The organism is Microbacterium longlingense (assembly GCF_058349825.2).
On record NZ_JBYRJA020000013.1, the window covers coordinates 1 to 56857 of the forward strand.

General features: G+C 68.7%; 54 protein-coding genes and 2 tRNA genes (1 of these 56 cut by a window edge). 19 read left to right on the forward strand and 37 right to left on the reverse strand.

The genetic code is table 11. From position 1 onward, the window contains the following. Positions 1–154: 154 nt before the first annotated feature. Positions 155–239: transfer RNA gene (locus tag AC3RXY_RS14675), tRNA-Leu, on the reverse strand. Between the two features lie 123 nt (positions 240–362). On the opposite strand from AC3RXY_RS14675, the gene AC3RXY_RS14680 reads away from it, so the two are divergent. Then, positions 363–1658, forward strand: a complete 1296-nt coding sequence (locus tag AC3RXY_RS14680) for a M20/M25/M40 family metallo-hydrolase (RefSeq protein WP_491511660.1) — start codon at positions 363–365, stop codon at positions 1656–1658. Between the two features lie 108 nt (positions 1659–1766). Then, positions 1767–2591, forward strand: a complete 825-nt coding sequence (locus AC3RXY_RS14685) for an undecaprenyl-diphosphate phosphatase (RefSeq protein WP_491511661.1) — start codon at positions 1767–1769, stop codon at positions 2589–2591. Between the two features lie 66 nt (positions 2592–2657). Here the strand turns inward: AC3RXY_RS14685 and AC3RXY_RS14690 are convergent, their stop codons facing one another. Next, a complete protein-coding gene (locus AC3RXY_RS14690; protein ID WP_491511662.1) occupies positions 2658–3515 on the reverse strand; it encodes a proteasome assembly chaperone family protein in 858 nt (285 codons plus the stop codon). A gap of 135 nt (positions 3516–3650) precedes the next feature. Here AC3RXY_RS14690 and AC3RXY_RS14695 point away from each other — a divergent pair, with 135 nt between their 5' ends. The 9 genes from AC3RXY_RS14695 to lnt all read left to right on the forward strand — a co-directional run bounded on the left by AC3RXY_RS14695 (position 3651) and on the right by lnt (position 13910). Further along, entirely contained in the window at positions 3651–4388 is a 738-nt protein-coding gene (locus tag AC3RXY_RS14695) for an HAD family hydrolase (protein ID WP_491511663.1), read from the forward strand. Continuing rightward, the gene (locus AC3RXY_RS14700) at positions 4385–5407 is read left to right on the forward strand and encodes a tRNA (adenine-N1)-methyltransferase (protein WP_491511664.1); all 1023 of its coding nucleotides are present in this window, start codon (positions 4385–4387) and stop codon (positions 5405–5407) included. Before AC3RXY_RS14695 ends, AC3RXY_RS14700 begins: the two co-directional genes overlap by 4 nt. A 348-nt stretch (positions 5408–5755) precedes the next feature. Beyond that, positions 5756–6721, forward strand: a complete 966-nt coding sequence (locus AC3RXY_RS14705) for an FKBP-type peptidyl-prolyl cis-trans isomerase (RefSeq protein ID WP_491511665.1) — start codon at positions 5756–5758, stop codon at positions 6719–6721. Positions 6722–6734: 13 nt separating this feature from the next. Further along, entirely contained in the window at positions 6735–7742 is a 1008-nt protein-coding gene (locus tag AC3RXY_RS14710) for a helix-turn-helix transcriptional regulator (RefSeq protein WP_491511666.1), read from the forward strand. Further along, positions 7739–8734 carry a helix-turn-helix transcriptional regulator gene (locus tag AC3RXY_RS14715; RefSeq protein WP_491511667.1) on the forward strand — a complete coding sequence of 332 codons (996 nt, stop codon included), beginning with the start codon at positions 7739–7741 and terminating at the stop codon, positions 8732–8734. The genes AC3RXY_RS14710 and AC3RXY_RS14715 overlap by 4 nt, the downstream gene beginning before the upstream one ends. A gap of 75 nt (positions 8735–8809) precedes the next feature. Continuing rightward, positions 8810–9055, forward strand: a complete 246-nt coding sequence (gene tatA, locus AC3RXY_RS14720; protein WP_491511668.1) for a Sec-independent protein translocase subunit TatA — start codon at positions 8810–8812, stop codon at positions 9053–9055. A gap of 57 nt (positions 9056–9112) precedes the next feature. Further along, the gene (tatC, locus tag AC3RXY_RS14725) at positions 9113–9868 is read left to right on the forward strand and encodes a twin-arginine translocase subunit TatC (protein ID WP_491511725.1); all 756 of its coding nucleotides are present in this window, start codon (positions 9113–9115) and stop codon (positions 9866–9868) included. After that, positions 9865–12321, forward strand: a complete 2457-nt coding sequence (locus AC3RXY_RS14730; protein WP_491511669.1) for a DEAD/DEAH box helicase — start codon at positions 9865–9867, stop codon at positions 12319–12321. The genes tatC and AC3RXY_RS14730 overlap by 4 nt, the downstream gene beginning before the upstream one ends. Next, positions 12318–13910 carry an apolipoprotein N-acyltransferase gene (lnt, locus tag AC3RXY_RS14735; RefSeq protein ID WP_491511670.1) on the forward strand — a complete coding sequence of 531 codons (1593 nt, stop codon included), beginning with the start codon at positions 12318–12320 and terminating at the stop codon, positions 13908–13910. Before AC3RXY_RS14730 ends, lnt begins: the two co-directional genes overlap by 4 nt. Positions 13911–13913: 3 nt before the next feature. Here lnt and AC3RXY_RS14740 read toward each other — a convergent pair whose 3' ends face one another. From AC3RXY_RS14740 to AC3RXY_RS14755, 4 genes are all read right to left on the reverse strand, one after another. Continuing rightward, positions 13914–14294: an RNA polymerase-binding protein RbpA gene (locus tag AC3RXY_RS14740; protein ID WP_491511671.1), complete on the reverse strand. Its 381-nt coding sequence runs from the start codon at positions 14292–14294 to the stop codon at positions 13914–13916. 123 nt (positions 14295–14417) lie between these two features. Beyond that, positions 14418–15224, reverse strand: a complete 807-nt coding sequence (locus tag AC3RXY_RS14745) for a glycerophosphodiester phosphodiesterase family protein (RefSeq protein ID WP_491511672.1) — start codon at positions 15222–15224, stop codon at positions 14418–14420. Beyond that, positions 15221–16117 (reverse strand): SPFH domain-containing protein, encoded by an 897-nt coding sequence (locus tag AC3RXY_RS14750; RefSeq protein WP_491511726.1) that lies wholly within the window; start codon positions 16115–16117, stop codon positions 15221–15223. Before AC3RXY_RS14750 ends, AC3RXY_RS14745 begins: the two co-directional genes overlap by 4 nt. 63 nt (positions 16118–16180) lie before the next feature. Continuing rightward, a complete protein-coding gene (locus tag AC3RXY_RS14755) occupies positions 16181–16633 on the reverse strand; it encodes an NfeD family protein (RefSeq protein ID WP_491511673.1) in 453 nt (150 codons plus the stop codon). A 149-nt stretch (positions 16634–16782) separates the two neighbouring features. Here AC3RXY_RS14755 and AC3RXY_RS14760 point away from each other — a divergent pair, with 149 nt between their 5' ends. Next, a complete protein-coding gene (locus AC3RXY_RS14760) occupies positions 16783–17547 on the forward strand; it encodes an SDR family oxidoreductase (RefSeq protein WP_491511674.1) in 765 nt (254 codons plus the stop codon). Between the two features lie 69 nt (positions 17548–17616). On the opposite strand, the gene AC3RXY_RS14765 is transcribed toward AC3RXY_RS14760, so the two are convergent. After that, on the reverse strand, positions 17617–18198 hold the full coding sequence (locus AC3RXY_RS14765; protein ID WP_491511675.1) for an HdeD family acid-resistance protein: 582 nt from the start codon (positions 18196–18198) through the stop codon (positions 17617–17619). Positions 18199–18375: 177 nt separating this feature from the next. Here AC3RXY_RS14765 and AC3RXY_RS14770 point away from each other — a divergent pair, with 177 nt between their 5' ends. Next, positions 18376–20745, forward strand: a complete 2370-nt coding sequence (locus AC3RXY_RS14770) for an ATP-binding cassette domain-containing protein (RefSeq protein WP_491511676.1) — start codon at positions 18376–18378, stop codon at positions 20743–20745. Here the strand turns inward: AC3RXY_RS14770 and AC3RXY_RS14775 are convergent. From AC3RXY_RS14775 to AC3RXY_RS14790, 4 genes are all read right to left on the reverse strand, one after another. Further along, a complete protein-coding gene (locus tag AC3RXY_RS14775) occupies positions 20708–21286 on the reverse strand; it encodes an HPP family protein (protein ID WP_491511677.1) in 579 nt (192 codons plus the stop codon). The two genes, AC3RXY_RS14770 and AC3RXY_RS14775, sit on opposite strands and share 38 nt — an antisense overlap. Positions 21287–21359: 73 nt before the next feature. Continuing rightward, positions 21360–22241 (reverse strand): LysR family transcriptional regulator, encoded by an 882-nt coding sequence (locus tag AC3RXY_RS14780; RefSeq protein WP_491511678.1) that lies wholly within the window; start codon positions 22239–22241, stop codon positions 21360–21362. 61 nt (positions 22242–22302) lie between these two features. Continuing rightward, positions 22303–23460 (reverse strand): NAD-dependent formate dehydrogenase, encoded by a 1158-nt coding sequence (locus AC3RXY_RS14785; RefSeq protein WP_491511679.1) that lies wholly within the window; start codon positions 23458–23460, stop codon positions 22303–22305. A gap of 172 nt (positions 23461–23632) precedes the next feature. Then, entirely contained in the window at positions 23633–24352 is a 720-nt protein-coding gene (locus tag AC3RXY_RS14790) for a tyrosine-protein phosphatase (protein ID WP_491511680.1), read from the reverse strand. Positions 24353–24668: 316 nt separating this feature from the next. On the opposite strand from AC3RXY_RS14790, the gene AC3RXY_RS14795 reads away from it, so the two are divergent. Together AC3RXY_RS14795 and AC3RXY_RS14800 are read left to right on the forward strand one after the other, a co-directional pair. After that, a complete protein-coding gene (locus AC3RXY_RS14795) occupies positions 24669–25211 on the forward strand; it encodes a barstar family protein (protein WP_498224825.1) in 543 nt (180 codons plus the stop codon). A gap of 465 nt (positions 25212–25676) precedes the next feature. Next, positions 25677–26936 carry an MFS transporter gene (locus tag AC3RXY_RS14800; protein ID WP_491511727.1) on the forward strand — a complete coding sequence of 420 codons (1260 nt, stop codon included), beginning with the start codon at positions 25677–25679 and terminating at the stop codon, positions 26934–26936. A gap of 43 nt (positions 26937–26979) precedes the next feature. On the opposite strand, the gene AC3RXY_RS14805 is transcribed toward AC3RXY_RS14800, so the two are convergent. The 4 genes from AC3RXY_RS14805 to AC3RXY_RS14820 form a co-directional block, all read right to left on the reverse strand. Continuing rightward, complete coding sequence (locus AC3RXY_RS14805; RefSeq protein ID WP_491511682.1) at positions 26980–27501, reverse strand: P-loop NTPase family protein; 522 nt, start codon at positions 27499–27501, stop codon at positions 26980–26982. A gap of 175 nt (positions 27502–27676) precedes the next feature. Beyond that, positions 27677–28228, reverse strand: a complete 552-nt coding sequence (locus tag AC3RXY_RS14810; RefSeq protein ID WP_491511683.1) for a GNAT family N-acetyltransferase — start codon at positions 28226–28228, stop codon at positions 27677–27679. A 102-nt stretch (positions 28229–28330) separates the two neighbouring features. Next, complete coding sequence (locus AC3RXY_RS14815; RefSeq protein ID WP_491511684.1) at positions 28331–29248, reverse strand: alpha/beta fold hydrolase; 918 nt, start codon at positions 29246–29248, stop codon at positions 28331–28333. A 62-nt stretch (positions 29249–29310) separates the two neighbouring features. After that, positions 29311–30276, reverse strand: a complete 966-nt coding sequence (locus AC3RXY_RS14820) for a LysR family transcriptional regulator (protein ID WP_491511685.1) — start codon at positions 30274–30276, stop codon at positions 29311–29313. Between the two features lie 82 nt (positions 30277–30358). Here AC3RXY_RS14820 and AC3RXY_RS14825 point away from each other — a divergent pair, with 82 nt between their 5' ends. Beyond that, positions 30359–30997, forward strand: coding sequence for a LysE family translocator (locus AC3RXY_RS14825; RefSeq protein WP_491511686.1), 639 nt, complete (start codon positions 30359–30361; stop codon positions 30995–30997). A gap of 26 nt (positions 30998–31023) precedes the next feature. Further along, a complete protein-coding gene (locus AC3RXY_RS14830) occupies positions 31024–32031 on the forward strand; it encodes an arsenic resistance protein (RefSeq protein ID WP_491511687.1) in 1008 nt (335 codons plus the stop codon). Between the two features lie 21 nt (positions 32032–32052). On the opposite strand, the gene AC3RXY_RS14835 is transcribed toward AC3RXY_RS14830, so the two are convergent. From AC3RXY_RS14835 to AC3RXY_RS14850, 4 genes are read right to left on the reverse strand one after another with little or no spacing between them, the layout of a single operon-like run. Further along, positions 32053–32763, reverse strand: a complete 711-nt coding sequence (locus tag AC3RXY_RS14835) for a formylglycine-generating enzyme family protein (protein ID WP_491511688.1) — start codon at positions 32761–32763, stop codon at positions 32053–32055. After that, the gene (gene yczE / locus AC3RXY_RS14840) at positions 32756–33412 is read right to left on the reverse strand and encodes a membrane protein YczE (RefSeq protein WP_491511689.1); all 657 of its coding nucleotides are present in this window, start codon (positions 33410–33412) and stop codon (positions 32756–32758) included. Before yczE ends, AC3RXY_RS14835 begins: the two co-directional genes overlap by 8 nt. Further along, positions 33402–34793, reverse strand: a complete 1392-nt coding sequence (locus AC3RXY_RS14845; RefSeq protein WP_491511690.1) for an MFS transporter — start codon at positions 34791–34793, stop codon at positions 33402–33404. The genes yczE and AC3RXY_RS14845 overlap by 11 nt, the downstream gene beginning before the upstream one ends. After that, positions 34790–36487, reverse strand: coding sequence for a DUF885 domain-containing protein (locus AC3RXY_RS14850; protein WP_491511691.1), 1698 nt, complete (start codon positions 36485–36487; stop codon positions 34790–34792). The genes AC3RXY_RS14845 and AC3RXY_RS14850 overlap by 4 nt, the downstream gene beginning before the upstream one ends. A 42-nt stretch (positions 36488–36529) precedes the next feature. On the opposite strand from AC3RXY_RS14850, the gene AC3RXY_RS14855 reads away from it, so the two are divergent. Continuing rightward, entirely contained in the window at positions 36530–36718 is a 189-nt protein-coding gene (locus AC3RXY_RS14855; RefSeq protein ID WP_491511692.1) for a hypothetical protein, read from the forward strand. A gap of 69 nt (positions 36719–36787) precedes the next feature. On the opposite strand, the gene polA is transcribed toward AC3RXY_RS14855, so the two are convergent. Then, positions 36788–39436 carry a DNA polymerase I gene (gene polA, locus AC3RXY_RS14860; protein ID WP_491511693.1) on the reverse strand — a complete coding sequence of 883 codons (2649 nt, stop codon included), beginning with the start codon at positions 39434–39436 and terminating at the stop codon, positions 36788–36790. A 132-nt stretch (positions 39437–39568) separates the two neighbouring features. Here polA and AC3RXY_RS14865 point away from each other — a divergent pair, with 132 nt between their 5' ends. Next, positions 39569–39919, forward strand: coding sequence for a hotdog fold thioesterase (locus AC3RXY_RS14865; protein ID WP_491511728.1), 351 nt, complete (start codon positions 39569–39571; stop codon positions 39917–39919). A 31-nt stretch (positions 39920–39950) separates the two neighbouring features. Here AC3RXY_RS14865 and AC3RXY_RS14870 read toward each other — a convergent pair whose 3' ends face one another. From AC3RXY_RS14870 to AC3RXY_RS14950, 17 genes are all read right to left on the reverse strand, one after another. Next, complete coding sequence (locus AC3RXY_RS14870) at positions 39951–40571, reverse strand: ANTAR domain-containing response regulator (RefSeq protein ID WP_491511694.1); 621 nt, start codon at positions 40569–40571, stop codon at positions 39951–39953. Between the two features lie 186 nt (positions 40572–40757). Continuing rightward, positions 40758–40840: transfer RNA gene (locus AC3RXY_RS14875), tRNA-Leu, on the reverse strand. Between the two features lie 61 nt (positions 40841–40901). Continuing rightward, positions 40902–42353, reverse strand: coding sequence for a pyruvate kinase (gene pyk / locus AC3RXY_RS14880; protein WP_491511695.1), 1452 nt, complete (start codon positions 42351–42353; stop codon positions 40902–40904). Positions 42354–42440: 87 nt separating this feature from the next. Continuing rightward, a complete protein-coding gene (locus AC3RXY_RS14885) occupies positions 42441–43889 on the reverse strand; it encodes a glutamate synthase subunit beta (protein ID WP_491511696.1) in 1449 nt (482 codons plus the stop codon). After that, on the reverse strand, positions 43882–48459 hold the full coding sequence (gene gltB, locus AC3RXY_RS14890; protein WP_491511729.1) for a glutamate synthase large subunit: 4578 nt from the start codon (positions 48457–48459) through the stop codon (positions 43882–43884). The genes AC3RXY_RS14885 and gltB overlap by 8 nt, the downstream gene beginning before the upstream one ends. A 122-nt stretch (positions 48460–48581) precedes the next feature. Further along, a complete protein-coding gene (gene lgt, locus AC3RXY_RS14895; protein WP_491511697.1) occupies positions 48582–49583 on the reverse strand; it encodes a prolipoprotein diacylglyceryl transferase in 1002 nt (333 codons plus the stop codon). Between the two features lie 10 nt (positions 49584–49593). Next, a complete protein-coding gene (gene trpA, locus AC3RXY_RS14900; protein WP_491511698.1) occupies positions 49594–50394 on the reverse strand; it encodes a tryptophan synthase subunit alpha in 801 nt (266 codons plus the stop codon). After that, positions 50391–51569 carry a tryptophan synthase subunit beta gene (trpB, locus tag AC3RXY_RS14905; RefSeq protein WP_491511730.1) on the reverse strand — a complete coding sequence of 393 codons (1179 nt, stop codon included), beginning with the start codon at positions 51567–51569 and terminating at the stop codon, positions 50391–50393. Before trpB ends, trpA begins: the two co-directional genes overlap by 4 nt. 86 nt (positions 51570–51655) lie before the next feature. Next, a complete protein-coding gene (gene trpC / locus AC3RXY_RS14910) occupies positions 51656–52435 on the reverse strand; it encodes an indole-3-glycerol phosphate synthase TrpC (protein WP_491511699.1) in 780 nt (259 codons plus the stop codon). Continuing rightward, complete coding sequence (locus AC3RXY_RS14915) at positions 52435–52665, reverse strand: DUF6704 family protein (RefSeq protein ID WP_491511700.1); 231 nt, start codon at positions 52663–52665, stop codon at positions 52435–52437. Before AC3RXY_RS14915 ends, trpC begins: the two co-directional genes overlap by 1 nt. A gap of 123 nt (positions 52666–52788) precedes the next feature. After that, on the reverse strand, positions 52789–53385 hold the full coding sequence (locus AC3RXY_RS14920; protein ID WP_491511701.1) for a Trp biosynthesis-associated membrane protein: 597 nt from the start codon (positions 53383–53385) through the stop codon (positions 52789–52791). After that, on the reverse strand, positions 53382–53774 hold the full coding sequence (gene hisI, locus AC3RXY_RS14925; RefSeq protein WP_491511702.1) for a phosphoribosyl-AMP cyclohydrolase: 393 nt from the start codon (positions 53772–53774) through the stop codon (positions 53382–53384). The genes AC3RXY_RS14920 and hisI overlap by 4 nt, the downstream gene beginning before the upstream one ends. Then, complete coding sequence (gene hisF, locus AC3RXY_RS14930; protein WP_491511703.1) at positions 53771–54532, reverse strand: imidazole glycerol phosphate synthase subunit HisF; 762 nt, start codon at positions 54530–54532, stop codon at positions 53771–53773. Before hisF ends, hisI begins: the two co-directional genes overlap by 4 nt. An 11-nt stretch (positions 54533–54543) precedes the next feature. Next, a complete protein-coding gene (hisG, locus tag AC3RXY_RS14935) occupies positions 54544–55383 on the reverse strand; it encodes an ATP phosphoribosyltransferase (RefSeq protein WP_491511704.1) in 840 nt (279 codons plus the stop codon). Between the two features lie 38 nt (positions 55384–55421). Continuing rightward, positions 55422–55685 carry a phosphoribosyl-ATP diphosphatase gene (locus tag AC3RXY_RS14940; RefSeq protein WP_491511705.1) on the reverse strand — a complete coding sequence of 88 codons (264 nt, stop codon included), beginning with the start codon at positions 55683–55685 and terminating at the stop codon, positions 55422–55424. A 4-nt stretch (positions 55686–55689) separates the two neighbouring features. Continuing rightward, positions 55690–56394: a ribulose-phosphate 3-epimerase gene (gene rpe, locus AC3RXY_RS14945; protein WP_491511706.1), complete on the reverse strand. Its 705-nt coding sequence runs from the start codon at positions 56392–56394 to the stop codon at positions 55690–55692. A 97-nt stretch (positions 56395–56491) separates the two neighbouring features. Next, on the reverse strand, positions 56492–56857 hold the final stretch of the coding sequence (locus AC3RXY_RS14950; protein ID WP_491511707.1) for an RsmB/NOP family class I SAM-dependent RNA methyltransferase. The gene runs 1083 nt beyond the window's last position; the window shows 366 of its 1449 coding nt (coding positions 1084–1449); its start codon lies beyond the right edge, outside the window; its stop codon occupies positions 56492–56494.

The window sequence follows — 56857 nt, forward strand, 5'->3', positions numbered from 1 at the left end:
GGACTCTGGCACCGCTCAGGCTGGATCGGCGAACACTGACACGCCCAACCCCATCCACTCTTTTCTGCCGATAACCCACTTTTTCTCGCACTTCAGACGCGAAAGGCCCCCAACCTGGAGAACTAAATCCCAGGTCAGGGGCCATTTCATTCTGTGCGCGAGGGGGGACTTGAACCCCCACGCCCTATTCGGGCACTAGCACCTCAAGCTAGCGCGTCTACCTATTCCGCCACCCGCGCAGGTGATGGTGTTTCTGCCGTTTCCGGCCGAAAAACAACACTAGCATGCTCGCGGTCGAGCGTCGAAACGGTGCTGGAATCGCGTTCGTCGGGCGTGTCCGGGCGGATTGATAGCCTGTCGGCATGCCCGAGGATGCTCTTCCCGAGGTCGCCCGCATCGCACGCGACCTGATCAGGATCGATACCAGCAACTTCGGAGGCGGCAACGCCCGGGGGGAGCGGGAGGCCGCCGAGTACGTCGGCGCATATCTGGAGGCTCTGGGGCTGGAACCGGAGTACTTCGAGCCCATCCCGCGCCGCACGAACGTCTCTGTGCGCGTCCCGGGTCGCGACCGCTCGCAGCCGGCGCTCGTCGTGCACGGCCACCTCGATGTCGTCCCCGCGATGGCGGAGGATTGGAGCGTGGATCCCTTCGAGGGGGTCATTCGCGATGGGATGCTGTGGGGACGCGGCGCCGTGGACATGAAGAACATGGACGCGATGATCCTCACGTCCGTCGCCGATATCCTCCGATCGGGCGATCGTCCGGCTCGTGATCTCGTGATCACGTTCTTCGCGGACGAAGAGAACGGTGGCGTCGAGGGCTCAGCCCTGGTCGTCCGGGAACGACCCGAGTGGTTCGCGGGCGCTACCGAGGCCATCAGCGAGGTCGGCGGATATTCCATCCCGGTCGGGGACCGGCATGCCTACCTGCTGCAGGTCGGGGAGAAGGCGCTCATGTGGATCCGCCTCGTCGCCCGCGGTCGCGCCGGTCACGGCAGCCGTCTGCACGAGGACAACGCGATCACCCGGCTCTCTGAGGCCGTGGCGCGACTCGGCCGCACGCGCTGGCCGATCCGACTCACCGACACCACCCGGGCGCTGCTGGCGGGCCTGTCCGACCTCAGCGGCCTTCCCGTAGACGATCCGGATGCGCTTGCGAGCACCGCGGGGCCCGCCGAGGCCTTCCTCCGTTCAACGTTCCGGACGACGACGAACCCGACCGCGCTGAGCGCCGGGTACAAGCACAACGTGATCCCTGAGCGGGCTGAGGCGCTCGTCGACGTGCGGGTGATTCCGGGCACGGAAGACGATGTTCTCGCCGAGATCCAGGAGATCGTGGGGGAGGACATCGCGATCGAGATGGTCGTGCGCGATATCGGCATGGAAGCGCCGTTCTCCGGCGGCATCGTCGACGCGATGGTCTCGGCGCTGGGGCGGCACGACCCGGGTGTCCCCGTCATTCCCTACCTGCTGGGAGCGGGCACCGACAACAAGGCCCTCGCGTCCATCGGCATCACCGGCTACGGCTTCGCACCCCTGCGCCTTCCCGCAGACCTCGACTTCACCGGCATGTTCCACGGCGTCGATGAGCGGGTGCCGATCGATGCGCTCGTGTTCGGTCAGCAGGTGCTGACCGACTTCCTGCGCACGTATTGATCGACACGGAACGATCCATGCCTGGGCGGCGCCTGAACGCCATCCGTCTCCCGCTGTGGGATGCTTCCACGGCAGCTTTTGCACCAACTCCAGAGAGAGCACCACGCTATGCACCTGATCGAAGCGCTCATCCTCGGCATCGTCCAGGGACTCACCGAGTTCCTGCCGATCTCGTCGAGCGCGCATCTGCGCATCCTCGGCATCTTCCTCCCGTCCGCGGAGGATCCGGGTGCCGCGTTCACCGCGATCACCCAGATCGGCACCGAGGCGGCGGTCGTCGTGTTCTTCTGGCGGGACATCGTGCGGATCATCGGCCAGTGGTTCCGATCTCTGACCGGCAAGGCTCCGCGCAACGACCCCGACGCACGGATGGGCTGGCTCATCATCATCGGGTCGATCCCGATCGTCGTGCTCGGCCTGATCTTCCAGGATGAGATCGAGACCGTGCTGCGGTCTCTGTGGATCACCGCCACCATGCTGATCGTCTTCGGCATCCTGCTGGGGATCGCCGACTATGTCGGCGCGAAGCGCCGCGCGCTCGGCGACATCACCGTGACGCACGGCGTGTTCTTCGGTCTCGCCCAGGCGCTCTCCCTCATCCCCGGCGTCTCACGCTCCGGGGGAACGATCACGATGGGTCTGTTCCTCGGCTACCGCCGGGCGGACGCGGCGCGCTACGCCTTCCTGCTCGCGATCCCTGCCGTGTTCGGCAGCGGCTTCTATCAGCTCTTCAAGCACTGGGGAGAGCCGATGGTCTACTCCGGTGTCGAGACAGCGGCAGCGACGGGCGTCGCATTCGTGGTCGCGCTGGGCGTGATCGCGTTCTTCATGAACTGGATCTCCAAGCGCAGCTTCCTGCCCTTCGTGATCTACCGCGTCCTGCTGGGCGGCACGCTGCTGGTGCTGCTCGGGATGGGCGTGATCGCGGCCTGACCCGGACGATCGTCCGCGGGAGCGTCGCCGTGTCGCCGTGACGACGCACCCGCGGGCGGCGTCGCCTCAGCGCACGCCGTCGGAACGGCGGGGATCATGGCCGTCCTCGCCTCGGCTGCGGCGCAGATACCGCTCGAACGCCCGGGCGATCTCGTCGCCGGATGCTTGCGGGGTCTCCCACGTGTCGCGCGCGTTCTCCAGTTGGCGAATGTAGGCGCTCATGTCCTCGTCGTCGGCAGCCGCGGCATCGAGTGTCGCCTCCCAGGCGTCTGCCTCGGCGACCAGTTCGCCACGCGGCAGCGTGAACCCGGTCATCTCCTCCAGACGGCGCACGAGTGCGAGCGTCGCCTTGGGCGACGGCGCAGACGAGGCAACGTAGTGCGGCACGTTCGCCCACAGGGTGGCGGTCGGAATGCCGGCGCGTTCCGCAGCGTCCTCGAGCACCTGCAGAACACCGACCGGACCTTCGTAGTCGGCGGGATCGACCCCGAGCCCCTCGCATACCGCTGAGCTGCGGCTCGATGCATGCAGGGTGATCGGGCGGGTGTGCGGAACGTCGGAGAGCATCGCTCCGAGCGTCAGCATCCCGGTGATGTCGTCGCGCAGGGCGATATCGATGAGTTCGCTGGAGAGGCCCTGCCAGGCGCGCGCCGGTTCCGTGCCGGTCAGCAACCAGGGCCCGGCGCCGTCACGCGGCCGCCAGAGCTCCAGCCCTGGCCAGCGGAGCGTCGACGCGCCGGTGTCGTCGATGACGCTCACCGGGCGCGTGTACTGGTAGTCGAAGTACAGCTCCGGATCGATCGCGTGGACGAGCTCGTAATCGCCGTGCTCGCGCAGCAGTCGCAGCACGCCGGTGGCGGCCTCGCCCGCATCGCTCCAGCCTTCGACGCCGGCGAGCAGGACACGCGGTCCGAGAGCGTTCACTCGACTCCTCCCTCCGCGACATCGGGATCCGGCGCCCGGGAGGGGCCTCGGTGCGGAGATATACCAGCGTACGTGATCGGCGCAGGCGGGGGAGCGGAGACGGGGACGGCAGGGCGCGACGGCTACGATGATTCGGTGACCGCGCACTCTCCTTCCCTTCCCTCCGCCGTGCTCTGGGACATGGACGGCACGATCGTCGACACCGAGCCCTTCTGGATGGAGGCCGAGCGTGCTCTCGTGGGCTCCTTCGGCGGCACCTGGACCGAGGAGCAGGGCCTCCAGCTCGTGGGCAACGGCCTGACCGAGAGCGCGGTGCTCCTGCAGCAGGTCGGGGTACGGATGACGGCGGAGGAGATCATCGACGATCTCACCGACCGGGTGCGCGGCCTGATGGCAGAGCAGGGGGTGCCGTTCCGTCCCGGCGCCCGCGAGCTGCTGCTGGAGCTGCGTGAAGCCGGGGTGCCGACCGCGCTCGTGACGATGTCGTGGCGCCGGATGGCCGACGACGTCGCCTCCCTGATCGGATTCGACGCGTTCGATGCGATCGTCGCCGGCGACGAGGTGTCTCCCCACAAACCCCACCCGGCGCCCTACCTGCACGGCGCTGCGGCGCTCGGCGTCGATCCGACCGAGGCGATCGCGATCGAGGACTCCGTCGTGGGTCTCCGGTCGGCGGTGTCCTCGGGGGCCGTCAGCATCGGCGTCCCGCATCTCGTCCCGCTCGACGGCGTGGGCGCCCACGAGCTGTGGCCGACTCTCGCGGGCCGTGGCTGGGGCGACCTGTCGTCCGTCTACGCGGCACATCGCTCGCGGCGGGAACCGGAAGATGTGCGCGACGGCGAAGACGACGAGAACTCCGAGGTAATGGCATGAGCGCCCTCCGCCCTCGTGGCCCCTTTCAGGTGGGTGACCGCGTTCAGCTGACCGATCCCAAGGGGCGGCTGCACACCACGACGCTACGGGCCGACGGCGAGCTGCACACGCACCACGGTGTCCTCCGCCACGCCGACCTGATCGGGCAGCCGGACGGATCGGTCGCGGTCAACAGTGCCGGGCACGAGTACCTGGCGCTGCGGCCGCTGCTGCGCGACTTCGTGATGTCGATGCCGCGCGGCGCAGCGATCGTCTACCCCAAGGATGCCGCGCAGATCGTCTCGCAGGCCGACATCTTCCCCGGCGCCGTCGTCGTCGAGGCGGGTGTCGGCTCCGGCGCGCTCTCGCTGGCGCTGCTCCGCGCGATCGGCGAGGAAGGACGCCTGGTCTCCTTCGAGCGGCGCGAGGAGTTCGCCGAGGTGGCGCGGGCGAACGTCGAGACCTTCCTCGGCGGCGCCCCGGACACCTGGCGCGTGGTGGTGGGCGACCTCGTCGAGGCGCTCCCCGCTGAGCTTCCGGCCGGGGGAGCGGACCGCGTCGTGCTCGACATGCTCGCGCCCTGGGAGTGCATCGACGTCGTTGCCGACGTGCTCACCCCCGGCGGCGTCGTGCTCTGCTACGTCGCGACGGCGACGCAGCTCTCCCGGGTCGCCGAGTACATCCGCGGCACTGGCCTGTTCACCGATCCGGATGCCTCGGAGACCATGGTGCGGGGGTGGCACGTGGAAGGACTCGCCGTGCGTCCCGATCACCGGATGGTCGCGCACACCGGGTTCCTGATCACGGCCCGCCGGCTCGCCCCCGGCGCCGTCCCGCCCTCCCGCAAGCGGCGTGCGTCGAAGGCCAGCTATACCGACGCGGACGTCGAACTGTGGACCCCGGGTGCCGTGGGCGACCGCGAGATCACCGATAAGAACCTGCGCAAGCGGGTGCGTGAAGCGGAGCGCGCCGCGTCGGGCGCTCGGCATGCGGCGCAGTCCCGCGAACGGGAAGCGGCCGCGGACACATCAGGAGAGTGATGGGGTCGGCACGATCGAACGGCGTGCCAGCGCCCTGACCGGCTGATCACAGGGCCCGCCGTGATTCGGGGGGTCGTGAATCCCGTCGGTCCCTGTGATCGGCCTGTGCGGGGGACCATGCGCAGGTTCCTCCCCCAAGGCCTGTCGCATGGTCTTCCCCACGAGAGACGCGATGGCGATCGCCCCTGGCACGACATCGCGTTCTCACTGAGGAAGACCGCGACGGCGGTGTTTCCTTACGCGACTTCCGCAGATCTCTTCTCCGCGCCCGCGCCCCGTGCCTGTCCCTGGCGAGCGGGAGGGTGTGGACGCTCCGTCAGTGCGCAGCACCGCGACTAGGATTGGGGGGTGCGCAGACTTCCCGTCGTCCTGTCCCTCGCCGCGCTGATCGCCGTCGGCCTCACCGGGTGCGCGGTCACGCCGTCCGAGAGCTACGACGGTGCCCCGTGCTCCACCATCGGCGACGACCGCCTGGGGAGTCTGATCGACGCGAGCGGCGAGGTCGGCACGGCACCGGTCGTCGACATGCACGTCCCGCTCACGTCGCGCGCAGCCACATCCACGGTGCTCGTCGAGGGCGACGGCGTCGCGCTGACGTCGAGCACGCAGCCGCTGGTGGTGCAGTTCTCGATCTTCAACGGCCGCACCGGAGAGCTGCTCGTCAAGACGCCGTACACCGCGGACGGCGCCGCTGTGGTCAACGCGGGCAACATCGGTGCCGGCCTGCACGCCGCCGTCGAGGACGCCATCGCGTGTGCGTCGGAGGGTTCGCGCGTCGCGGTTCTGCTTCCGCCGGCCGAGGTGCCGGCCGATGTGCGCGCCAACTACGCGATGGGGGACGAAGACAGCCTCGTGCTCGTCGTCGACCTGCCCAAGATCTACCTGCCGCATGCCGTCGGCACGCTGCAGTTCCACGACGCGCGCAACATGCCCGCCGTCGTGCGCGCTCCCGATGGCCGCCCTGGCGTGTCGATCCCGAACGCCACGCCACCGGAGGAACTCACCGTCGAGACGCTCATCGAGGGTGACGGTCCGGTGGTCGCCGCCGATGACGTGGTCCGCGTCCACTACATCGGGCTGCTGTGGGACAGCGGCAAGGCCTTCAACAACAGCTGGGACTCGGAGCCGGCGTCCTTCGACCTCGCCGGTATGATTCCGGGCTTCGCCGAGGGGCTCACCGGCCAGACCGTGGGTTCGCAGGTGCTCATCGTCGTTCCGCCGGAGCTGGGCTACGGCAGCGAGGGCGCAGGCTCCGGCATGATCCCGGGCGACGCGACCCTCGTCTTCGTCGTCGACATCCTCGGGACCGACTAGGCGGTCGCGCGGCGTGCCAGCGAGCATCCCTCCCGAGGAGCGCCTGACGAACCTCGTCGTCGCCCTGATGGCGACCGAGATCGGCCTCACGCGCCAGCAGATCCTCGACAGCGTCTCCGGCTACCGACAGCGCACGGAGTCCGGGGCGCGGCCCGCCGCTCTCGAGAAGATGTTCGAGCGCGACAAGGACGACCTCCGGGCTCTGGGCGTGCCGATCGAGACGATCGGCGATGCCGCAGACCCCAACGATCTGCGAGAGGCTCGCTATCGGATTCCGAAGTCGGAGTACGACCTGCCGGCCGACATCGAGTTCACTCCTGCGGAGCTTGCCATCCTGCGGCTGGCGGGAAGCGTCTGGAGCGAAGGATCGATGTCGTCGGATGCCCAGGCGGGGCTCCGTAAGATCCGGGCGCTGGGCATGACTGTCGATGAACCGATCATCGGCTTCGCCCCGCGGATCGCCGCGCGCGATGCGTCGTTCGCGCCGCTGCAAGCGGCGATCGAAGCGTGCCGCATCGTGGAGTTCGACTACCTCAAGCCGGGGGACCCCGACGCGCGGCGACGCCGGGTGCACCCGCTCGCCCTTGTCGAGTACGAGGCACGCTGGCACCTGCACGCCCATGATGAGGGTGTGAGCGCCGCCCGGACTTTTCTGCTGTCGAGAATCGTCGGATCAGTGACCACCACGCGGGCGACCTTTCCCGCGGAGATGCGCGAGGGCGCGGGAAGCCGTGCGCTGTCCGGCCTCGCCGAGGTCGCCGCACGCAACCGGGCGGTCGTCGAAGTGGTGCCCGGCACAGAGGGCGCTCTGCGGCTCGCTCGGCGGGCCGATCCGGCCGCATCGATGCCACCACGGTTGGTGGTGCCGTTCGTGGATCTCCATATCCTCGCCGATGAGCTGGCCTCCTACGGGCCAGAGGTGCGCGTGCGCGAGCCCGCGCCGCTGCGGGACGCGGTGATCGCTCGGCTGCGCCTCGCGGTCAGCGCGCATCGACCGCTCGCGGGGGAGGAGGACCGATGAGCGCCCAGCGTGCCCCCGGGTTCACCACGGACCGGGTGCGGCTGTACCTCACGCTCGTGCCGTATCTGATCGAGCGCGGCGAGGTCACTCTCGACGAGGCAGCCGGTGAGTTCGACGTGACCACGGCGGAGATGCGTCGCATGGTCGAGGCGTTGACCGTCATCGGTCTGCCCGGCGACAGCGGGTTCTGGCAGCAGCCCCATGAGCTGTTCGACATCAACTGGGATCTGCTCGATCAGCAGGGTGTGATCGAGCTGACGAACGACGTCGGCCTGCGTCGCGCGCCCCGGCTCGCAGCTCGCGAGGCCGCGGCCCTCCTGGCCGGACTGCAGATGGTGGCCGCGATCCCGGCCGTCGCCGAGTCCGGTGCCCTGGAAGGTCTCATGACCAAGCTCGCACGCGGCGCGGCGGGGGTGCCCGTCGACGTGGTGGTGGCACCAGCGCCGGTCAACGAGGTGCGTTCCCTCGTGGCGCAGGCGCTGGAGGAGAGGCGAGCGGTGCGCTTCGCCTACCACGCCCCGGATGCCCCGCCGACGGAGCGAACGGTCGATCCGGTGCGCGTGCTCATCACCGACGGTCAGTGGTATCTGCAGGGATGGTGCCACCTCCGCCATGCGATGCGCACGTTCCATCTCGACCGGGTCGGCAGTGCGCGGCTCACCGATATCCCGATCACGCACCACGCCGAGATCCCCCCGGAGCCGTTCTCGCCGGCCGAGGCAGAGGGAGAAGCCGTGCTGTCGGTGGCACGATCCGTCGCGCCGCTGCTGGGCGATCAGGGATGGGACGCGGAGGCGCAGGACGAGGGCGAATGCGTGCGCGTGCGGGTGCGGATCGCCGATGCGCGCAGCCTGAAGCGCCTCGCGGCTCGCCACGGCGGAGCCGTCGAAGTGGTCTCACCTGCCGAGGCGCGCCTCGCGGCGAGGGAGTGGGCGTCGGCCGGATTGGCCGGTTACGAGCCTGATGCCCCGAGTTCGGACGGCACTCCCTGAGGGGTTGGCCTCTGGGTCACGGTCCCGCGTCTGTAGACTGGAGCCGTAGTTGAACGATTTTAAGGAGAACCTCCTGTGCTTGGGAACCTGAACGGGTGGCACCTGATCATCCTGCTGGCCGTCATCCTGCTTCTCTTCGGTGCGGCGAAGCTGCCCGCCCTCGCCAAGAGCGTCGGTCAGTCCGCACGCGTCTTCAAGGGGGAGATGAAGGCGATGAAGGAAGACGACACGACCGCGGAAGCATCGCCGGCCGCTCCTGCCACGGAGAAGCCGACCACTGAAGGCGGTATCGCGTCGAGCGAGACCGATCGGACCAGCTGATCCGTGTCCGCTGAATCCCCGAGTCCTGACGGCGCGGGGAAGTCCCGCGACCGCAGGATGTCCCTCGGGGCTCACCTCGTCGAGCTTCGCCGCCGCTTGATGTTCGCCGCGCTGGGCCTCCTGCTCGGCATGATCGTCGCCTTCATCGTCGCCGATCCGATCATCGACTGGATCGCGCAGCCGATCGACGAGATCAACGCCCGTCGTCCCGACACGATCGCATCGCTGACCTTCAACACGGTCACCGCGCCGTTCGACATGCGCATGCGGATCGCGTTCACCATCGGTCTTTTCCTCTCAGCGCCCATCTGGCTGTGGCAGATCTGGGCGTTCATCATGCCAGGGCTCACCCGCAAGGAGATCAAGTACACCCTGGTGTTCGTCGGAGCAGCTGTGCCGCTCTTCTTCGCCGGCTGCTACGTGGGCATGCTGGTCGTGCCCCACGTGATCGAGCTGATGGCCAGCTTCACCCCGGACGGCGCGCAGAACCTCTACACGGGTTCCGAGTACTACGACTTCGTCTTCAAGCTGATGCTGGTGATCGGCGTGTCCTTCGTCCTGCCGGTGTTCCTCGTCGCGCTGAACGTCGCAGGGATCATGTCCGGACGCGCGATCCTGAAGGGCTGGCGCGTCGCCGTCCTGGTCGCCTTCACGTTCGCCGCTCTCGCCACCCCTGCCGCCGATGTCGTGAGCATGCTGATGCTCGCCGGCATCCTGGTGGTGCTGTACTTCGCCGCAGCCGGATTGTCGATGCTGTTCGACCGGCGCAAGAAGAAAAAGCAGGACGCCGACCTGGCAGCGGCGGCGCCGTGACGTCCCCCGCAGAGCGGTACGCGCATGCGCAAGCCACGGCTGCGCACCGGCAGACGGCGATCTTCACCGCCGCGCAGCGCTTCGATCTGGACTCGTTCCAGATCGAAGCCTGTCACGCGCTCGAAGAGAATCGCAGTGTGCTCGTCGCCGCCCCCACCGGGGCGGGAAAGACGATCGTCGGGGAGTTCGCCATCCACCTGGCGATGCAGGAGCCCCATACCCGCGCCTTCTATACGACCCCGATGAAGGCGCTGTCGAACCAGAAGTTCCGGGAACTGGTCGACGTCTACGGTCCGGAGAACGTCGGTCTGCTCACCGGCGACCAGAGCGTGAACGGTTCGGCGCGGATCGTCGTGATGACGACCGAGGTGCTGCGCAACATGCTCTACGCAGACGCCAGGGCCATCGATGATCTCGGATTCGTCATCATGGACGAGGTGCACTACCTCGCCGACCGCTTCCGCGGCGCCGTGTGGGAAGAGGTCATCATCCACCTCCCGCAGCACGTGCGCCTGGTGTCCCTGAGCGCCACGGTCTCCAACGCCGAGGAATTCGGCGACTGGCTGGGCACCGTCCGCGGCGACACCGCCGTGATCGTTTCCGAGACGCGACCGGTGCCCCTCGAGCAGCACGTGCTCGTGGGGCCGGACCTGCTGCCGCTGTTCGACGACAGTGCCCCGGCGAAAGCCGACGGACCGCCCAGAGTGGGTGCCGATCTCGCCCGACTGCGATCTGCGCTGGGTCTCTCCGACGCGCGCGGAAAGCGCGGTGCGCAGGACAGGCAGCGAGGCAGCCGCCAGCAGCGGCGCGGCGGCGGGACCCGACCGATGCGCATGCCCCGGATCGACCGACTCGACCGCCCCGAGTTCATCGAGCTTCTCGATCGCGAGAACCTCCTCCCCGCGATCTTCTTCATCTTCAGCCGGGCCGGCTGCGACGCGGCCGTCACGCAGGTGGTGCGCAGCGGGATCCACCTCACGAACGCTGAGGAGCGCGCGGAGATCCGCGAGCTCATCGAGGAGCGCACCCGCACCCTGCCGGACGAAGACCTGTCGGTGCTCGGCTTCTGGGCCTGGCGCGACAGCCTCGAACGGGGCGTCGCCGCGCACCACGCCGGTCTGCTGCCGGCCTTCAAGGAGATCGTCGAGGAGCTGTTCAAGCGCAAGCTCGTGAAGGTGGTCTTCGCCACGGAGACCCTCGCTCTCGGCATCAACATGCCGGCACGCACGGTCGTTCTCGAACGCATGGAGAAATTCAACGGGGAGTCCCGCGTCGCGATCACGGCGGGGGAGTACACCCAGTTCACCGGTCGTGCCGGACGACGTGGCATCGACGTCGAGGGGCACGCTGTCGTGCAGTGGTCACCCGGTGTCGACCCGCAGAGCGTCGCCTCCCTGGCATCGCGCCGGACGTACCCGCTCAACTCGAGCTTCCGGCCGACCTACAACATGGCGGTCAATCTCATCGAGCGCTTCGGGCGGGAACGCGCGCGCAAGACGCTCGAGACCTCGTTCGCCCAGTTCCAGGCCGATCGGGCTGTCGTCGGGATCGCGCGCAAGGTGCAGGAGGCACAGACCTCACTGGACGGATACCGCGCCGCGATGGAGTGCGAACGCGGCGACTTCCTGGAGTACTCCCGCCTGCGCCGTGAGCTGAGCGACCTGGAGAAGAAGAACCGCCTCGACGCGAACGCACCCCGTCGCGTGCGCGACGATCGTCTGAGCCGCATCGACACGCTCCGGAAGAGCCTGCAGCGGCACGGGAGCCATCGGTGCCCGGAGCGCGAGGACCACGCCCGCTGGGGCGAGCGCTACTGGAAGCTGCGTCGCAGCACCGATGAGCTGCGCGACCAGATCGATCAGCGCACGGGCACCGTCGCACGCGTCTTCGATCACATCCTCGACGTGCTCACCGAGCTGGGCTACGTCGAGACGGACGACGGCCGGATGGTCGTGACCTCTGCGGGCCGAATGCTGCGCCGTATCTATGGAGAGCGTGACCTGCTCGTCGCGGAGTCGCTTCGTCAGGGGCTCTGGACGGGGCTGGATGCGCCGTCGCTGGCGGCGATGGCCGCGTGCATCGTGTTCGAGCCGCGGCGCGAGGAGAGCGGCGAGGCGCGGCTGCCGCGTGGACGCTTCCGAGCCGCATACGAACGCACGCAGGAGCTCCAGGCCCGCCTCGACGACATCGAGCAGGAGCACCGTCTGCGCGGCTCTGAGCCGCTGTCGTCCGGCCTGGCGACGGCGATGCACGCCTGGGCCGGCGGGGCGCCGCTCGATCGTGCGCTGCGCGAGTCCGACCTGGCGGCCGGTGATTTCGTGCGCTGGGCGAAGCAGACCATCGACCTGCTCGATCAGATCTCGCTCGTGGCCGACGATGAAGAGCTCGCCCGCACCGCGCGGCGCGCTCTCGACGGCGTCCGCCGCGGCATTGTGGCCTACACCTCGCTGTGAACGCGCGATCCACCCCGCTGGACGTGCGGCGGGCGGCCTTGCCCCTGTGGGCGGCCATCCCGGTCTCCGCGGTCGCCGGATGGACGATGTCGCTGGCATATCCTGCCGAGGCCATCTGGCCGCTGGCACCTCTCGCCGTGGCCCTCGTGCTCACGGCCGTGCGGGGCCGGCGCGCGGCCGCCGCACTGCTGGTCGGGCTCGCGTACGGCGCGGCCCTCTTCTTCCCGCTTGTCGCGTGGAGCGGGCGCTACCTCGGGCCTCTTCCCTGGGCTGCCCTGGCGAGCGCCGAGGCACTCCTCACCGCGGTGGGCATGGTGCCCCTCGCCCTCGCGTATCGGTGGCTTGACCGGGCAGCGCCAGGAGCTGCGGGGCGCTTCATCGCGCTGCCGGTCCTGGTCGGGGCGCTGTGGGCCGGACGCGAGCAGCTCCTTGGATCGTGGCCCTACGGCGGCTTCCCGTGGGCGCGTCTGGGCATGACGCTCGTGGATACGCCGTTCGCCGCCCTGTCATCGTGGGTCGGTGTGACGGGGATGGGTTTTCTCATCGTCGTCGTGATCGCCCTCGCTGTCGAGGGGCTGGGCGCGTTCGTGCGCCCGCGGACGGGGGATCGGCGGCAGCCGCTGCCTCTGCTCGTCGCCGGCGCCCTGACGGCGCTCCTGGCGCTCGTACCGCTCTTCCCGACGACCCCGGCGGGAACCCTGACGATCGGCGCCGTCCAGGGCAACGGTTCCACCGGATACTTCGACGAACGTACGGCATACGGTGTGATCGAGGCCCAGCGGGCCGCGTCTGAGCCCCTCTTCGGCGAAGAGATGGACCTTCTGGTCTGGCCGGAGGGCGCCATCGACTACGACCCGTTCCGCGACGAGCGCACGGCGCGCCTGCTGAGCCGCACGGTGACACAGGCCGGAGCACCGCTGCTGACGAACGTCGCGACGGAGCTCGACGGGCTCTACTTCAACACCAGCTTCCTCTGGACGGGTGACCCGGTTCTCCCGGCCCGCACCGACGTACAGACCCATGCCAAGCGTCACCCCGTGCCCTTCGGCGAGTACGTACCGAATCGGGCGTTCTTCCGCGCTCTCGCCCCCGACCTCGTCGATCTGCTGCAGCGGGAGTACACCCCGGGAGAGGATCCCCCGATCGTCGATGTGGACGGGATCATCGTGGGTCTCGCGATCTGCTTCGACGTGATCTACGACGATGTGATCGCCGCGGGTCTGGACGGCGGCGCGCAGGTGCTGGTGTTCCAGACCAACAACGCGGACTTCCGCGGCACCGACGAGAACCTGCAGCAGCTGGCGTTCGCGCGCATGCGGGCGATCGAGACCGGCCGCTCGGTGGTCAACGTCTCGACCGTGGGCCGGAGCGAGGTCATCGCGCCGGACGGCACCACGATCGCATCGATCCCGGTCGATCAGGCCGGCGTCATGCTCGAAGACGTCGAGCTTCGCCGGGGTCTGACCGCCGGGATCGTCGTGGGGATCGGACTGTCCCAGATCCTGCTCTGGGGCGGACTGCTGGGGCTCACCCTCGCAGGGATCCTGGCGCGCCGCGCCGGTCGCATCGAGGAGCGAGCCCGCTCATAGGACTCAGGCGCCCAGGCGCTCCCGGACCTCTTCCTCCGATGCACCGCGCCGGGCGCGGACATAGGCGAGCCGCTCTTCGAGGAGCTCCTCGAGCTCCGCGCGCGTGCGGCGTTCGAGCAGCATGTCCCAGTGGGTGCGGGCCGCCTTCTCCTCGCCCTTCTCCAGCTCGACGCTCTCGCCATCAACCTGGAGGCGGGCTTCAGAGCCGCAACGGCACTCCCACGTGGCGGGCGGTTCCGCGTCGGCGGCGAACATCAGGGTGGTGACGTGTCCGCACTGGTCGCATCGGTAGGAGGTCTCGCTGCGCTCCATGAAAACGACGCCTTCTTCGCTCTGAAGGCTCTGGGCTCCGAGCCGGATTCCTCGGAGACTGCGATCTGCCATTTTGTGGTCCTTTCCTCGCGGTACAGATAGGTATAGCGCTCCAGCCTGTACGGATCATCCGAGCAGGTGGGCTCAGGCGACCTTTCACAGGGGATGCCCAGCGTGGATAAACCAGGGTTTGGCTCAGGGACGGTGGAGGGCTCGCAGAGCCACGTCAGCACGGTTCGTGACGATGCCGTCCACCCCGAGCGCCACCAGCTCGCGCATGTGCTCCGGCTCATCGATCGTCCAGACGTGGACCTCCACGTCGTGCCGGTGAGCGGCGCGAATCAGGCCGGGGGACAGCACCCGGACCGCTCCCGCTCGCACCGGGATCTGCACGGCGTCGACCTCGGCGAGCAGACGCGTCGCCCGCATGTGAGTGAGCAGCCGAAGTACCCCGTTGCGCCCCGGTGAGGTGGCGGGGCGTCGCTCTGCTCCCGCGGCGATGGTCTCGCGCAGTGTCCGGATGCGCCGCGCGTCGGAGAAGCTCGTGATGAGCACGCGATCGACGTGAGGCGCAACGGCATGGGCGATCGGGCCGCCGGCGGCATCCTCTTTCACATCGATGTTGAAGCGCGTCTCCGGAAAGGCCTCCAGGGCCTCCGCGACCGTGAGCAGGCCACCGCGGTCGGCCAGGAGATCGCGCAGCTCAGCGGTGCGCACATCGGCGAGCCGGCGGGGGTCTCCGAGCACACGGGCCAGCGTGGCATCGTGGAACAGCACGGCATCTCCGTCGGCCGTGACCCTGCTGTCCGTCTCGATGTACTCCGCACCGGCGGCGTGCGCCGCGGCGCAGGCCAGCAGCGTGTTCTCGAGCACGTCGCCGGTCTGAGACGCCGCACCGCCCACCGGGCGATCCTGCGTCTTCCCCGGAACGGTGAAGGACGCGAGCCCGCGGTGGGCGAGGATGCGCGGATGGGCGGTGCGATGGAAGAACGGGTGTGTCACTGGCCGCCGGCCTGCGGGGGCTGTGCGCCCCGCCCGGCGAAAGCGCCGCCGATGCCCTTGAGGGCCTCGGTCAGCTCGCTCGGGATGATCCAGAGCTTGTTGGACTGTCCCTCGCTGATCTTCGGCAGCATCTGCAGATACTGGTACGCGAGCAGCTTCTCGTCGGGAGCTCCGCGGTGGATCGCGTCGAACACGCTCTGAATCGCCTCCGCCTCACCCTGCGCGCGCAGGACCGCGGCCTGCTTGTCGCCCTCGGCGCGAAGGATCTCCGCCTGGCGACGCCCCTCGGCTTCGAGGATCTGCGACTGCTTGGAGCCCTCTGCGGTGAGGATGGCGGCGCGGCGGTCACGCTCTGCGCGCATCTGCTTCTCCATCGAGTCCTGGATGGAGACGGGCGGGTCGATGGCCTTCAGCTCGACGCGCGAGACGCGGATGCCCCACTTGCCGGTCGCCTCGTCGAGCACGACGCGCAGCTGTCCGTTGATCTCGTCACGGCTGGTCAGCGCCTCTTCGAGGTTCAGACCACCCACCACGTTTCGCAGCGTCGTGGTGGTCAGCTGCTCCACCGCTCCCAGGTAGTTGGCGATCTCGTACGTCGCCGCCCGCGCGTCCGTCACCTGGAAGTAGACGACCGTGTCGATCGAGACCACCAGGTTGTCCTCGGTGATGACCGGCTGCGGCGGGAAGGACACCACCTGCTCGCGCATGTCGATGAGCGGGCGGAGACGGTCGATGAACGGGACCAGGAGGTTCAGACCGGGCTGCAGTGTCTTGTGATACCGGCCGAGGCGCTCGACGACGCCCGCCGTGGCCTGGGGGATGATCCGGATCGAGCGAGCGACCGTCACGAGGACGAAGATCAGGACCGCGAGGGCCAGGATCCAGCCGATCATGGTCGGTACAAGGGAATCTGTCATGGGCGTGCCTCCTGGAGAGGTGCTCGGGAGCGGGATGTGTCAGTTCTGGGCGGCGCGAACATGTACGGTGGCGCCCTCGATGGCGAGCACCTCGACACGCTGCCCGGGGGAAAGCACCTCACCACCCGGTGTCCGCGCAGACCACGTGTCGCCGTTGCTCAACTTGACCTGGCCGCTGATCGCGGTCACGGGAAGGAGGACGGTGCCGTTCGACCCGATCAGCGCTTCGAGATTGCTGCGCACCGGGTCTTCAGCGCGATGAAGCCGCTTGAGCAGGGGCGGCCGGAGGAACAGGATCAAAAGGGCGGCAGTGGCGGCGGCGATGATCACCTGACCCCAGAGCGGGATATGCAATGCACCGGTGATGAGGCCGGTGCTGCTGCCGATCGCCAACATGAGGAAGGTGAACTCCAGGGTGAACATCTCGATCACCAGGAACAGCGCGACCAGCACGAGCCAGCCGATCCACGCCCACTCCTCGATACCGGCCATCACCGCGTCCAACTCGCTCACATGCCCTCCACGCTGTCAACCTACCACGCGGCGTCCCGATCGATTGGGCCCTTGGTAGGGTGTGGGGACCTGCTGCCGACACCGTTGCGGCATCCAGACGAGCCTCTGCCACCACCCCAGGAGTGAACGTGTCACACCCGATCCCCGACCATGCCCTCGACGGAAAGGTGGCCATCGTCACCGGCTCCTCCCGGGGAATCGGCGCCGACACGGTGCGCTATCTCGCCGCTGCCGGGGCCGACGTCGTGGTGAACTATCGTGCCAAGGCGCCGCGCGCCAACAAGGTGGTCGCCGAGATCGAAGCTGCCGGCGGCCGTGCGATCGCCGTCGGAGCGGACCTCACCGACCCGGATTCCGTGGCACAGATGTTCGCCGCGGTGGAGCAGGCTTTCGGCAAGCTCGACATCCTCGTGCTCAATGCCTCCGGCGGCATGGAGGCCGACATGGGCGAGGACTACGCCCTCAAGCTCAACCGTGACGCACAGCTGAACGTGCTTGACGCCGCCCTGCCCCTGCTGGCCGCCGGCTCGCGGGTGGTGTTCGTGACCAGTCACCAGGCGCACTTCATCCACACCACGCCGACGATGCCGGAATACGAGCCGGTCGCGCTCTCCAAGCGCGCCGGCGAGGACGCTCTGCGCGAGCGGATTCCCGCCCTCGCCGAACGCGGCATCGGCTTCACGATCGTGTCCGGCGACATGATCGAGGGGACCATCACGGCGACCCTCCTCGAACGCGCCAATCCCGGCGCGATCGCGGGCCGCCGCGAGTCCGCCGGCAAACTGTACAACGTCGCGGAGTTCGCCGCAGAGGTGGCCCGCGCCGCCGTCGACCCCGTGCCCGCGGACAACACCCGTCTCGTGGGGGATGTGAGCGGCTTCGTCTCCGAGTGAGCACGGCGCCGCAGACGGCGATGGCCGGGAACCGCAACGGTTCCCGGCCATCGCCGTCTGCGGGGACGATCAGCGGATGAGGCTCTCGACCGCATCGACGTTCTTGCGGAAGGTGATCGCACGGACGATCTGGACCACGCCGAGCACGACGAGCGAAACCCCGGTGAGGATCCAGAGGACCTCCGCACCGAAGCCGGGGGAGAAGAGGAGGGTCACACCCGCGATGAGGCTCAGGATCGCGTAGACGACGGTCCACACGCGGCTGCCCTGGTCGCTGATCAGCGTGAGCGACACGACGGCCTCGAAGATCCAGCTGATGCCGACGAGGATGGCGAAGAACAACAGCAGAACCGCGCCGGTCTCCTTGAGGTTGGAGAGCATGATGATGCCGGCCACGACATACAGCACGCCGAGCAGGACATGCCCGATGCGCGCCCAGACGCCCGCATCACGCAGGGTGAAGGCGAGGGCGGCGTAGCTCACGCCGATGATCAGCGCATAGACGGCGAAGATGATGACGATCGCGCCCAGGGCCTTCTCCGGCCAGACCAGCATCGCGATGCCGGACAACAGGGCCAGGACGCCGGAGATCCAGAGCATCGTCCGGATCGGCTTGGTGATGGTGCGGAGTGCGGATGCTTGGGGGGACATGTGCTGCTCCTTCAGGGGATTCGACGCTCCCCGCAACGGCGGAGGAGCTGCTCCCAGGATAATCTCAGCTTCCCGGCGACCGGACCTTTGGTGCGGCATGGTGGCATTCCCATCCGCCGTGTCATGATCGGCTGCGGCCTTCGCCGCGCCCCGCCCGCAAGAGGAAGCGCTGAGACCATGAGCACCGCACCCGCTGATCGACACCCGGCCGACTCCCACGACACGATCCGGGTTCGCGGCGCGCGCGAGAACAACCTGAAGGACGTCAGTGTGGAGATCCCGAAACGCCGCCTCACGGTGTTCACGGGTGTGTCCGGTTCCGGCAAGAGCTCGCTCGTGTTCGACACGATCGCCGCGGAGTCCCAGCGCATGATCAACGAGACGTACAGCGCGTTCGTGCAGGGATTCATGCCCGCTCTGGCACGCCCGGACGTGGACATGCTCGATGGCCTGACGACCGCCATCATCGTGGATCAGGAACGCCTGGGCGCCAACCCGCGGTCGACCGTCGGCACCGCGACCGACGTGAACGCGATGCTGCGCATCCTGTTCAGCCGACTGGGGCAACCGCACATCGGGTCGCCCAATGCGTTCTCGTTCAACGTGCCGTCGGTGCAGGCCAGCGGGACCATCACGATCGAGAAAGGCGGAAAGAAGGAGGTCAAGGCGGGCTTCAACCAGCTCGGCGGGATGTGCCCGCGCTGTGAGGGGATCGGGACCGTCACCGACATCGCCCTCGCCGAGCTGTTCGACGATGCCCTCTCGCTCCACGACGGTGCGCTGACCATCCCGGGGTACACGCCGGACGGCTGGAACGTGAAGATCTACGCAGAGTCCGGTTTCGTGGACCCGGACAAGGCCATCCGGGACTACACGACGCAGGAACGCGAGGACTTCCTCTACAAGGAGCCGACCAAGGTCAAGTTCAACGGCATCAACATCACGTACGAGGGACTCGTCCCGCGCATCCAGAAGTCGATGCTCTCGAAGGACCGGGAGGCGATGCAGCCCCACATCCGCGCGTTCGTCGAACGAGCGGTGACATACACCGTATGCCCGGACTGCGACGGGACTCGGCTGGCGCCGCAGGCGCGGTCCTCGAAGGTCGCCGGAATCAGCATCGCCGATGCCTGCGCCATGCAGATCGTCGACCTCGCGGCATGGGTGCGCGACCTGGACGAGCCGTCCGTCGCCCCGCTGCTGGCTTCCCTGCGCACGACGTTGGAATCGTTCTCCGAGATCGGACTCGGGTACCTCTCCCTCGATCGCCCCGCCGGGACGCTGTCGGGGGGAGAGGCGCAGCGTACGAAGCTCATCCGCCATCTGGGCTCCGCGCTGACCGATGTGACCTACGTCTTCGACGAGCCGACGATCGGCCTGCACCCCCATGACATCCGGCGCATGAACGACCTCCTGCTGCGTCTGCGAGACAAGGGCAACACGGTGCTGGTCGTCGAACACAAACCCGAGACGATCGCCATCGCCGACCATGTCGTGGACCTCGGCCCGTACGCCGGCGGCTCGGGCGGCGAGATCCGCTTCGAGGGATCCGTGGAGGACCTGCGCACGAGCGACACCCTCACCGGACGGCACCTCGACGACCGTGCATCGCTCAAACCGGCGGTGCGCACCCCGCACGGCGTGATCGCGGTCCGTGGCGCGGATCTCCACAACCTGCAGGGCGTCGATGTCGACATCCCGCTGGGCGTCCTCACGGTGTTCACCGGGGTGGCCGGATCGGGCAAGAGCTCGCTGGTGCGGGGATCCGTCGTCGGCCGGGACGGCGTCGTCGAGATCGACCAGAGCGCCATACGTGGATCCCGCCGCAGCAATCCGGCGACCTACACGGGGCTCCTGGAGCCGGTACGCAAGGCGTTCGCGAAGGCCAACGGCGTCAAGCCCGCCCTGTTCAGTGCCAACTCGGTGGGCGCCTGTCCGACGTGCAAGGGAGCCGGCGTGACGTATGTCGATCTCGGCATGATGGCGGGGATATCGACGCCGTGCGTCGACTGCGATGCGAAGGGCTTCCAGCCAGAAGTGCTGCAGTACACCCTCGAGGGCAAGGACATCAGCGAGGTCATGGCGATGCCTGTCTCCGAGGCCGCGGAGTACTTCACCGCCGGAGACGCGCGCATTCCCGCGGTGGGCAAGATCCTCCAGCGCCTCGAAGATGTGGGGCTGGGTTACATCGCCCTCGGACAACCCCTCACGACCCTTTCCGGAGGTGAGCGCCAAAGGCTCAAGCTCGCGACCCAGCTGGGCGAGGGCGGCGATGTCTATGTGCTCGACGAGCCGACGACGGGGTTGCACCTCGCCGACGTCGACAACCTCCTCGGTCTGCTCGACCGGCTCGTGGACGCCGGGAAGTCCGTCATCGTGATCGAGCACCACCAGGCGGTGATGGCGCACGCCGACTGGATCATCGACCTGGGGCCTGGCGCAGGATCCGCAGGCGGTCGCGTGGTGTTCGAGGGCACGCCAGAGGAGCTGGTCGCCGAGCGCTCAACGCTCACCGGTCAGCATCTGGCGGAGTACGTCGGCGCATAACGGGGGCACCGGCGGCACTGCGAGCCGACAGCGCGCGGTAGGCGATGCCGGCGGCGGCGACGATAAGTGCGCCAGCCAGAACCGGCACGATGAGGTAGGACCAGTTCTCGTCCGCGAGCATGATGACGATCGGCGTGCCGCCTGCCGGGGGATGGGTGATCCGCAGGGCCGCCATCGCCACCAGTGAGGCGCCGACGGCGAGCGACAGGCTCCACCAGGTGGTCGGCAGGAGGGCGTGAGCGATGAGGCCGCATACCGCCGCGAGGACATGCCCGCCCACCAGGTTCGCGGGACGCGAGAGGGGGGAGTCCGGAAGCGTGAAGATCAGAACACAGGACGATCCGAATGCGGCGGCCAGCAGGGGAGAACCGGTGGCATCGCTGAGCAGCGCCAGCACCGCGATGGTGACGGCCGCGGCGATGCCGCCGCCGAGCATGCGCGGCCACGGCATCGGCGGCTGCGCGCGGTGGAGCACCGAGGGGAGGCGCCGGATGCCGACGTCGCGACGGGTGGCTGGTTCGGCCGATGTGGGTGAGGGCATGGCTCTGCTTCTGTTCAGGGCACGACGAATGATGCGCCCCTCGGGGGCGCATTCCGCGTGCAGGGGAGGGAGTCTAAGCGCGCGCTGCTGCGTCGATCGCGCGCGCGAGAGGCGGGGTGGGTTCGTCGGCGATGCGAACGAGGGCGAGCGGGGTGCGGACCTCGGGATCGATCAGCGGCAGGACGCGGATACCGTTCACCGCGCTGGCGCCGGCCGAGAGCGCTGATTCCGGCACGACGGCTGTCCACGGCCCGCTGCCGACGAGCGCCAGCAGCGCTTCGACGGAATCGGTCTCCACGCGGGGAGTGACGCGCAGACCGACCTCGCGCATGCGCTGATCGAAGATCTGCCGGGCTCGCATATGGGGTTCGAGCAGGGCGACCGGCACGGCGGCGAGCATCTCACCGGTGACGGCTGCGGTGCTCTCCGGGAACACATCGTCCCCGCACACCACGACGGTGCGCACGGGCTGGAGGGGCAGCAGGTGCAGATCGGGGCCGTCGGCTGCGGTCGGGTGAATGATCCCGGCGTCGAGCTCGTAGGCTCGCACCTGCGCCACGATCTCCTCGGATGTCAGCCCGGTCGCGAGTGACGAGGTGACGAGCGGGTGCCGTGCGTCCAGCGCTGTCACGATGCGAGAAGCCGCGGTGATGCCGCTCGGGATGACGCCGAACCGGGCGCGTGCGGCGAGGCGGTTCCGTGCCGCGCCGAGCTCGTCGTTCAGCGCCCGATGATCCGCGACCATCCGCCGCGCCCACTGCAGGACGATCTCGCCTTCCGGGGTGAGCCCCTGATAGCTGCGGTCCCGGCGCACCAGGGGAACGCCGAGCTCGGTCTCCAGCTTTCGAACCGCCTCCGACAGCGTCGACGGCGAGACGTAAGTGGCCTCCGCGGCGCGCCCGAAGTGCTCCTCGCGCGCGAGCGCGAGGAAATACTCCAGCTGGGTGAGCAGCATCCGTGTCCTCCGGATCGGGACGACGCCGGGGCGTCGTCCCGATCACCCTAGTGGCTCGCGATCACTTCTTCGCGTAGGAGTGGGCGCCGGTTCCGGCGTAGTCGCCGCCCTCGACGATGATGTACTCGGGGCGGATCGGACGCCCGGCGAAGTAGTCTTCCAGGATCTCCCGCGTGCCCGCAGCGTACTTCGCCTGCGAGGGCAGTGACGTGCCGGACGTGTGGGTCGTCATCGCGTTGTTCGGCATGGTCCGCCACGGGTGGTCAGCGGGTGCCGGCTGGGGGAACCAGACGTCGCCGGCGTACCCGGCGAGCTGCCCGCTCTCCAGCGCCCGGACGATGGCGTCGCGGTCGGCGATCGCACCGCGGGCCGGGTTGACGATGTAGGAGCCGCGGCGCATCGAGCCGAGCAGTTCGTCGTTGAGCAGGCCCTGGGTCTCCTCTGTCAGCGGAGCATGGACGGTCAGGATGTCGACGTTCTTGACGAGATCCTCGATGTTCTCGTAGTACGTGAGGTTGTACTTCTCCTCGATCTCGGCGGGCAGCCGGTGGCGGTCGGTGTAGGAGAGGTGGACGCCGAAGGGAGCGAGTCGCTCGATCACGGCCTGGCCGATGCGACCGGCCGCGAACACGCCGACGTCCATGCCTTCGAGGTCATATGAACGCTGCACGGCGTCGGCGATGTTCCAGCCGCCGTCCCGCGCGATGTCGTGCTGTCGCACGAAGTCGCGTACGAGAGCCAGGACCTGCATCACGGTGTGCTCGGCGACGGCGATGCTGTTGGAGTAGGTGACCTCGGCCACCGTGATCCCGTTCTCGATCGCGGAGGCCAGGTCGACGTGGTCGCTGCCGATGCCGGCGGTGACAGCGAGCTTGAGGTTCTTGGCCTTCGCGATGCGCTCCGGGGTGAGGTAGGCCGGCCAGAACGGCTGCGAGATGATGATGTCGGCATCGACCAGCTCGTGCTCGAAGACCGAGTCCGGGCCTTCCTTGTCGCTCGTGACGACAAGCTCGTGACCGTTCTCCTCCAGGTAGCGGCGCAGCCCCAGTTCGCCGGAGACCGAGCCGAGGAGCTCACCCGGAGTGAAATCGATGCTCTCGGGCGTGGGCAGCGTCTGCCCGTTCGGATACCCGTGCAGCTCGGGGATCGTGTCTCGGGCGTAGGTCTCCGGGAATCCGTCGACCGGATCGGGGTAAAGGACGAGCAGCACCTTGGCCATGAACCTTCTCCTTTTGTTATCCGGCGCTTTGTGCGCGCCTGATTCCACGCTAGGCGCGGCCTCGAACGCCGTCCATCAGGCAGTTCCGCATGCACGTTCGGCGGCGTCGTTCACGCTGTGCGGCAGATGTGCGGACATCGGGGATGTGCGGACATCGGGGGAGAGGGCCTCGTCAGCGGCTGCCGTCTCCAGCGTGACCCCGCCAGGTGACCACCGCGCGACGGGTCTCCGTATCGATGCCGGCTCGATCGAACCAGGCTCCGACGTCGAGGCTCCGATACGTTTCGCGGAACGCCGTTTCGGGGGTGTGTCCGAACCGTGCCAGGATGGTCCGCCGCTCGTCGGCCTCGAAGGAACGTCCGTGAAGCGCGGCCATCGAGGCGGCGTTCGCGAAAGAGGCGAGGTAGTCCGCCGCCGCCGCGTCCTCTGTCACGCCGACCGCGCGGAGCAGGAAGGCGGCGACCAGACCGGTGCGATCCCAGCCCGCACCGCAGTGAAACAGCACAGCGCCCTCGTCGGACTCCGCGATCGCACGCAGCGCCATCGCGAGCCGCTCAGGCAGCTCTCGGAGATGGGACGGATAGTAGAGCGGAGTTCCCCAGGTGCCGTCCTGCTCTCGCGGCTTCCAGAAGACCGCATCGTCACCGTCCAGGTCGATCTCAATGCGGCGCATTCCGGAGCCAAGATCGCCCGAACGCTCTCGCGGCCTCCGCAGGTCGATCACGGTACGCACGCCATGACCCCGCAGCTGTTCCCACCCCTGTGGCGTCACGCTGTCGAGAGTCTCGGCGCGGACGAAGACGCCCGAGGGCGTGACGGATCCGTCGGTGCGTGCTCGGCCGCCCAGGTCACGCACGTTGGCAAGTCCGTCGACGATGAGAGCGCCCGGCATGAGTTCATGCTGTCACGCCGGGCGCCGATGCGCCGCGAGGAGATCAGAGCCCACGGTCGTGGTTGCGTGGAGATGGGCCAGCGCCAGGCCCTCTCAGAGAAGACCGATAATGCACATTATGTCAGCTTGTAACGACGTCCAGTCGCAGGTGGCAGATCAGTGACGATCTATGTGTCCCCTGCTGTGGCGCGCCAACGTGCATGCCTGACGTGCGCGTCACGAGCAGCCTCCGATCGCGTGCAAGCGAGCGTGCTGCACCCGCCGTCGCCAGGCGCGCCGCGGGCGTTGTTCCTCTCCTGTCGCTTAGTCTCCGAAGGTGGCTGTGTGGAAAGCGGATAGCACGGGAATCGACTGGCAGCTGGTTCAGAACGGAATCTGCTCGCTCTTTCATCGGCCAGCCGTGCTCTCCGAGGTCATCGACTGGCTGAGCGACAACGGCTACCGGATCGTCCGAATGGATGCGGCGGGCTGGGCAGACCGTGATCGCCTGCATGATGACTTCGCCGGCAGTCTCGATTTCCCCGACTACTACGGTCGCAACCTGGATGCCTTGAACGACTGCCTGTCCGACGTCGCTGGCATCGCGTACGGGTGGGACGCCAGTGACATCGGTCTTGTCCTGGTCTTGGAGCACTTCGACGCTTTCCAGAATGCGGACCCGAACGATGCCCACCAGGTTCTCGACATCATCGATGGCGCCGGTCGGACGGCGGCCCTTCTGGGGAATCGTCTCCTCTGCCTCGTCCAGACAAATGACCCGAAGGCCCGGTTCGCTCCCCTCGGAGGGCGCGATGTGGCATGGAATCCCGTTGAGTGGCGCGACTCCGAGACTCCCCGCCAAAACAGGCAGATGACGTGAGAACCGGCCGTTTCCCGCCGAAACGGCCTGCTCTGGTGACGACCGCCTGATTTCGGGTCCATTGACCCTCTGGCACATGCCCGCGCTGACCCTCCCTGATAGCCCCTGATCATGCATTAGGGTGGAGCGCACCTCCCGCCATTCTGTGCAGCAATACGTGAACGACCGCCTACTCACCGAGGACATCTTCATCACTGAATGCGATCCACTCCCCTCTCTACGAATTCCGCTCACGTGGCTATCTACGAGCGTCAGATGTAACCGAGCCCGGGAACGGGACCGAGCCACTCACGCGGCCGCTGTCTTCGTGCAGTGCTCGGGTGGGGAACGGCGCGTTGTTCGTGGGCCGTCTCAGTCAAGCCGCAGAACAAGGATCGACGGAGCCTGCTGAGGAAGTCTCTCGACACATGAAGGCGATCCCCATCCTTGAGTAAGACGTATAGGGAGAAGTTGGCGTTCCCTCTCGTGTGGGGAGGGCAATCCATATCTCTCCTGATGTCCGGTGTGGCAGGTATCGCTTTGAGCGTATGGGTCTTCTCGGAGACCGGTAGCGCAACAATGCTGGCGACCGTTGCCGCGATCAAATCAGCGATGGGTATATATCTCTCGCCTTTTCTCGGTCAGTTGGCAGATCGAGCTTCACGTAAGAAGCTGATCATCGTCGCTGATCTACTGCTTGCCGCGTGCGCGGGGCTGCTATTGCTCTGCACGGCGTTGGGCGTCGCGTGGCTTCCGGCGATTCTTGTCGTCGTCGCGGCGACCGGGGCGATCGACAGCATGCTATTGATCTCGATCTCGGCGAGCGTGCGTGATGTGCGCGCTGAGACGAACTTGACCAGAGTCAATGGAATCATCTCCTTTCTCGATGCTTCACCGCTCGTGCTCGCGCCCGTTCTGGGAACGTTGTTATTCGCGACCTTCGGGATCGCAACCGTACTGATCGTCGATATCTGTAGCTACCTGTTGGCCGCCGCGCTTGCGCTCGTTGCCCGATGGACTTCCGAACCGATTCCAGCTTCCGCGCACGGCAGACGTCGACCCTTCAGCGGAGCCACCGAGGGTCTCCGGTTGATTTTCACGGATCGCCCGTTCTTCCGACTCCAGATGTCTTTCGCAGCCATCAACGCGCTCACCGGGTTGGGTGTGGCAGCTGTCTCGGCATTTATTTTGCTCAACCCAGCAGGTGGCACGTCCGCGCTGGGTGCATATAACTCGGCCAGTGCCCTTGGGATGTTACTCGGATCTGCCCTGATCGTCGCGCTCGGCGCGCGATTGTCGCGCCAGTACGCAATACCAGGGGGACTCGCGCTCTCTGCGATAGCCGGCCGGATTGGCTTCGGTCTCGTTAGCTCCCCGGTGTTGTGGTCTCTTACCGGAGCAATACGGTCATTCGGGATACAAGCGTCGAACGCACCGCTCACGGCTCTCTGGCAAGAACAGACGGCTCAAGCCGATCAAGGCAAAGTGTTCGGCGCACGTCGTTTGCTGGGCCAAGGTCCTTGTCCGATTGCGCTCTTGATCGGAGGCGTGCTCGCCGACGTCGTCAACAAGCAGAACCCGACCACAGGGCTCGCTGTGTTCTTGATTGCGCTCGGAGTGGGAGAGCTCACGATCTCGCTCTATCTCTACGTCAGTGGAACAGTGAGGAAGCTGACAGACAGATCTGGGATCCATATCTCGTCAGCGACCGTTGAGGCGCGTCAAGACGGCGAACGCTCCGCGTAGCGGGAAACGCCGCGAACAATCAGCCGCGCGGGGGTGGCGGCGCTCATCGTTGTTCGCGCTGGCGGGACGCGAGGGCGGCAACCCAGCGCTCGCTTTCCCGAGGGCAACGCAACCGCACCACGGTGAGACCGGGGAAACGCGCCTCGAGGGCCGGAACGACAGGCTTGAGCGTGTTGCGTGTGCGCCAGCCCCACCGCAGGATGTGATCGTGATCGCGCACGATCGTATGCAGCGGCGGTTCGATGTTCCCGTTCCATAACTCTTCCCGCCGTACGCTGCGGCGCACCGTGCGGCGGATCAGGCGAGACATCTGCAACGGCATCGGATAGTCCAGCCACAGCAGCGTGTCAGCACGAGCAGCGATGAGCGGCCGCACTTCGCGGTACTGCCACTCGATGACCCACCTCGGCCCCGCGATGAACCGGGTCACATCCGCGACGAAGCTCTCCCGCGGTGTCCACGCGGTGCCATGCTGCAGCGCGTCGATCTCGCTGTACGGAGCGCGGAGGAAACCGGCCAGGCGTCGGCACAGGGTGCTCTTGCCGACGCCGCTGACGCCAGCCACAGCGACACGCTCGGGCTGCCACGTGATGGGATCATCCGCCGTTTGCATACCGTGTTCACTCCTCCGCTCGGGCTCCTCTCTCTGACGGAGCACTGTGCGAGCCGACGCGTCGCGCCTTGCCTGATCCGTCTGCTCTGGCTGCTCACGCGCAGACGCGCGAGCGACCCCTGATCCTTCAGAGACCGCGGATCACAGACTCAGCGCCGATCGCCTCGCGAACCGTCAGCAGGGTGCGTCCGTACGCCGTCCGCGACGTTTCGCGGCCCGTCCTGCGGAACCCGAGCTTCGCCAGCACGCGGAGCGACGCGGTGTTCCAATCCCACACGGTCGCCCAGACGCGTCGATACCCGCGCTCCTCCGCGCGCGAGACCACCGCCCGCCCGGCCTCCGTCGCGTATCCGCGCCCCCGCACCGCGCGCAGCAGCTCGAAAGCGAGTTCGGGTTCGTCCTCGGCGCCACGATCGTGGAACACGAGCCCGCAATACCCGATCACGTCCGCGTCCGCCTTGCGTTCCACCGTCAGAAGCGCCGAATCCCAGCCCTCCTGCTCGATGCGTGCGGCGATCTCCGCCGCATCCGGCCTTCCCTCGCCATCGAGCCTCCGGTGCGGCGGAACGCGCTCGTCGCGATCACGCCAGAGTGCGTGGAAGACCTGAGCGTCGTCGATCCGCTGACGACGCAGCCGGAGCCGCGCGGTCTCGAAGACGGCGTCCTGTGGCCAGAACATGTCACTCCTCGGTCCTCATGTCGTCACCCTAGTCAGCGTTGCTGAGATCTGGCAGAGTCCGTTCACACGCGGACACACCCGGGCGAACCGTTCGTGCCTGCTTCATCCGAGCGGCGGCTGACACTCCCCCGCCGACACCGTCCGCAGAAAGGCAATCATCGCCGGGTGCACGATCTCCGGACGATCACGCTGCACCCAGTGTCCGGCCTCGGGGACGACGACGAGCTGTGCGTCGGGCAGCAGCGCTCCCGCTGCCGCTGCGCGGGCCACGGGCACGCCGGAGTCCCGTGAGCCGTGGATCAGCAGCGTCGGCGCGCCGAGTTCGCCGAGGCGGGATGTGTAGTTGGTTCGCAGCCGATTCCAGCGGAACTGATCGTGCTGCCACTGCTCGAACGACGCGAACGCGTCGTCGCGGGACGCCGCCGTCATCACCTCCGCGAGCAGCTCGGGCGTGCGCTGGGCGGGGTTCCGAACGATGCCGCGGATGCTGCTCGCCATCCGACGTGGGTCACGGGCATAGGCCCGGCTGATCGCCCCCAGCATGCCGCTGCGCAGCATCACCCAGGTGAGGACGTGCGCGGGGGCGGCAAGCGGCCCCGTGAACTGGCGATCCATCAGGCCATAGCTGCCGAGCAGCATCACGCCGGCGACCCGATCGGGATGCGCGAGAACATGGCCGATCGCCATACCGCCGCCGAGCGACAGCCCGCCGAGCACATATCGATCCACCGCGAGAGCATCCACCAGCTCCCGTACGTAGTCCACCAGACGCTCCTGCGTGACCGGCCAGGGGGCGGCCGCGCTCTCGCCGTACCCGGGGTGGTCCGGCGCGATCACGCGGAACCCTGCGGCGGCCAACGCAGGCCCGGTCTGCCCCCAGGAGAGCGCGGCGCCATCGACCCCTCCTCCGTGCAGCAGCACGACGACGGGCGGGACGTCGCTGCCAGCCGGACGCCACTGCCGGTACGAAACCGCGCCCCACGGCAGCTGGACCTCGTGACGCTCCGCTTCGATGCGCATACTCACACCCTAGATCGCACCTCCCCGGCGCATGCCGGACGATGATGTCGTGGAATCGCCTGTCACGCCACGCCGTCCTCAGCATGACCGCCGCGTTCTGCTGCTACGGCCGGAGGAGACGGCATTGCACCGGAGCTCGACGCCACGGCTCGGTGCAGCGCGCCAAGCGCTTCGGCGACGAGGGCGTTGCGTCGGGGGCGCATCGTCGTGTGCGCGACGATCCGGCGCGTGACCGTCGGCCGCGTCACCGGCACCGCCCGGAGACCGGCGGGCATCCCGGTCAGCGCCAGCCCGGGGAGCAAGGTCACTCCGACGCCGGCTGCCACCAGCGCGAGAGCTGCATGGTGGTCGTCGAGGCGCGCCGCCCACTGCGGCGTGAAACCCGCTGCACGCGTCGCGGTCGCGACGATCTGACCGGTCGGGCTGTCGTAGATGTCGTGATCGACCCAGGCCTCATCGCGCAGCTCCACCAGCGGGATCTCCGTGTGTGACGCGAGGGGGTGCTCCGACCGGAGCACCGCGAAGAACTCCTCGGTGCACAGCGGGTGCCGGTGGTACCCGTCCAGTGCGGATTCCGGCCCAGCCTCCGGCTCGCTGAGGATATGCAGGTCCGGCTGGTGCCGGCCCCTCCCGCCGAACGGCTCGTTGAGGCTGATCTCGACCCGGATGCCCGGATGTCTCGTACGCAGCTCCCCCACCAGAGCAGGAAGCCACGCCTGCGCCGCGGAAGAGAAGCACGCGATCGCCACGTGCTCCACGCTGCCGTGGCGGAGATCATCGACGGTGCGGTCCAGCCGCGCCAGATCGTCGAGCACCGGCTCTGCGCGTTCGGACAGAGTGATCGCCGCCGCGGTGGGCACGATGCCCCTGCCGTCTCGCTCGAACAGCGTGAGCCCCGTCTCACGCGCCAGGGCGGCGAGATGCTGGCTGACCGTCGCGGGCGCGTAGCGGAGGTTTCGGGCGGCCGCGTTCACCGAGCCCGCGGCCAGCACCGCCCGAAGGACCACGAGACGGTGCGGATGCAACATCCCTGAATTGTACGCCGGAGACGAATGATTGTCAGGAATCATCTGCTTGTTCGAAGAGGTGAGCACGGCGGACGATGATAGCGTGACCGGTGACTACCCCGCCTTCCTCGGTCTGGCCGTCGTGCTCGCGATCACCCCCGGCCCGGACACGGCACTCGCATTGCGCTACGCCATGCTCGGGCGACGGCAGGGCCTGCTCGCCGCGACGGGGAGCTCGCTCACGGTGTTCGCGTGGGCCGGCCTGGCGGCGCTCGGAATCGTCGCCCTGTTGCGCTCGTCGCCGATCGCCTTCACCGCGCTGTCGCTGGCGGGTGGCATCTACCTCGTCCATCTCGGCGTGCGCGCGATCGTCGCCCTGTGGCGGCGGCGCGCCGCCGATCTCTCCCCGGGGGCGGCACGGCCTGTCAGAACGACCACCGCACCGCCCGCCCTCGCGGGGTTCCTCACGTGCATCACCAATCCGAAGACGGGTCTCTTCTTCGTCGCGCTCTTTCCGCAGTTCACACCGCCCGGCGCGAACGGCTGGTATGTGTTCCTCGTGCTGGGCGGCACCGTCGCCGTAGTGATCTGGGGGTACCTCGTCACGGTCGTGCTGCTCGTCGACCGCGCCGGCCGGTGGCTCGCGCGTCCGCGAGTGGCGGACGGGATCGAGGCGGTCACGGGAACCGTCCTGCTCGCTCTCGGCGCCCACATGCTGATCTCGGCGATCACGCGGATCTGAGACCGTTGGCCTGCGAGACTGGTCGCGTGACCGTGCCACGCTCCCCCATCGTGTGGATGGCGCGGTATCAGGTCGTCCTCTACCTCGGAGCGATCGCCCTGGGCGCAGGCGTCGGACTCATGGGCCCCGCAGCATCCTCCGGTCTCGAGCCAGGGGTGAACCCGGCCCTCGCCCTGCTCCTCTACGTCACGTTCCTGGGCGTGCCGTTCCGAGACGTCACCCGGGCATTCCGTGATGTTCGCTTCCTGACTGTCGTGCTCGCGGTGAACTTCGTCGCGGCACCGCTGGTGGCGTTCGCGCTCTCCAGAACCGTCGCCCACGACCGCGCGCTGCTGATCGGCGTGCTCATGGTCCTGCTCACACCGTGCGTCGACTATGTCGTCGTGTTCACCGGACTCGGTGGCGGCGACCGCGGGCGGTTGCTGGCGGCCACCCCGCTGCTCATGATCGGGCAGATGTTCCTGCTGCCCGCCTATCTCTCGGTGTTCGCCGATCCGGAGCTCGTCGCGACCATCGAGCCGGGGCCCTTCGTCTCCGCGTTTCTGCTGATCGTCCTGCTCCCGCTCGTCGCGGCCGTTGTGACGCAGCTCCTCGTCCGTGGTCGGGCCGCAGCAATGGTCGACCGTGCCGGCGCAGCCGCCATGGTGCCGCTGATGATGGTGGTGCTGGCCATGGTGGTCGCCTCGCAGATCGCCGGGATCGGCCGTCGGCTCGGTGCGCTCCTTCCGGCCGTGCCGGTCTACGTCTTCTTCGCCGTCGCGATGGTGGCGGTCGGGGTCCTGGCCGGTCGGGTGCTCCGGCGCGATGTCGCCGGTCGACGGGCGGTGGTGTTCAGCGGCGTCACACGCAACTCCCTCGTCGTGCTCCCGCTTGCGCTCGCGCTGCCCCCCGAATGGGATATCGCCCCGCTCGCGATCGTCACGCAGACACTGGTGGAGCTGATCCTGCTCGTCCTCCTGGTGCGGATCGTTCCCCGTCTCCTCCCCGACCCGCCGGAATCCACCGTTCCGGAACAGGGATCCGCCCGCCCCTGAGGCCGCTGAGCGGCCAGGAGATCACCCGCCGACGGCGCGGGACGCATCGGCCAGCGCCGACCACCCCTGCGCCTCAGCGGCGGTGTCGAAGCCCCCGCGCGCGAAGCGCAGCCCGACGTCGGGAAACGGCGTGCGTACGCCCGCGCCGCCGCGCACCGCGGCGCGGGCGCTCCCGGTGTCGTCGCGGAAGCTGCCGCCGCGCATCACACGCTCCCCGTGACCACCGGCGGGGTCCCGCGGATCCCAGCACCACTCCCAGACGTTGCCGAGCATGTCGAACAGCCCGAAGAGATTCGGCAGCCGGCTCCCCACGGGTTGCGCGTGACCCACACCGTCGGCGAGCGTCCACGCGGCCTCCGTGATCGGCGCGTAGGTCGGGGCGTACGATCCCGCCCGGCAGGCGTACTCCCACTCCGCATCGGTGGGAAGGCGGAAGCCGTCTGACTCGATATGCCACGTGACGTCCTCGCCATCGAAGGTGTAGACGGGGTCCAGCCCTTCCCACTCCGATGCCGCGTTGCACAACCGGATGGCACGCTGCCAGCTCACCTCGACCGCGGGTCGCCGCGGATGAACCGCGGGTACGCCGATCAACTCGGCGACCACCTCCTCGGTGACCGGGAACACACCGATCTCGAACGCCTCCAGCGCCACCGCTCTCCTGCGCTGTCCGCGGACATCGCTCAGGATCACCTCACCGGCGGGCAGCGGGCGCATCTCGATGTCAGGCATCGGCCGCTCGACGCGTTCTGGCCCGGGGCTGGCGGGTGTCGAACATCCGGAGGAAGACATCGCAGAGCGGGCCGATGAGGAGCGCGAACGCGATGGTCCCTCCCCCGGCGACGCCACCCAGAAGCCAGCCGACGGCCACCACCGACACCTCCAGCAGGGTCCGCACGAGCCAGAGCGGGCGGCCGGTGCGCCGGTGCAGGCCGGTCATCAGCCCGTCACGCGGGCCCGGGCCGAAGCCCGCGCCGATGTAGAGACCGCTGGCGAGCCCGATCACGCAGATCCCGAACAGCAGATAGCCGACACGCAGCCACAGCGGGACGTCCTCCGGAATGACCAGGAGGGCGGCATCGGCGGCGGGCCCGATCAGCACGGCGTTGAGCACCGTCCCCACGCCGGGGCGCTCGCGCAACGGGATCCAGAGCAGCAGGATCAGGACGCTCAGCACCACGGTCATCGTTCCGAAAGACATTGGAACGTGACGGATCAGTCCCTGCGACAACACATCCCACGGAGCGGCACCCAGGGAGCTGCGCAGCAGGAAGGCGACGCCGATCCCGAAGAGGACGAGCCCGACGACGAGCTGCACGCCGCGCCGCGTCAGGCTCGCACGCGGCTGGGGGCCATCGTCGGCGGGCTCGTCATCGGTCATCGAGCGCCTGTCCACGCCGGTCGACCAGACCCCACACCGCGATCGCCGCCACGCCGAAGAAGCCGGCGAAAACGGCGAAGGTGAGCCCCGCGCCCCCCGCGATCAGCAGCAGCGGCACCAGGAGAGGAGCGATGATCGACGCGATGCGCCCCACGCCCGCGGCCCAGCCGGCGCCAGTTCCGCGCAGGGAGGTGGGATAGAGCTCGGGGGTCACGGCATAGAGAGCCCCCCACGCGCCCAGGTTGAAGAAGGACAGCGCCATCCCGGACGCGAGGATCGCGGCCTCCGTGTGGACCGTGCCGAACAGGAGGGCGGCGACGGCCGATCCCACCAGGAACACCGACAGCGTCAGACGGCGCCCCCAGACCTCGATCAGCCACGCCGCCACCGCGTAGCCCGGCAGCTGGGCCAGCGTGATGATGAGGGTGAACTGGAAGGAGCGCACGAGGTCGAAGCCCGCGTCGACGAGGATGCTGGGGATCCAGATGAAAGCGCCGTAGTACGCGAAGTTCACGCACAACCAGACGATCCAGAGCGCGCCGGTGCGCACCCGGAACTCTGCCGAGAAGAGCGCCCGCAGGCGGCCGCCGACACCCGGTGCCGGAGCGCTGCCGGCGCCGGCGGGTGAGCGCTCCGGCGCAGGATCAACGACGATCTGCCGCCCGGCGGCGGCTTCCAGATCTGCGACGATCCGCTCGGCCTCGCCGATCCGGCCACGACCGGCGAGCCACCGCGGGGACTCCGGCAACGCCCACCGGACGATCAGGGCATAAACCGCCGGGATCGCGCCGAGTGCGAACGCCCAGCGCCACCCGTCGTCGGAGAGCGGCACGACGAAGTAGCCGATCAGAGCGGCCGCCGTCCAGCCGACAGCCCAGAAGGCCTCGAGGATCACGATGAGGCGCCCACGGATGCGCGCCGGGGCGAACTCGCTCACGTACGTCGAGGCCACCGGGAGCTCCGCCCCCAGCCCCAGTCCCACCAGGAAGCGCAACACCAGGAGCATCGCTATGCCGCCGACGAGAGCGCTCGCGCCGGTGGCGACCCCATAGATCAGCAGCGTCAGGGCGAACACCTGACGGCGGCCGATCCGGTCGGCCAGGAGGCCCCCGACGCTCGCACCGATCGCCATCCCGAGGAAGCCGATCGACGCGATCAGACCGGTTTCTCCCTTGTCGAGGTGCCACTGCTGCGCGAGTGCCGCGATGATGAACGAGATCAGGCCGACATCCATCGCATCCAGCGCCCAGCCCACGCCTGAGCCGGTGAGCACCTTCAGATGCTTGCGGGTGAAAGGCAGGTCGTCCAGACGCCGCGACAGATCCGCCGCACGCGCGCCTGCGTCCCCCGCGCCGGAGGCGATGGATGCCGGGTCGCTCATCGGGCCGGCTGCGCGAGCAGAGCGGCGCGCAGGGTGTCCAGCCCCACCCCGCCGATGTCGAGAGCCCGCTTATGGAACTCCTTGGTGGAGAACGCATCGCCACGGGCGGCACGGTACTGGTCGCGCACCTGCTCCCAGATGCGCTGGCCGACCTTGTACGAGGGTGCCTGCCCGGGCCACCCCAGATAGCGGTTGACCTCGAAGCGGACGAACTCGTCGGACATGTTGACGTTCTGCCGCAGGAACGGCAACGCTGTGTCGAAGTCCCAGACGCCCTCGCCCTCAAGCCGCGGCTTCCCGAGATGCACGCCGATGTCGAGGACCACTCTGGCCGCGCGCATCCGCTGACCGTCGAGCATTCCCAGCCGGTCGGCGGGATCGTCGAGATAGCCGAGATCCTGCATAAGGCGTTCGGCATACAGAGCCCAGCCCTCGCTGTGCCCGGAGGTGCCGGCGAGCAGACGTCGCCAGGAATTCAGCTCCGCCCTGTTGTACACCGCCTGGCCGATCTGCAGGTGGTGTCCGGGGATGCCCTCGTGGTAAACCGTGGTGAGCTCGCGCCACGTGTCGAACTCCGTCACCCCTTCCGGAACGGACCACCACATCCGGCCGGGCCGGGAGAAATCGTCGGTCGGGCCGGTGTAGTAGATGCCGCCCTCCTGCGTCGGGGCGATCATGCACTCCAGACGGCGGATCGGCTCCGGGATGTCGAAGTGGCTCGCGCCCAGCTCGGCCACCGCACGATCGCTGGTCTCCTGCATCCATTGCTGGAGCGCGGCGGTGCCGTGCAGCTTCCGGCTGGGGTCCTGCTCGAGGTGGCGGATCGCCTCTGCCACCGTCGCGCCGGGAAGGATCTCCTGCGCGATGCGCGTCTGCTCCTCGACCATACGCGCCAGCTCTTCGCGACCCCACTCGTAGGTCTCGTCCAGGTCGATCGTGGCGCCGAGGAACGAACGGGAATGCAACGCATACAGGTCGCGCCCGACACCGTCCTCATCGCGAGCGGCCGGAGCCAGCTCGCCGATGAGGAACGAGCGGAGACGGTCGTAGGCCACGCGGGCGGTGGAGGAGGCCTCCTCGAGCGAACGGGCGACCGACGCGGGCAGCTGCCCGTTCTCAGGTGCGGCGTTGGCGACGAAGTCGGCGAAGAAACCCTGATCCGCCGTATACCGCACGATCTGGTCAGCGACCTCGACGACCTGGCGGCGTGCGGGCACGACCCCTTCTGCCACGCCCTGGCGGAGCGTGGCGATGTAGCCGTCCAGCGCGGTCGGGATGGCGCTCATCCGGGCAGCGATCACCGCCCAGTCATCGGCCGTCGCCGTCGGCATGAGGTCGAAGACGGCACGCACGTCCTGCGCCGCGGAGGCGATCACGTTGATGTCCCGCAGATGCCAGCGGGCGTCGTGCAGTTCGAGGGCCAGGCCGAGCTCGGCACCGAGATCGGCCTTGGTCACCTCGTCGACGGCGTCCACGGGGGTCAGTGCGTTGAGCTTCGCGAGGGTCTCACGGGTCCGGCGCGCCCCTTCCTCCGCACCCTCCGGGCTCAGGTCGGCATAGCGGTCCTGCCCCTCCGGGCGGCCGATGTACGTCGCAAGTGTCGGCTGAAGGTCGGCGAGGATGTCCACCCATTCCTCGGCGACGCGATCGATGTCCGAGGGGGTGCGGACGACAGGATTCTGCTCAGAACTCATGCGGATGAGCCTATCCCCGCACGATCGGGTTAGCCTGGCGACATGAGCGACCCCGGGCTGACTTCCGCCGTCTCCGCCCTCTGGATCACCGCGGCGATCCTCGCGGGAGGGCATGCGCGCACCCGCAACAGATCGGCGTGGGTCTGGTTTCTCCTGACGCTGGTCACCGGTCCGATCGCGGCGTTCCTGCTGGTGGTGTGGCCGCCGGTGGAGAAGGTCGAGTCGCGCTGACGCTCCGCGACACTCGACCGGCGATCGATGGGCGGACAGCGGCCGTCACGGCGCTGTGCCGGACCCCGATCAGTGCGCCGCCTCGTTCCAGTCGGCGCCCCGACCGATCTGCACGTCGAGGGGCACCTCGAGCTCGGCGGCGCCGGCCATCCGCTCGCGTACGATCTGCTCGGTCTCGTCCCATTCGCCCGGGGCGATCTCGACCACGAGCTCGTCATGGATCTGCAGCAGCACACGCGAGCGCAGACCACGCTCCGCCAGGTCTGCCTGGATGCGGAACAGGGCGATCTTCATGATGTCGGCGGCGCTGCCCTGGATCGGCGCGTTCAGCGCAGCACGCTCGGCGTTCTCGCGCAGCACGCGGTTCGGGCTGTTGAGGTCGGGGAACGGACGGCGACGTCCGAAGATCGTCTCGGTGTACCCGATCTCCTTCGCCTTCATGACCGAGGCGCGCAGGTAGTCTCGCACCGCGCCGAAGCGTGCGAAGTACTCCAACATGAGCTGCTTGGCCTCGGCCTGCTCGATCCGCAGCTGCTTTGACAGCCCGAACGCCGACAGTCCGTACACCAGGCCATACGACATCGCCTTCACCTTGGTGCGCATCTCGGGCGTGACATCGGCCGGCTCCACGCCGAACACCCGTGCGCCGACGAAACGGTGCAGGTCTTCGCCAGACCGGAACGCCTCGATCAACCCGGAGTCGCCGGACAGATGCGCCATGATCCGCATCTCGATCTGCGAGTAGTCTGCGGTCAGCAGCGTCTCGTAGCCGTCGCCGACCTCGAAGGCCGCGCGGATGCGGCGGGACTCCTCGGTGCGCACCGGGATGTTCTGCAGGTTGGGATCCGTGCTGGACAGACGGCCGGTCTGGCTGCCGGTCTGCACATAGGTGGTGTGGATCCGCCCGTCGGCCCGGATCGCCCCATCGAGGCTCTCGATGATCTGGCGCAGCTTCGTCGCCTCCCGGTGTTCGAGGAGGAGGTCGAGGAACGGGTGGGGGTTGGTCTCCTGCAGATCGGCCAGCACCGCCGCGTCGGTGGAGTAACCGGTTTTCGTCTTTCGCGTCTTGGGCAGCCCCAGATCCTCGAACAGCACCTCCTGCAGCTGCTTGGGCGAGCCGAGATTCACCTCGCGGCCGATCTCGGCATACGCGCGCTCTGCGATGTCTGCCGCGCGGGCACCGAGCTCCGCGGAGAACGAGGAGAGCTTCTCATGCGAGACCGCCACGCCGGCCCGCTCCATCTCAGCGAGAGCGAGGAGAGTCGGCAGCTCGATATCCGACAGCACCTCGGCCACCGGCTCAGCCATCTCCTCGCGGAGGGCCGTCGCCGTGCGCGCGGTGAACCAGGCGAGCTGCCCCGGGGTCGCACCATCGTGTTCCGGCACCAGCTGGGTCGGATCCGCCTCGGGGAGCTTCTCGCCGAGGTATCGGTCGACGAGGTCGGCGAGGGTCTTGTCCGGCAGGCTGGGGCGGATGAGCCAGCCCGCGATCAGCGTGTCGTACGCCGGACCGCCGAGCGAGATCCCCGCCTCCCGCAGGGCCTTCACCTGCGGCTTGGCGTCATGGAAGACCTTGGGGCGCTCCGATGCGAGCCAGTCCCCGAGGAGGGCCGCCGTCTCGGGGCTCCACGCACCCTCGACCGCCTCGGCGACGTCCTCCCCCGCGATCGCGAGGCCGATGCGGGTGGGGACGGCATCGCTGATGACCAGCGTCACACCGATCTCTGCGTCTGCGTTGGCCGTGACCCAGGCGGCGATCTCCGCCGGGGAGAGCTCCCGAGCCTCCGGCACGGCCGTGGCCCCGACGCTCTCGCCCTCGTCGTCGACGACCGCCATCGCGTCGAAGACACGCGGCAGCAGCGTGCGGAACTCCAACCGGGCGAAGATCTCGCGCAGGGCGGCCGCGTCCACCGGGGTCACCGCGAGGTCGTCCGGCTGCAGCGGAAGCTCCACGTCACGCAGCAGGTGGTTGAGCCGGCGGTTTCGCCGGACGTCGTCGAGGTGCTCGCGCAGGTTGCCGCCCACCACGCCCTTGATCTCGGCTGCACGCTCGAGCAGCTCATCGAGGGTGCCGAACTGCGTCAGCCACTTCACCGCGGTCTTCTCGCCGACCTTCGGCACCCCGGGGAGGTTGTCGCTGGTCTCGCCCACGAGCGCGGCGACATCCGGATACTGGCCCGGAACAATGCCATAGCGCTCGACCACCGCCGCGGGGTCGTAGCGCTTGAGCTGGGAGACGCCCTGCACCGACGGATAGAGCAGGGTGACGTCGTCGGTGACGAGCTGGATGGTGTCGCGGTCTCCTGAGACGACGAGCACGTGATATCCCTGCTCCGCGCCCTGCGTCGCCAGCGTCGCGAGGATGTCATCGGCCTCGAAGTCCTCCTTGGTGAGGACGGGGATGGACATCGCGGCGAGGCACTCCTGGAGCAGGGGGATCTGCCCGGCGAACTCCGCGGGCGTCTCGGCGCGGGTGCCCTTGTAGTCGGGGTACTCGCGGGTGCGGAACGACGCCCGTGAGGTGTCGAAAGCCACCGCCAGGTGCGTCGGACGCTCCGCCTTGATGAGGTTCACCAGCATCGACAGGAAGCCGTAGATGGCGTTGGTGTGCTGAGCGTCCTTCGTGGTGAAGTTCTCCACCGGCAGGGCGAAGAAGGCGCGGAAGGCGAGCGAATGCCCGTCGACGACCATGAGGGTAGGCTTTTCGGAGTCCGTCACCCTGCCAGCCTAACGACGCCGACGGACACTCAGCGAGGAGACAGCGTGAGCATCGACCCTGTGAGCCCGGATACCACCGAACTCGGCCTGGAATGGATCGCCCAACGCGGCCTCGGCGTCCTGGCAGAGCGGATGGGCATCGTCCTGACGGAGATGTCGATCGAGCGTGCGGTGGCCCGGATGCCCGTCGAGGGCAACACCCAGCCGGTCGGCATCGTCCACGGCGGCGCGTACGTCGTGCTCGGCGAATCGCTGGGATCGATGTCGGCGAACTTCTACGCGGGTGCCGGCAAGCTCGCCGTCGGGGTCGACATCAACGCCACCCACACGCGTTCCGCCCGATCAGGCTTCGTCACGGGCGTGTGCACCCCGATCCACCTGGGCCGCAGCATCACCGTGCACGAGATCGCGATCAGCGACGACGAGGGTCGGCGCTGCTCCACCGTCCGGATCACGAACATGCTCAAGGACATGCCAGGCTGAGCCGGCCGGCGCGGGGGGCGATCCCCCGCGCTCAGGACTTCTTCGGGGCCAGCTGCTCGATGATCGCCTTGGCGACGTCCTGCATCGTCAGGCGCCGGTCCATCGAGGCCTTCTGGATCCAGCGGAAGGCCTCGGGCTCCGTCAGCCCCATCTTCTCGTTGAGCAGGCCCTTGGCGCGATCGACGAGCTTGCGGGTCTCGAAGCGCTCGACCATGTCGGAGACCTCGGCCTCGAGCGTGATGATCTGCTCGTGCCGCGCGAGGGCGATCTCGATCGCCGGAAGCAGGTCGTTGGGGGTGAAGGGCTTCACGACGTAGGCGAGGGCGCCGGCTTCGCTTGCCCGCTCCACGAGCTCCTTCTGGCTGAACGCGGTGAGCAGCACCACCGGGGCGATGTTGCCCTTGTGCAGCCGCTCAGCGGCGCTGATGCCGTCGAGCTGGGGCATCTTCACGTCCATGACGACGAGGTCTGGGCGCAGCTCGGTGGCCAGCTGGACGGCGGTCTCGCCGTCACCGGCCTCGCCGACCACGTCGAATCCGTTGTCGCGGAGGATCTCGACGATGTCGAGGCGGATCAGCGACTCATCCTCGGCGACGACGACGCGTCGCGGAGCGGATGCCGTAGGGCGCTCAGTAGTGTCTTCCTCGGTCACCCGTCCATTCTAGGGGAGCCTCGGACGGTAGGTCGCGCGACATGGTCGGGCTGGCCCCTCGCATATGTGCGCCGGGCTCGCGGTCATCGCCCTGATATGCCCGAGGAACGCGAACTTGTGCGAGCGGTATGCACATATGTGCGCCCTGCTCCCACCAGAGAGCCCACGAACAGAGAAAGAAAAGGGTGCCGGTGGTGGGACTCGAACCCACACGCCCTTACGGACAGAGCATTTTGAGTGCCCCGCGTCTGCCATTCCGCCACACCGGCCCGGACCGACACTACCGCACCGCCGGGAGAACCCGGCGGTGCGGTCGTGAGTGCATACGTGTCAGGCGTCGTACGACTTGTACACGGGGGCTGCCCCGCTCACGGCATCCCCGACGTGGTGCACGCGGATGTCGTTGGTGGAGCCGATGATGCCGGGAGGCGATCCCGAGACCACGACGACGACGTCGCCGGGCTCGGCGTACCCGTTGCCCAGGAGATGCTCGTCGACCTGGCGATACATCTGGTCGGTGTGCTCGACAGAGTCGACGAGCGCAGCATGGATGCCCCAGGTGAGCGCGAGACGCCGGCGGATGTTGGGCTCCGGCGTGTACGCGGCCATCGGGATGCGCGGACGCAGGCGCGCCAGACGCCGGGCGGAGTCGCCCGACTGGCTGAAGACGCACAGGTAGCGGGCGTTCAGCGCCTCCGCGACCTCGAGGGCCGCGAGAGTGATGATGCCGCCCTGGGTGTGCGGCGGGTTGGCGAGGCCCTGGATGCGCTCCAGGCCGTGCTCCTCGGTGGACTCGATGATGCGGGCCATCGTCTCCACGACCGTGAGCGGGTACTCGCCCACGCTGGTCTCACCGGAGAGCATCACCGCGTCGGCGCCGTCGAGCACCGCGTTGGCGACGTCCGATGTCTCGGCGCGGGTGGGCACCGGGCTGGTGATCATCGACTCGAGCATCTGCGTCGCGACGATCACGGGCTTGGCGTTCTGGCGGGCGAGCTCGATGGCGCGCTTCTGCACGATCGGCACCGCCTCGAGGGGCAGCTCGACGCCGAGGTCGCCACGGGCGACCATGATGCCGTCAAACGCGGCGACGATCTCCTCGAGGGCCTCCACGGCCTGCGGCTTCTCGATCTTCGCGATCACCGGGATGCGCACGCCCTCCTCCGCCATGATCTCGTGGACGCGGGTGACGTCGTCCGCGCTGCGGACGAACGAGAGGGCGATCAGGTCGGCGCCGGTGCGCAGTGCCCAGCGGAGGTCCTGCTCGTCCTTCTCGCTCAGCGCCGGCACATTCACGGCGACGCCGGGCAGGTTGATGCCCTTGTTGTTGGACACCGGCCCGCCCACCACGACCCGGGTGGTGACGACAGTGCCGTCGGTGTCGATGACCTCGACGCGCACCTTGCCGTCGTCGATCAGCAGGAAGTCGCCCGGGGCGACATCGTTGGGCAGGCCCTTGAAGGTGGTACCGCAGATCTCCTTGTTGCCGAGGATGTCCTCGGTGGTGATCTTGAAGATGTCGCCTTCTGCCAACTCGTAGGGGCCGTCTTCGAACCGGCCGAGCCGGATCTTCGGGCCCTGGAGGTCGACGAGCACGGCGACCGCACGGCCGGACTCCTCGGCGGCACGGCGGACGTTGGCGTAGTTGGCGTCGTGAACGGTGTAGTCGCCGTGGCTGAGGTTCAGCCGGGCGACGTCGAGCCCGGCGTCCACGAGGGAACGCAGGGTGTCGTAGTCGGATGTGGCTGGGCCGAGCGTGGCAACGATTTTGGCGCGTCTCACAGGTCTCCTGATGAGGAAGGGGGGCGGGCAGAAAAGAGAAAGAGCAGGCCGGGATGACACCGGCCCGCTCCCCTCACCCTACGCCGCTCAGACGACGAGCGGAAGATCTGCGGGTCTGACCGGCGCCGGGAGCACGGACTCCCCCATCAGATAGCGGTCGACAGCGGATGCCGCCGCGCGGCCTTCCGCGATCGCCCAGACGATGAGGGACTGGCCGCGCCCCGCGTCCCCCGCCACGAACACCCCGGGCTGCGAGGTCTGGTATCGGTCGTCCCGCGCGATCGCACCGCGCTCCCCCGGCACGACGCCCTCGAGGGCCACCCGCTCCGGACCGGTGAAGCCCATGGCGATGAGGACGAGATCGGCGGGGATCTCGTGCTCTGTGCCGCTCTTGGGCACGCGGCGTCCGTCGACGAACTCGGTCTCGGCCACGCGCAGCGCGCGCACTCGGCCGTGGCCGTCGTCGAGGAACTCCACGGTGGAGGCCAGATACCGGCGTTCCCCGCCTTCCTCGTGGGCGGATTGCACCTCGAACAGCGTCGGCGTCGTCGGCCACGGCTGGTGATCGGGACGCAGCCCCGGCGGCTGCTTGCCGATCGCCAGATTGGTCACGCTCATCGCGGTCTGGCGATGAGCGGTACCGATGCAGTCCGCGCCGGTGTCGCCGCCGCCGATCACGACGACGTGCTTTCCGGCCGCCGTGATCTGAGCGGGGACATCGTCACCCGCGACGACGCGGTTGGCCTGCACGAGGTAGTCCATCGCGTAGTGCACACCGTCGAGGTCGCGGCCGGGCAGGGGAAGGTCGCGCGGCACGGTGGCGCCGGTGGCGATGACGACGGCGTCGTAGCGGGCCCGCAGATCGGCCCAGGTGATGTCCCGACCGATCTCGACCCCGGTGCGGAACCGGGTGCCTTCCGCCTCCATCTGCGCCACCCGCTGGTCGATGTGCTGCTTCTCCATCTTGAAGTCCGGGATGCCGAAGCGCAGCAGACCGCCGACGCGCTCGTCGCGTTCGAACACCGCCACCGTATGTCCGGCACGGGTGAGCTGCTGCGCCGCAGCCAGACCGGCCGGCCCGGAGCCCACGACCGCGATGGTGCGGCCGGTCAAGCGCTCCGGCGGGTGGGGGGTGACCCAGCCTTCCGACCAGGCCCGGTCGATGATGGACACCTCGACCTGCTTGATCGTCACCGCGGGCTGGTTGATGCCCAGCACGCACGCGCTCTCGCACGGCGCAGGGCACAGCCGCCCGGTGAACTCCGGGAAGTTGTTGGTCGCATGCAGTCGCTCGATCGCTGCGTGGTCCTCACCACGCCAGGTGAGGTCGTTCCACTCCGGGATGAGGTTGCCCAGCGGGCACCCGCTGTGGCAGAACGGGATGCCGCAGTCCATGCAGCGACCCGCCTGGCGCCGGGTCACGGTCGTGTCCCCCGGTTGGTACACCTCGCGCCAGTCCATGATGCGCACCGGCACCGGGCGTCGGGCGGGGAGCTCGCGCTCCGTCGTCTTCAGAAACCCCCGAGGATCAGCCACGGGTCACCTCCAGGATGGACGTCCAGACGACATCGCCGTCCGGATCGAGGCCGGCTTCGGTCGCCTCGCTGCGGATACGGCGCACCTCGGCGAAGTCGCGCGGCAGAATGCGCGTGAAGCGCACCGCCTCTGCGTCGAATCCGTCCAGGATCGCCTGAGCGAGCGCCGAACCTGTCTCGTCGACGTGCTGATGGAGCAGGTCGCGCAGGAGCGCGGCATCCGACTCCTCGACGCCCGAGAGCACGAGGTCGCCGTTCTCGAGCGCGTCGCGGTTGATGGCTGCGGGATCGAGGTCGTAGACATAGGCGGTACCGCCGCTCATCCCGGCGCCGAGGTTGCGTCCCGTACGCCCGAGGATGACCGCTGTGCCACCGGTCATGTATTCCAGGGCGTGGTCGCCCACTCCCTCCACCACGGCCGTCGCGCCGGAGTTGCGCACCAGGAATCGCTCGCCGACGATGCCGCCGAGGAACATGGTGCCGGACGTCGCGCCGTACCCGATCACGTTTCCGGCGATCACGCTCTGCGCGGCGTCGAACTGCGCGCCCTCCGGCGTGCGCACCGCGATGCGTCCGCCGGAGAGACCCTTGCCGACGTAGTCGTTGCTGTCGCCGGACAGGCGGATGGTGATGCCCGGGGGCAGGAACGCGCCGAGGGACTGCCCGGCGGAACCCGTGAGGTTCAGCACGATCGAGTCCTCCGGCAGGCCGTTCTCACCGTGCGCCTTGGTCACATGATGGCCGAGCAACGTGCCGATCGCCCGCCCGGTGTTGCGGACCGGCAGGTCGAACTCGACCCGTCCTCCCGAGGCGATCACGCTCGACGCGCGCGGCAGCAGCGGCGCGTCGAAGTGCTCGCCCAGCTCGTGGTCCTGAACGCGCTCGCTGCGCCGCGGCTCTCCTGCCGGGAACACCGGGCCCAGGAGAATCGGGCCGAGGTCGAGCCCCGCGGCCTTCCAGTGCGACACCGCGCCGTCGGCGTCGAGCAGCTCGCTGCGTCCGATGGCCTCGCGGATCGAACGGAAGCCGAGCTGCGCGAGGATCTCGCGCACCTCCTCCGCGATGAACTCCATGAAGTTCACCACGAACTCGGGCTTGCCCGTGAAACGCTGGCGCAGCAGCGGGTTCTGCGTCGCGACGCCCACCGGGCAGGTGTCGAGGTGGCACACGCGCATCATGACGCAGCCGCTCACCACGAGCGGAGCGGTGGCGAAGCCGAACTCCTCGGCGCCCAGGAGCGCGGCGATCACGACGTCGCGGCCGGTCTTGAGCTGGCCGTCGACCTGGACCACGACACGGTCGCGCATGCCGTTGAGCATGAGCGTCTGCTGCACCTCGGCGAGGCCGAGCTCCCAGGGGGTCCCGGCGTGCTTGAGCGAGTTGAGCGGGCTTGCGCCCGTCCCGCCGTCGTGCCCGGAGACCAGGATGACATCGCTCAACGCCTTGGCGACGCCGGCCGCGACCGCGCCGATGCCGGACTGGCTGACCAGCTTGGTGTGGATGCGGGCCTCGGGGTTGGCACGCTTGACGTCGAAGATCAACTGCTTGAGATCCTCGATCGAGTAGATGTCGTGGTGCGGCGGAGGCGAGATGAGCCCGACGCCGGGGGTGGCGTGGCGGGTGCGCGCCACCCAGGGATACACCTTCTGGGGCGGCAGCTGACCGCCCTCGCCGGGCTTGGCGCCCTGAGCGAGCTTGATCTGGATGTCGTCCGCCTCGGTGAGGTACTGGCTGGTCACCCCGAATCGACCGGAGGCGACCTGCTTGATCGCGCTGCGGCGCTCCGGGTCGACCAGGCGCTCCGGGTCCTCCCCGCCCTCGCCGGTGTTCGACTTGCCGCCGATCCGGTTCATCGCGATCGCCAGGGTCTCGTGCGCCTCCTGCGAGATCGAGCCGTAGCTCATCGCGCCCGTGGAGAACCGCTTGACGATCTCGGAGACCGGTTCGACCTCGTCGAGGGGCACCGGCGGGCGCTCCCCCTCCTTCAGCCGGAACAGGCCGCGCAGCGTCTTCAGCTCCTCCGCCTGGTCGTCGACGAGACGGGTGTACTCGCGGAAGATGTCGTAGCGCCGGGTGCGGGTGGCGTGCTGCAGTCGGAACACCGTGTCCGGGTTGAACAGGTGCGGAGACCCGTCGCGCCGCCACTGATACTCGCCACCGGTCCACAGGCGCTCATGGGCGCGGGCCGCCTCGTCCTGCGGATAGGCGTGGTCGTGGCGCTCCTGGTTCTCACGGAACAGCTCCGCGAGCCCGATGCCGCCGAGCTTGGAGACCGTGCCGGAGAAGTAGGCGTCGACGAACTCCTGGCTCAGCCCCACCGCTTCGAAGACCTGGGCACCCGCGTAGGAGGCCACCGTCGAGATGCCCATCTTCGACATGATCTTGAGCACCCCCTTGCCGAGCGCCTTGATCAGGTTGTGCACGGCGTCCTCGGGGGTGATCCCGGTGATGTACCCGGTGCGCGTCAGGTGCTCGACGGTCTCCATCGCGAGGTAGGGGTTGACCGCGGACGCGCCGTAGCCGATGAGCGTCGCCACGTGGTGCACTTCACGGACGTCGCCGGCCTCCACGATCAGGCCCACCTTCATCCGGTTCTCGCGCCGGATGAGGTGGTGGTGCACGGCGGACAGCATCAGCAGGGACGGGATCGGGACGAGGTCCTTGTTGGAGTCGCGGTCGGAGAGGATGATGTACTCCGCGCCGCGCTCGATCGCGGCGTCTGCCTCTGCGCACATCTCCTCGAGCCGCTCCGCCATGGTGTGGGCGCCGGCATCGAAGTGGTACAGCCCGCTGATGGTCACACTCGAACTGCCCGGCAGGGCGCGGTCGATATGCCGGATCTTGGCGAGCTCGTCGTTGTCGATCACGGGGAAGTCGAGCGTCACGGTACGCGCGTGCTCCGGGCCCCAGGAGAGCAGGTTCTGCTCTGGCCCCAGGCCGAGGCGCAGGCTGGTGACGACCTGTTCCCGCAGGGAGTCGAGGGGCGGGTTAGTGACCTGCGCGAACTGCTGCACGAAGTAGTCGAACAGCAGCCGCGGACGTTCGCTGAGAACGGCGATGGGCGTGTCGCTGCCCATGGCGCCGAGCGGTTCTGCGCCGGTCTGCCCCATCGGGGTCAGGAGGATGCGCACCTCCTCCTCGGTATAGCCGAAGGTGCGCTGCCGACGGGCGATCGACGCGTGCGGGTGCACGATGTGCTCGCGCTCAGGAAGCTCGGCCAGGCGGACGGCGCCCTGCTCGAGCCACGCGGCCCAGGGGGCCATGCCCGCCAGCTCCGCTTTGATCTCCTCGTCCTCGACGATGCGGCGCTGAGCGGTGTCGATCACGAAAAGCCGCCCCGGCTGCAAGCGGCCGCGCCGGCGGATGCGCTCCGGCTCGAACTCGAGGATGCCGGTCTCGCTGCCGAGGACGACGAGGCCGTCGACGGTCTCGGTCCAGCGGCTGGGGCGCAGGCCGTTGCGGTCCAGCGTGGCGCCGACGAGCGTGCCGTCGGTGAAGATCAGGGCCGCCGGACCATCCCACGGCTCCATGATGTTCGCGTGGTAGTCGTAGAACGCGCGCAGATCGTGATCGATGTCCGTGCGCTGCTCATAGGCCTCCGGCACCATCATCATGATCGCGTGGGGCAGGCTGCGGCCGGTGAGCGTGAGCAGCTCGAGCACCTCGTCGAAGGACGCGGAGTCGCTCGCCCCGTCGGGGCAGATCGGCAGGAGCGGACGGATGTCGCCGAGGAGGTCCGATGCGAGCTGCGACTGCCGGGCACGCATCCAGTTGCGGTTGCCGCTGACGGTGTTGATCTCACCGTTGTGAGCGAGCATGCGCAGCGGCTGCGCGAGCGGCCACGAGGGGAACGTGTTGGTCGAGTACCGCGAGTGGACCACCGCCAGCTCCGAGGCGAATCGCTCGTCCTGCAGATCGGGGTAGAACGGCTCGAGCTGGAGGGTGGTGACCATGCCCTTGTAGCCGAGCGTCCGCGACGACAGGGAAACAAAATACGCGCCGAGCTCATGCTCGGCGCGTTTGCGTAGACGGTAGGCGGTGCGGTCAAGCACCAGCGAGGTGGATGCGCCTCGGCCGCCCACGCCCGGAAGGGACACGAAGAGCTGCTCGAAAGACGGACGGGCCTCGTCGGCGAGACGGCCCAGGTGCTGGTTGGCCGTCGGCACGACGCGCCAGCCGAGCACGTCGAGGCCTTCCTCGCGTGCGATCCGCTCGATACCGGCTTTCTGGGTACGACGAGCAGAGGAGTCCAGCGGCAGGAAGGCCAGCCCTGCCGCGTACTCCCCCGCCGCGGGCAGCGTGAAGTCCACCACGGCGCGCAGGAAGGAATCGGGCATCTGGGTGAGGATGCCCGCACCATCGCCGGTGCCGGCGTCCGAGCCCACCGCGCCACGGTGCTCGAGATTGCGCAGTGCCTCCAGGGCGAGCGCGACGATGTCGTGCCCGGGGGTGCCGCGCAGGGTGGCGACCATGGCGAGACCGCACGCGTCCTTCTCGAACGCGGGGTCATACATGCCCTGGCGCGCCGGAACAGCCATCCCGGGCAACGCCGGACGACCCGGCGGCGACATGGGCTCGGTGGAAGGGTCTTGATACATGGGGTCCTCTGCGAGATCAGGATCGGGGCAGATCGGGGATCAGGCGGGACGTCGCTGGCCCACGCTGCGGGTGCCGGGCTCCGGCCCGGCACGATTCAGTCCTGCGAGGATCCGCCGGTGGTTGCGCCGGCGACCGCGGCCGCGGGGGTGGGCGGCTCGCTCAGATCCACGTAGTCCGAAATCTGGTTCTGAGAGTGTACATCAGCATCGGCCGGCTCCCGACCAGGCATGTACGGAGACGGCTCGACACCGAGGTGTCGGCGCTGCACCGCCAGGATGACCAGGCCGATGACGACGCCGAAGATCGCGGCCCACACATTGGTGCGCAGCCCCAGGTAGACGTCGCTCGGGTCGATGCGGATCGACTCCCACACGATACGACCGGCGCTGTACCAGATCAGGTACACCGCGAACAGGCGACCCCACTGCAGGCGGAAACGGTTGCCGATCCACAGCAGGACGAAGACGCCGAGGAGGTTCCAGATCACCTCGTACAGGAAGGTCGGGTGGAACAGGGTTCCCGGAGCGAGCCCCTCGGGGATCGACGGGTTCCCCTCGTCGATCTCGAGGCCCCAGGGCAGGTCGGTGGGCTGGCCGAACAGCTCCTGGTTGAACCAGTTGCCGAACCGGCCGAGTGCCTGGGCGAGCAGAAGACCGGGGGCCAGGGCATCGGCGAAGGTCCAGAACCGGATGCCGGTCCAGCGGCAGCCGAGCCAGGCGCCGACCGCGCCGCCGATGAGGGCGCCGTAGATCGCGATGCCGCCGTCCCAGATGTTCCAGATCGCGTGCTTCACGAAGGGGTTCCACCACTCGTGACCATCGGCGAAGTAGAAGCTCGCGTGGGTGAAAACGTGGTACAGGCGAGCGACGATGAGCGCCAGCGGAACCGCGAGGAGGGCGATGTCGATGACGACCCACCTCTCCGCGCCCCGCGCTGTCAGGCGCTGATTGGTCATCAGCGCCGCCACGATCATGCCGACCATGATGCACAGGGCGTAGAAGTGGATGGGCACAGGGCCGACCTGGAAGGAGCTGATCGAGGGGCTCGGGATGCTGGTGGCGACATCGAGAGCGATCGCGGAGAGCGCGTGAGGCATGATCACGATTCTATGCGGAGCGCTGGGCGGCGTCGCGGCGGGTGCCCTCCGCGAGCTCGCGGGTCACCTCGGCGAGGCGATCCAGGCCGCCGTCGCCGAGGGCACGCACCAGCGCGGTGCCGACGATCGCTCCGTCGGCGTACTCGAGAACACCCGCGATCTGCTCGGCGTTGGAGATGCCGATGCCGACGCACGCACGCTCGCAGCCCTGGGCCCGCAGCCGGGAGACCAGCGTGCGCGCCGCGGCGTCCAGCTCCGCCCGCTCCCCGGTGATGCCCATCGTCGAGACCGTGTACACGAACCCCGTCGACGACCGCGCGACGAGACCGAGGCGCTCATCGGACGACGTCGGCGCCGCCAGGAAGACGCGGTCGAGACCGGTGCGCTCGCTCGTGGCGATCCACTCCGCGGCGACGTCCGGCGTGATGTCCGGGGTGATCAGCCCCGCGCCGCCCGCCGCGACGAGGTCGTCGGCGTAGCGGTCGACGCCGTACTGCATCACGGGGTTCCAGTAGGTCATCACCACCACCGGCGCGTCGACGGCGTCGGTGATCGCACGCACGGCTGCGAAGAGATCCGCGGTGCGATATCCCCGCGCCAGTGCCGCACGGGTCGCCGCCTGGATCACCGGGCCGTCCATCACCGGGTCGCTGTAGGGCGGCCCCAGTTCGATGATGTCGACACCGTTGCGTACCAGCGTGATCGCCGCCTGGATGCTCGTGTCGAGGTCGGGGAAGCCCACCGGCAGATAGCCGATGAACACGCCCCTCCCCTCGTCATGCGCGCGCTGGATGGCCTGCTCGATCTTCATGCCCGGCCGCCTTCCTGCACGGAGCCGTCCTGCGCCGCGTCGTAGAGGTCGAAGTAGCGCGCCGCGGTGTCCATGTCCTTGTCGCCCCGGCCGGAGAGACACACGGCCAGCACGGCGTCGGGGCCCAGCTCCTGGCCGACGCGGATCGCACCGGCCAGCGCATGAGCCGACTCGATCGCCGGGATGATGCCCTCGGTGCGGCTCAGCAGACGCAACGCCTGCATCGCCTCATCGTCGCTCGCCGGGATGTACTCGGCGCGACCGATATCCGCCAGCCAGGAGTGCTCCGGGCCGACGCCCGGGTAGTCGAGCCCCGCGGAGATCGAGTGCGACTCGATGGTCTGGCCGTCCTCGTCCTGCAGCACATAGGTACGCGCGCCGTGGAGCACCCCGGGACGACCGCGCTCGATCGACGCGGCGTGACGGTCGGTGTCGACGCCGTCGCCGGCTGCTTCGACGCCGTAGAGACGGACACCCTCGTCGTCGAGGAACGCGTCGAACATGCCGATCGCGTTGGAACCGCCGCCGACGCAAGCCAGAACAGCATCAGGGAGGCGTCCGGCCTCCGCGAGCAGCTGCTCGCGGGCCTCCTCTCCGATGACCTTCTGGAAGTCTCTGACCATTGCCGGGAACGGGTGGGGGCCTGCCGCCGTGCCGAAGATGTAGTTGGTCGTCTCGACGGTCGCCACCCAGTCGCGGTATGCATCGTTGATGGCGTCTTTGAGGGTGCGCGAGCCGGTCGTGACCGGGATCACCTCGGCGCCGAGCAGGCGCATCCTGGCGACGTTGAGCGCCTGGCGCTCGGTGTCGACCTCGCCCATGTAGATCGTGCAGTCCAGCCCGAACAGCGCCGCCGCCGTGGCCGTCGCGACGCCGTGCTGGCCGGCGCCGGTCTCGGCGATCACCCGGGTCTTGCCCAGCCGTGCCGTCAGCAGAGCCTGGCCGAGGACGTTGTTGATCTTGTGCGACCCGGTGTGGTTGAGGTCCTCGCGCTTGAGGAAGATCCGTGCGCCGCCGGCGTGCTGTGCGAACCGCGGAACCTCCGTGATCGGCGACGGGCGTCCGGCGTACGAGCCGAGCAGCCGCGCCAGCTCGGCCCGGAAGGCCGGATCGGCCAGGGCGGCCTCATAGGCCTCGGTGAGCTCATCGATCGCGGCGATGAGCGATTCCGGCATGTACCGGCCGCCGAACTCGCCGAAGAACGGACCGTGCTGGTCGCGCAGGCTGCGGGGGCCGGAGGAATCGTGGTCGACGGAAGAGCTCAAGAACCCGCCTCCAGGAAGGTGCGAAGGGTGGCGATCGGGTCGCCGGTGACCAGCGCCTCCCCGATCAGGACGACGTCGGCTCCCGCGCGACGGTACCGCGTGACGTCCTCGGGGGCGAGCACAGCCGACTCCGCGATGCGGATCGCGCCGTCGGGGATGCGATCGGCGAGGCGGGCGAAGAGATCGCGGTCCAGTTCGAGGGTCGTGAGGTCACGGGCGTTCACGCCGATCAGGCGCGCACCGAGGTCCGCGGCGATCTCGATCTCGTCCGCCGAGTGCGTTTCGACCAGCGGGGTCATGCCGAGCTGCTGGATCAGCTGATACAGCTCAGTGAGGACGGCGCGCTCAAGGCCGGCCACGATCAGCAGGACGAGGTCGGCGCCGGCGGCCCTGGCCTCGAAGACCTGGTAGGGGGTGGCGATGAAGTCCTTGCGCAGGACAGGAACCGTGATCGCTCGCGCGACGGCCTCGAGGTCGGCGAGGCTTCCGCCGAAACGGCGCTCCTCGGTGAGCACGCTCACCGCAGAGACGCCGCCCTGCTCGTAGAGACGCGCCTGCGCGGCGGGGTCGGGGATGGCAGCCAGAGCGCCACGCGACGGACTGGCGCGCTTGACCTCCCCGATGATGCGCACCGTGGTGTCCGGCGCGAGCGCGGCGAGGGCGTCGGCGGCCGCGGGCATGGCAAGGGCGGCTCGTTCGACCTCCGCGAGCGAGCGGGCGGTCTCCCGCCGCTGAGCGTCCTCGACAGCGCCGGCCGTGAGGTCGGCGAGGACCATCAGTGGGCCTTCGGGCTGTACTTCGGTCCGTTCACGCCGTATCCGGCCTTGGCCATGATCGCGCCGACGATGAGACCGACCGGGACGACGGCAGCGCCGGCCCAGACCAGCCAGGGGATGTCGGCGATGAACGCCCCGGTGCCGATGGAGAGACCGACGAGCATGATCACGACTGCGGTCCAGGCGGCAGGCGAGTGTCCGTGGCCGGGATCGGCGATCGAGTTCGTCATGGTCTCCTCCGAGTCTGTGCGTGGGCATCCGGACCGACGATGGCGTCTATCCGGCACGGCCAGTCTATCCATCCGCTGAGCCGCTCACGCGACCGACGGGCCCGCGGGGTCCGCATCGATGCGTCACCGCGTCGGGTCGCTCCCGTGCGAGAGATCGTCCCAGGAGTCGAACGCGTCCAGGGCAGTCTCCTCGGCCGCGGCGCCGGCCGGGTGGGATGCGGTCGTCTCGAAGCGGCGCCCGCCGCCGTTCCAGCGGCGCGTCGTGGCGAACACCCAAGCCGCACCGACCACGAGCAGCGCCCACGCTATCGACGCCAGCGTGGGCCACACCGTCGTGTCGATCCGCGCGACGATCTCGGCGAGGCCGGTCTCCCCCGCGATGCCGGTCACCTCGGTGAGCGCCGCGGACGCGGCGGGAAGACGTTCGCCGAACAGTACCTGATTCGTACCGACCGCGAGCACCGCACCCAAGACCAGCGCGAGCGCCGCGAGAACGTGCCGGAACAGCGATCCGGCGATGAGGAGCGCGCCACCGGCCGCGAGGATCGCCAGGCTCAGCGGGGTCAGGAGCGGCAGCGCCTGACCGCCGGAGACCTCGACGACGGCCGCTCCGTCGGCGCGTTCGACGATGAGCCAAGGCTGGGTGGCCGAGAGCAGGCCGATCGCCGCCGGGACGAGCAGCGCCAGCAGACCCATCGACCGGAGCCGGCGGGGACTCATCGCGTCGCCTCGGCTGGCCCGGTCTGCTCGGTGGCCGACAACGGCAGGCGGGCGACGTCGAAGCAGCTCCGAGCGCCGGTGTGGCACGCGACACCCGTCTGGTCGACCTTCAACAGCACCGTGTCGCCATCGCAGTCCACGCGCACGTCGACCACGCGCTGCAGGTGACCGGACGTCTCCCCCTTGCGCCAATACGCGCGGCGGCTGCGGGACCAATACGTCGCCCACCCCGTCTCGAGGGTGCGACGCAGCGCCTCCTCGTTCGCCCACGCAAGCATGAGCACCTCCCCGGAGTCCCACTGCTGGGCGATCACCGGGACCAGCCCGTCGGAGCTCCAGCGCACCGCGTCGAGCGTCGTCTCGGCGGGCCCGGCGTCCGGCGCGCTCATCGCACGACCACGCCATCGGCGCGCAGCGCCTCCTTGACGTCGCCGATGGTCATCGCCCCCGAGTGGAACACGCTCGCGGCGAGGACGGCGTCCGCTCCGGCATCGATCGCCGGCGCGAAATGCTCCACAGCGCCTGCCCCGCCGGAGGCGATCACCGGAACCGCGGAGACCTCCCGCATGAGCGCCACGAGCTCCAGGTCGAAGCCCTCACGCGTGCCATCCGCGTCGATCGAGTTCACCAGCAGCTCACCGGCCCCCCGCTCCGCGGCCTCGCGGGCCCACGCAGCGGCATCGAGGGTGGTGAGCGCCCTGCCTCCGTGCGTCGTCACGACGAAACCGGACGGCACGTCGTCCGACCGCTTCACGTCGAGCGAGAGCACCAGCACCTGTGCCCCGAAACGGTCCGCGATCTCGCCGATCAGCTCCGGGCGCGCGACGGCAGCCGAGTTCACGCCCACCTTGTCTGCACCGACCGAGAGCAACCGGGCCACATCGTCGACCTGGCGGACGCCCCCGCCGACGGTCAGCGGGATGAAAACCTGCTCCGCAGTGCGGCGGACGACGTCATAGGTCGTCGCACGCGCTTCGACCGTCGCCGTCACGTCGAGGAAGGTCAGCTCATCGGCGCCCTGCTCGTAATAGGACCGTGCGAGCTCGACAGGATCTCCCATGTCGCGAAGCCCCGCGAAGTTGACGCCCTTGACGACGCGGCCGTCGGCCACGTCGAGGCACGGAATGATGCGCGCGGAAAGAGCCATGTGCGCTCCTCTCAGAGGCGGGCGGCGTGGATGCCGGTGACCAGCAGGGCACGGGCACCGAGGGCGTAGAGGTCGTCCATGACGCGGTTGACGCCCCGACGGGGGACCATGACGCGCACGGCGAGCCAGTCGGTGTCCCGCGTCGGCGAGACGGTCGGAGACTCCCGCCCTGGCGCGATCTGCACGGCTGCGTCCAGCAGGCCCGCCGGCAGGTCGTAGTCGAGCAGCACATACTGCCGGGCGACCATCACGCCCTGGAGACGCTGGAGCAGACGCTGCGCTCCTTCCGCCTCGTTCGGACCGGCGATCAGCACGGCCTCCGACTCGAGGATCACGGGGCCGAAGATGTCCAGTCCGGCCTGACGGAGCGTCGCACCGGTGGAGACGACGTCGGCGACGGCATCGGCGACCCCCAGCCGGACGGCCGACTCCACCGCGCCCTCGAGCCGGACGAGTTCCACCTCCACGCCGTGGCCGCGCAGGAAGTCGCCGACCAGGCCGGGGTACGAGCTGGCCACCCGCAGACCGGCGAGATCACGGAGCTCGTTCATGCGGCCCGGAGGGGCGGCGAACCGGAAGGTGGAGTGCCCGAAGCCGAGAGCCTCGATCTCCTTCGCCTCCGAAACGACGTCCAGCAGCAGATCCCGACCGGTGATGCCGATGTCGAGAGCGCCCGCGGCGACGTAGGTGGCGATGTCACGGGGACGCAGGTAGAAGAACTCCACGTCGTTGTCGGCGTCCACGACGTGGAGCGCCTTCGGGTCGCGCCGGCCGGCATAGCCGGCCTCCGCGAGCATTCCGGCGGCGGTCTCGGCGAGCGAGCCCTTGTTCGGTACGGCGATGCGCAGCATGGGGACCTTCGTTGAGGGATGTGCGGGGAGGAGACGGATCAGAGGTGACGGTAGACGTCTTCCAGGGTGAGCCCCCGGGCGAGCATCATGACCTGCAGATGGTAGAGCAGCTGCGAGATCTCCTCGGCCGCCGCGTCATCGCTCTCGTACTCGGCGGCCATCCAGACTTCTGCGGCCTCCTCGACGATCTTCTTGCCGATGGCATGGACGCCCTTGTCGAGGGCGGCGACCGTGCCGGAGCCCTCGGGGCGGGCTGCGGCGGTCTCGGTGAGCTCGGCGAAGAGAGCGTCGAACGTCTTCATTCCTTCAGGCTACCGGTCTTCCGTGGCCGGCCCCGTGCCCGCACGCATCGGCGGCACGATCGCGGAGCCCGGCGATCGCTGCCTCGATGTCGTCCGCGCCGTAGACGGCGGAACCGGCGACGAACGTGTCCGCCCCCGCCTCGGCGGCCTGGGCGATGGTGTCCAGCGAGATTCCCCCGTCCACCTGGAGCCAGACCGACGAGCCGCGACGATCGGCCTCCGCACGCAGCGCACGAAGCTTCGGCATCGTCTCGGGCATGAAGCCCTGACCGCCGAAGCCGGGCTCGACGGTCATCACGAGGATCTGGTCGAACTCGTCGAGGATCTCGTAGAGCGCGTCACCGGCCGTGCCCGGCTTGATCGCCACGCCCGCGCGGGCACCGAGCGATCGCAGGCGACGAGCGAGCGCGACAGGATCCGCCGCGGCCTCGAGGTGGAAGGTCACGCTCGCCGCACCGAGCTCGGCGTACTCCGGCGCCCAACGATCCGGGTCGGAGATCATCAGATGCACGTCGAGCGGCACCGGGCTGGTCTGCTGGATGCGCCCGACCATCTGCGGGCCGAACGTGAGGTTCGGCACGAAGTGGTTGTCCATCACATCGACATGCACGAAGTCGGCGGTGGGGATGCGCGCAAGCTCCGTCTCCATGTTCGCGAAGTCTGCGGCAAGGATGCTGGGATTGATACGAGGCACGGACACGTTCTCCATTATCCCCCCCCGCCCGCGAGAGGCCAGGTTTGGTCGCCAAACCCGTGGTTTGGCGACCAAACCTGGCCTCTCGCGGCCGGGGGTGCGGGAAAGGGGGTTAGGGGAGTTTTTTGAGGAGGGTCAGGAACATCGCATCTGTGCCGTGACGGTGGGGCCACAGCTGCACCGTGCCTCCGCCGTCGGCGGGCTCGGCGAGGTCGATGGGCGTGCGGACCACCGAGCGCACGACCTCGCGGGCGTCGAGCTGTTCGATGTCGGAACGCCCGCGCAGGACGCTCTCGACCACGCCCGTCGTCTCCGCCAGATGCGGCGAGCACGTGGCGTAGGCGAGCACGCCGCCGGGCGCGAGGGCACCGAGCGCCGCGCTCAGCAGCTCCTCCTGCAGCGCGATCAGCTCCGGAAGGTCGGCGGGAGTCTTGCGCCAGCGCGCCTCCGGCCGGCGACGCAGCGCACCGAGCCCGCT

What these genes read in the sequence shown, in the direction of transcription:
- AC3RXY_RS14680 (WP_491511660.1), top strand. Translation starts at nt 363, where the DNA reads ATGCCCGAGGATGCTCTTCCCGAGGTCGCCCGCATCGCACGCGACCTG.
- AC3RXY_RS14685 (WP_491511661.1), top strand. Translation starts at nt 1,767, where the DNA reads ATGCACCTGATCGAAGCGCTCATCCTCGGCATCGTCCAGGGACTCACC.
- AC3RXY_RS14700 (WP_491511664.1), top strand. Translation starts at nt 4,385, where the DNA reads ATGAGCGCCCTCCGCCCTCGTGGCCCCTTTCAGGTGGGTGACCGCGTT.
- AC3RXY_RS14715 (WP_491511667.1), top strand. Translation starts at nt 7,739, where the DNA reads ATGAGCGCCCAGCGTGCCCCCGGGTTCACCACGGACCGGGTGCGGCTG.
- tatC (WP_491511725.1), top strand. Translation starts at nt 9,113, where the DNA reads ATGTCCCTCGGGGCTCACCTCGTCGAGCTTCGCCGCCGCTTGATGTTC.
- AC3RXY_RS14740 (WP_491511671.1), bottom strand. Translation starts at nt 14,294, where the DNA reads ATGGCAGATCGCAGTCTCCGAGGAATCCGGCTCGGAGCCCAGAGCCTT.
- AC3RXY_RS14750 (WP_491511726.1), bottom strand. Translation starts at nt 16,117, where the DNA reads ATGATCGGCTGGATCCTGGCCCTCGCGGTCCTGATCTTCGTCCTCGTG.
- AC3RXY_RS14755 (WP_491511673.1), bottom strand. Translation starts at nt 16,633, where the DNA reads ATGGCCGGTATCGAGGAGTGGGCGTGGATCGGCTGGCTCGTGCTGGTC.
- AC3RXY_RS14765 (WP_491511675.1), bottom strand. Translation starts at nt 18,198, where the DNA reads ATGTCCCCCCAAGCATCCGCACTCCGCACCATCACCAAGCCGATCCGG.
- AC3RXY_RS14770 (WP_491511676.1), top strand. Translation starts at nt 18,376, where the DNA reads ATGAGCACCGCACCCGCTGATCGACACCCGGCCGACTCCCACGACACG.
- AC3RXY_RS14775 (WP_491511677.1), bottom strand. Translation starts at nt 21,286, where the DNA reads ATGCCCTCACCCACATCGGCCGAACCAGCCACCCGTCGCGACGTCGGC.
- AC3RXY_RS14780 (WP_491511678.1), bottom strand. Translation starts at nt 22,241, where the DNA reads ATGCTGCTCACCCAGCTGGAGTATTTCCTCGCGCTCGCGCGCGAGGAG.
- AC3RXY_RS14785 (WP_491511679.1), bottom strand. Translation starts at nt 23,460, where the DNA reads ATGGCCAAGGTGCTGCTCGTCCTTTACCCCGATCCGGTCGACGGATTC.
- AC3RXY_RS14790 (WP_491511680.1), bottom strand. Translation starts at nt 24,352, where the DNA reads ATGCCGGGCGCTCTCATCGTCGACGGACTTGCCAACGTGCGTGACCTG.
- AC3RXY_RS14810 (WP_491511683.1), bottom strand. Translation starts at nt 28,228, where the DNA reads ATGTTCTGGCCACAGGACGCCGTCTTCGAGACCGCGCGGCTCCGGCTG.
- AC3RXY_RS14815 (WP_491511684.1), bottom strand. Translation starts at nt 29,248, where the DNA reads ATGCGCATCGAAGCGGAGCGTCACGAGGTCCAGCTGCCGTGGGGCGCG.
- AC3RXY_RS14820 (WP_491511685.1), bottom strand. Translation starts at nt 30,276, where the DNA reads ATGTTGCATCCGCACCGTCTCGTGGTCCTTCGGGCGGTGCTGGCCGCG.
- AC3RXY_RS14835 (WP_491511688.1), bottom strand. Translation starts at nt 32,763, where the DNA reads ATGCCTGACATCGAGATGCGCCCGCTGCCCGCCGGTGAGGTGATCCTG.
- yczE (WP_491511689.1), bottom strand. Translation starts at nt 33,412, where the DNA reads ATGACCGATGACGAGCCCGCCGACGATGGCCCCCAGCCGCGTGCGAGC.
- AC3RXY_RS14845 (WP_491511690.1), bottom strand. Translation starts at nt 34,793, where the DNA reads ATGAGCGACCCGGCATCCATCGCCTCCGGCGCGGGGGACGCAGGCGCG.
- AC3RXY_RS14850 (WP_491511691.1), bottom strand. Translation starts at nt 36,487, where the DNA reads ATGAGTTCTGAGCAGAATCCTGTCGTCCGCACCCCCTCGGACATCGAT.
- AC3RXY_RS14855 (WP_491511692.1), top strand. Translation starts at nt 36,530, where the DNA reads ATGAGCGACCCCGGGCTGACTTCCGCCGTCTCCGCCCTCTGGATCACC.
- AC3RXY_RS14865 (WP_491511728.1), top strand. Translation starts at nt 39,569, where the DNA reads ATGGGCATCGTCCTGACGGAGATGTCGATCGAGCGTGCGGTGGCCCGG.
- gltB (WP_491511729.1), bottom strand. Translation starts at nt 48,459, where the DNA reads ATGTCGCCGCCGGGTCGTCCGGCGTTGCCCGGGATGGCTGTTCCGGCG.
- lgt (WP_491511697.1), bottom strand. Translation starts at nt 49,583, where the DNA reads ATGCCTCACGCGCTCTCCGCGATCGCTCTCGATGTCGCCACCAGCATC.
- trpA (WP_491511698.1), bottom strand. Translation starts at nt 50,394, where the DNA reads ATGAAGATCGAGCAGGCCATCCAGCGCGCGCATGACGAGGGGAGGGGC.
- trpB (WP_491511730.1), bottom strand. Translation starts at nt 51,569, where the DNA reads ATGCCGGAATCGCTCATCGCCGCGATCGATGAGCTCACCGAGGCCTAT.
- trpC (WP_491511699.1), bottom strand. Translation starts at nt 52,435, where the DNA reads ATGGTCCTCGCCGACCTCACGGCCGGCGCTGTCGAGGACGCTCAGCGG.
- AC3RXY_RS14915 (WP_491511700.1), bottom strand. Translation starts at nt 52,665, where the DNA reads ATGACGAACTCGATCGCCGATCCCGGCCACGGACACTCGCCTGCCGCC.
- AC3RXY_RS14920 (WP_491511701.1), bottom strand. Translation starts at nt 53,385, where the DNA reads ATGAGTCCCCGCCGGCTCCGGTCGATGGGTCTGCTGGCGCTGCTCGTC.
- hisI (WP_491511702.1), bottom strand. Translation starts at nt 53,774, where the DNA reads ATGAGCGCGCCGGACGCCGGGCCCGCCGAGACGACGCTCGACGCGGTG.
- hisF (WP_491511703.1), bottom strand. Translation starts at nt 54,532, where the DNA reads ATGGCTCTTTCCGCGCGCATCATTCCGTGCCTCGACGTGGCCGACGGC.
- hisG (WP_491511704.1), bottom strand. Translation starts at nt 55,383, where the DNA reads ATGCTGCGCATCGCCGTACCGAACAAGGGCTCGCTCGCCGAGACCGCC.
- AC3RXY_RS14940 (WP_491511705.1), bottom strand. Translation starts at nt 55,685, where the DNA reads ATGAAGACGTTCGACGCTCTCTTCGCCGAGCTCACCGAGACCGCCGCA.
- rpe (WP_491511706.1), bottom strand. Translation starts at nt 56,394, where the DNA reads ATGGAGAACGTGTCCGTGCCTCGTATCAATCCCAGCATCCTTGCCGCA.